We start from the raw sequence: 56,053 nt of genomic DNA, 5'->3' as shown, positions 1-56,053 counted from the left end.
CGGACGTGGCCAAGCAGACCAAGCGCGGTAGCTTTAATGCGCTGCAGCCGGGCGCCTACAACATCGTGCTGGGCATCGAGCTGGCGCGCACCCTGCACGTCAACCTTGGCGAAAAAGTGACGCTGGCGCTGGCCCAAGGCCAGCCTACACCTGCCGGCGTGTTGCCGCGCGTGCGCACCTTCACCGTGGTCGGTATCTTTGAAGCGGGCCACAACGAGTTCGATTCCGCACTGGCCTTCGTCCACCTGACCGACGCTGAAAAGCTGCTGCGCATCGACGCCCCGGCCGGCCTGCGCCTGCGCTTGCAGGACATGCACCGCGCACCGGAAGTGGCGCAGGAGCTGAAGAATTCCATGCCGGGCGACCTGTTCGTGCGCGACTGGTCCAAGCTGAACGCCAACTGGTTCGCCGCCGTACAGACCGAGAAGCGCATGATGTTCATCATCCTGACCTTGATCATTGCGGTGGCCGCTTTCAACCTGGTGTCCACGCTGGTGATGACCGTGACTGACAAGCAGGCCGATATCGCCATCCTGCGCACGCTGGGCGCCTCGCCGCGCTCCATCATGAAGATCTTCATGATCCAGGGCGCACTGGTGGGCATCCTCGGCACCTTTATCGGCGTCGGTCTGGGCGTGCTGGTGGCGCTCAACATCGACGTTATCGTGCCGTTTATCGAACATTTATTGGGAGTGCAGTTCTTGTCCAAGGATATTTACTACATCAGCACCGTGCCTTCGGACTTGCGCTGGCCGGACGTTTTCAAGATCGGCGGCGTGGCCGTGGTGCTGGCCTTCGTTGCGACCTTGTATCCAAGCTGGTGGGCCGCCCGTGTGAAACCTGCGGAGGCGCTGCGCTATGAGTGAGAATCCGATCGTTCTGTCGTGCCGCAATCTCGGCAAGACCTTTACCCAAGGCGCCTACTCGGTGCAAGTGCTGGCTGGGATCGATATCGATGTGCGGCGCGGTGAGCGCGTGGCGATTGTCGGCGCCTCCGGTTCCGGCAAATCGACCCTGCTGCATTTGCTGGGCGGCCTCGATACGCCGAGCAGCGGCAGCGTGACCTTGCAGAGCAAGGACTTCGCCAGCCTGAGCGAAACCGCGCGCGGTGATTTGCGCAATTCGTCGCTGGGGTTTGTCTACCAGTTCCATCACCTGCTGCCGGAATTCAGCGCGCTCGATAACGTCGCGATGCCGCTGATGATACGGCGCGTGAAGCGCGGCGAAGCCCAATCGGCGGCGCTGCAAATTCTCAAGCGCGTCAACCTCGGCAAGCGCGTGACGCACGTGCCGGGCGAGCTGTCGGGCGGCGAGCGCCAACGCGTGGCGCTGGCGCGCGCGCTGGTCACGCAGCCGGCCTGCGTGCTGGCCGATGAACCGACCGGCAACCTCGATACCGCCACCGCGCAGCAGATTTTCGATCTGATGCTGGAACTGTCGCGTACTTTGGGCACGGCGTTTGTCATCGTCACCCACGACATCGAACTGGCGCGCCGCTGCGACCGCGTGCTGCGCATGACCGAGCAGGGACTGCAGCCGGACGAGGTGTAAGCCATGTGGATCGACACCCACTGCCATCTGGACGCGCACGAATTCGGCGACGAATCCGCAGCGCAGGCGGCGCTGGCCAAGGCGCAGGGTGTCGGCATGATCGTGATTCCGGCGGTGGCGACGGCCAATTTTTCCATCGTCGCGCAACTGGCAGCCAGCGTGGATAACGCCTGCTACGCGCTGGGCATCCATCCCATCTACGTGCCGCATGCCGAAGAGGACCACCTGCGCGTGCTGCGCGAGCAGGTGGCCGCCGCCATGAGCGACCCGCGCTTCGTGGCGTTGGGCGAGATCGGCCTCGATTTCTTCATTCCCATGCTGACCGAATCGGCCATGCGTGAGAAGCAGGTCTACTTCTTCCGCGAACAGCTGAAAATCGCCCGTGATTTTGATCTGCCGGTGCTGATGCACGTGCGCCGCTCGCAGGATGTGGTGCTCAAGCACGTACGCCAGATTCGGCCGAATGGCGGTATCGCCCATGCCTTCAACGGCAGCGAGCAGCAGGCCAAGGGCTATATCGATCTCGGATTCAAACTTGGTTTCGGCGGCGCCATGACCTTTACGCGCGCCTTGCAGATCCGCCGGCTGGCGGCCGAGCTGCCGCTGGAATCCATCGTGCTGGAGACCGACGCACCAGATATCTCGCCATCATGGATACACCCCGGCCGCAACAGCCCGGACCAGATCCCACGCATCGGCGCCGTGTTGGCCGAATTGCGCGGCCTGACGCCGGAAGCGGTAGCCGCCGCCACCTCCAGCAACGCGCGTGCGGTGTTGCCGCGACTCGCTGCTTAAATACGCTGCAGCGGCGGAATGCCGTCAAGGACTGAGCTAGATCAAACGGCGGCAGGCTTCACGGCCTGCCGCCGTTTTTGTTTGCGTAGTATCGCTGGATGGGAGGCGGTGCTATGCGAATGGCGTTAATCGGCTTTGCGGTAGGCGCGGCGTGCTTGCAGGTGCAGGCGGCGTTGCCGTCCGCGCTCGCGATAGCGTTGGCGCTCGTCGCGTTGCTGGCGTGGCTGCTGGCATGGCGCCGCATTGCGCGGTGCTTGTGGCCTGTCTTGCGCAGCGTGACCGCGCTGCTCGTTGGCGGCGCAGCCGGCTTCCTGTGGGCTGCATGGTTGGCGCAGCGGGCCTTGGCGCCGCAGTTGGCGTTGGCCGACGAGGGCCGCGATCTGCATATCGTCGGCACCATCGATAACCTGCCATACCGTTTTTCGCAGGGCGTGCGCTTTAACTTTGCGGTAGAGCGGGCGGACGGCGTGGTGCCGCCGAAGATTTCCTTGTCGTGGTACGCCGGCTACCGCGACCAGCGCAGCGAGGTGCCCGATGTGCAACCCGGCGAGCGCTGGCAGTTGACGGTACGCTTGCAGCGCCCGCACGGTAACGTTAATCCTTACGGTTTCGATTATGAAGTATGGCTGCTGGAACAAGGCCTGCGCGCCACCGGCTACGTGCGCGTTGCGCGCGACAACCAGCGGCTGGACCGCTTCGTGTTCAGTATTGATAAGGTGGTGGAGCACTGCCGCGCAGTGCTGCGCGATCGGATCTACGCGGCGCTGCCGGGCAAGCCGTATGCAGGCGTGATCGTGGCGCTGGTGGTGGGCGATCAGCGCGGCATCGACCAATCGGACTGGCAGGTGTTCAACCGCACGGGAATAGGACACCTGATTTCCATCTCAGGCTTGCACATCACGATGGTGGCGGGGCTGTTCGCGTGGGCAGCGTTCACCTTGTGGCGCTGGTCATTCTTCACGCGCGCGCAGTTGCCGTTGCTGCTGCCGGCGCAGAAGGTAGCGGCGCTGGTTGGTGCGGCGGTGGCGCTGCTGTATGTGCTGCTGGCCGGCTTCGGCGTGCCTGCGCAGCGTACCTTGTACATGCTGATGGTGGTGGCTGCAGCGCTGTGGCTTAATCGCCTGACCAGCATCACGCATGTGCTGTGCACCGCGCTTGGCGTGGTGGTGGTGATCGATCCATGGGCGGTGCTGTGGCCGGGCTTCTGGCTGTCTTTCGGCGCGGTGGGCGTGATCCTGTATGCGACCGTCGGCCGCATGGCGCCGCCGACGCAACACGCACTGCCGCCCGGCGCTCCGCACGTGCCGGTCCTGCTGTCGCGGCGAGAGCGCTTGATGCTGGCCTTGCAGGTAGGCGCACACACGCAATACGTGGTGACATTTGGACTGGTGCCGATCACGATGCTGCTGTTCGGCCAGGTATCGGTGGTCAGCCCGCTGGCGAACGCCGTTGCGATTCCCCTGATTAGCCTCGTGGTCACGCCGCTCGCGCTGGTGGGCAGCATGCTGCCGCAGGTGCTGGCCGTGCCGGTGCTTAGCTTCGCGCATGGTCTGGTGGACCTGCTGGCACAATGCCTGCAGTGGTTCAGCGCCATGCGCTACGCTGTGTGGAGCGCGCCGGTGCCGCCGTTTGGGCTATTCTGCTGGGCGATGTTCGGCACCATTTGGCTGCTCGCGCCGCGCGGATGGCCGGTGCGCTGGCTCGGCCTCGCGACATGGATACCGCTGCTGGCCGCCGAACCATCGCATCCTGCGCCGGGCCGCATGACCGTCACCGCCTTCGATATAGGGCAGGGTATGGCGCTGCTGGTCGAAACCAGCGACCATCGGCTGTTGTACGACACCGGCCCTGCCTACACGCCGGAGACCAACGCAGGTAACCGTGTCCTGCTACCATACCTGCACGCGCGCGGCATCAACGCGTTGGACGGCATGGTGATTTCGCACAGCGATACCGACCATTCGGGCGGCGCGCTGTCCCTGCTGAATGGCGTAAACACCGGCTGGGTGCTGTCATCGCTGCCAACGCAGCACGCGATCGTGCAAGCCGCGCGCCAGCACGTGCGCTGCGCCGCTGGCCAGCAATGGACGTGGGATGGCGTGCGTTTCGACGTGCTGCATCCGCAAGCCGGCAGCTACGCCGACAACACGCTCAAGCCGAATGCACGCGGCTGCACGCTGAAAATCACGGCCGGTGGCAAGTCCATCCTGCTGGCCGGCGATATCGAAGCCGCGCAGGAGGCCGAACTAGTCCGCCGCGGCGGCCTGCAAGCCGACGTCCTGCTCGCGCCGCACCATGGCAGCGGCACCAGTTCCACGCCAGCATTCCTGCAGGCCGTACAGCCACAAGCGGCGATCTTCCAGGTCGGCCATCGCAATCGCTACCACCACCCAAAACAGGAAGTCTACGACCGCTACGGCACCATGCAGATCCAGCGCTACCGCACCGACCAAACCGGCGCCCTGACGCTGGAATTCGATGAAACTATACGAATTTCCAGCTGGAGAAGCACCCATGCGCGCTATTGGCAAGGCCGCTAATTAGAGCGGTTCCACCAACCGCCATCCCCCACGCGCATTACAATGGGGAAAAAACAACCATACGGGAGACCGCTTGTGAGCAAGCCCAAGCTGCATTTTGCGCACGCCAATAGCTATCCGGCGGGCGTGTATCGCCAGTTCTTTGCGCTGCTGTCCGAAGACTTCGACATCCAGTCGCTCGACATGCACGCCCATAATCCGCTATACCCGGTCAGCGACGGCTGGCCGCACCTGGTCGACGAATACATCAACGAGCTGAGCACCCGCTACACCGAACCGGTAATTCTGGTCGGCCACTCGCTGGGCGGCATGCTGAGCATGATGGTGGCGCACAAACGTCCCGATCTCGTCCGCTGCGTGGTGATGCTGGACGCACCGGTCGTCGGCGGCTGGCGCGCCTTCGCCTGGCATATGATCAAGCTGCTGGGCCGTGCCTATGCCGTGCCGCCAGCCAAATTCTCCATCCGCCGCCGCAACGTGTGGCCGGACGCGCAAGCCGCGCACGACCACTTCGCCGCCAAAGACCTGTTCGCCGCGTGGGCGCCGGGCGTGCTAGCCGACTACATGGACAGCGGCCTGAAGCCGCATCCGGACGGCGTCCAGCTGCGCTTCACGCGCGAGAACGAAACTGCGGTCTACGCCACCTTGCCGCACCATTTGCCCAAAATGCTGGGCAAGGGCTACCCGGTGCCAATCGGCTTCATCGGTGGCGACAATTCGTGGGAAACCAGCCAGTCCGGCCACCAGCACACGCAGGCGCTGGTCGGCAAGCATTTCCGCATCCTGCCGGGCGGCCATTTGTTCCCGATGGAGAACCCTGGGCTGGCCGCGCACGCAACCAAGGAAATGATTGCCGAACTGCTTGCTGTGCAATCTGGTAAAAAAGTACTTAAAAAAGAAGCTTTAGCGTAAAATCTCGGGCATTGTAAAACTTAGGGATGCCTTGCGATGACGATTAAAAGCGATAAATGGATCCGCCGTATGGCGGAAGAGCACGGGATGATCGAACCATTCTTCCCGGACCAGGTACGCCAGGAAGAAGGCCGCAAGGTAATTTCGTATGGCACCTCGTCGTATGGCTACGATATCCGCTGCGCTGATGAGTTCAAGGTGTTCACCAACATCAACAGCACCATCGTCGATCCGAAGAATTTCGATTCGAACTCGTTCGTGGACGTGAAAAGCGACGTTTGCATCATCCCGCCGAACTCGTTCGCGCTGGCCCGCACCATGGAATACTTCCGCATTCCGCGTAGCGTGCTGACCGTTTGCCTGGGCAAATCGACCTACGCGCGCTGCGGCATCATCGTCAACGTGACGCCGTTCGAGCCGGAATGGGAAGGTTACGTGACGCTGGAGTTCTCCAACACCACGCCGCTGCCGGCCAAAATCTACGCTGGCGAAGGCTGCGCGCAGGTACTGTTCTTCGAAAGCGACGAAATGTGCGACGTATCGTACAAGGACCGCAACGGCAAATATCAAGGCCAGCACGGGGTGACCTTGCCAAAAGCGTAAACTTCTCTTTACAGATATTTACAAAACGGGGGCTGCGGCCCCCGTTTGTTTTGCCGATAACCTTATTAATGAAATAAATTGATAAGGGGCAAATCATGGTGAGCGCAGTCGGATCGAGTACCAGCGCGGCCAGCACCAGCGGCTCGGACAGCAGCAGCGCCATCGCGGCGCTGCAAAAGCAGGTGCAAAGCTTGCAGAAGGATCTGACCGAGGCCGCCAAGGACACCTCGGAAGCGGGCCAGCAGAAGACCAAGCTGCTGCAGGCGCAGATCCAGGCGATCGAGAACCAGATCGCCCAATTGCAGGCGCAGGCCGCGCAGAAAGCGGCGCTGCAAGCCCAACAGCAGGCAGAACAGGCGCAGCAGCAGGCACAATCGTCGTCCGGCACGGACAGCGACAAGTCGCGCTATGCCACCGTTGGCAGCGTGATCGATACTACCGCTTAACCGGCAGGATCATTTCCACGCACAGGCCACCGCCGGCCCGGTTAGAGGCCTTGATGCTGCCGCCGTGCGCTTCCACCACGTGTTGCGCAATCGCGAGGCCGAGGCCGTGACCTTCGGTGCTGGCGTTACTGGAGCGGAAGAAGGGCTGGAAGATAGTTTGCAAATCGGCCGGCGATACGCCCGGTCCACGGTCCAGCACGCGGATCACCAGCTGGCTGGCTTCCGGCAGCACGCGCACTTGCAATTGCACTTCGCCACCTTCCGGGCTGTGCTTGATGGCGTTGCGTACCACGTTTTCAATCGCGCGGCCCAGCAGGTCGGCTTGACCGATTACTTGCACATCCGCTTCACCTTCCTGCAGCACGGTGCGCTGCTGGCTGGCTGCTTCATAGCGGGCATCGTCGGCGATTTGTTCTAGCAGGTCGGCCATGCTGATTTCTTCCGCGCTGGCCTTGATGGCGCCGGCTTCCAGACGGGCCAGGGTCAGCAGCTCGCCCACCAGCTTATCCATGCGTACGCTTTCGCGCTCGATGCGCTCCATCGAGGCGCTCCACTTTTCCGGCTGCTGGTGCGCCAGGCCGATGGCCGCTTGCAGGCGCGCCAGCGGTGAACGCAGTTCGTGCGAGACGTCGTGCAACAGGCGCGTCTGGCCGTCGATCAGGCTGCGCAGGCGGGCCGTCATGCGGTCGAAGTCGCGGCCGAGGTCGTTGAGTTCGTTACCGGCTTTGCCGTTGTCTTTGGCGAAGCGCGGGGCGAGGTCGCCGTTGGCGGCGGCGTCGAAAGCCTGGCGCAGGGCGCGGATCGGGCGCGAGAAGTACCATGCCAGCAGCACCGCGAACAGCAGGCTGGCAGCAGTGGCGGCGGCGATTGGCACCCACGGGCCGAGTGGCTGGAAGCGTGGACCCCATTGGCGGTCGCCGTCACGGCGATCGTCCATGCCGGGGCCACCTGGGCCCGGGCCTTCAGGATTGCCAGGCATGCCGAAGCCGCCCGGTGCACCGCGGCCATCAGGGCCAGTGCCTGGCTGAGGCGCGTTAGCTGAAGCTGACGCGCCGTCCAATGCGGTCAGGGTGCTGGCGTTGCCAGGTGGCGGGCCTGGCGGACGGCGGTCGTCGCGTTCGCCCGGATTGGGGCCGCGAGCACGGTCATCGCCGCCTTGCAGTACCGAGGCCGCTTTCATGGCCATTTGCGCACCGCCGCCGATATTGGCCAGCAGCGGACGCGTTTCACTTTCCAGCGAGCGCTGGCGCTCACCCGATGGCAGGAACAGCAAGTAGTGCTTGCCGTCGTCGCCCATCACCTGGCGCACCACGCGGCGCTTGCCGTCTTCCTTCACGCGCTGGCGCGACTCCTGCAGCGTGCGCTGATTGACGGTGCGTCCCAGTAGCTCGTGCTCCTGCTCATCCACCGCATACACGCGGTGGCGCTCCATGTTTTCCAGCATGCGCTTCAAGGCCTTCACGCCGCCGAACTCCAGCGTGGAGGCAGCCGCGTTGATCGCCATTTCAGCCGGCGGGCTGGTGTCGAGATTGACTTGCTGGCCGCTGAACTGATTGCGGTTCTTCAGCCACACAGCGCCGCCGATGCACACCGTGGCCGCCAGCTGCGCCAGGAAAATGGACAGGAAAAACTTCCAGAACAAACGGCCCAAGGCTTACTCCTTGATCAGCTGGTAGCCCAGGCGATACACGGTTTGCAGGCAGGAGCGGCCGTCGGCAATGGTGCCGAGCTTGTGACGCAGCGAACTCAGGTGAACGTCGATGTTGCGGTCGAAGCGCGCCAGCGGACGGCCCAGGCCTTGCTCGGACAGGGTGTTCTTGCTGACCGGACGGCCGGCGTTACGGGCCAGCACTTCCAGCAGGTTGAATTCGGTGCTGGTCAGCTCGAGCTTGTCGCCAGCCCAGGTGGCGCGGCGCTGTTCCGGCCACATGATCAACTGGCCGACGGTGATGGCGGTCTGCTGGCTGGTGTCGGCCGGCACGCTTTGCGCGCGGCGCAGGATGGCGCGGATACGGGCGGTCAGCTCGCGCGGCGTGCATGGCTTGGCCACGTAATCGTCGGCGCCCAGTTCGAGGCCGACGATGCGGTCGGTGTCGTCGCCACGCCCGGTCAGCATCAGGATCGGCAGCTGGCTATTGGTGCGGATGCGGCGCAGGGTTTCGAGGCCATTCATGCGCGGCATCATCACGTCCAGGATGGCGATGGAATACAGGCCGGTAAAGGCTTCTGCGGTGCCAGCCTCGCCGTCGTGCACGGTTTTGACTTCAAAGCCTTCTTGTTCGAGATATTCCTTGAACATGCCCACCAGTTCGATGTCGTCGTCTATCAACAGTACTTTGCTCTTCATTGCAGCGATTTTCTTTAGATACAGATCGCCCATCATAACAGCCCGGATTCGCATGGCGACTGGCTTTTACCCCGTTTTACAACGTCTTTCCGTAAGGGAATTGAATGTCAGATGTGCATCTTTACGCTGATTTACATTGCGCTTACGGCACTTAACAAAGCAGACACACAGAATGGTGGCTCACTACCACTCAATGGATTCTTTGCATGAAAACATCAAAACCAAGCGTACGCAATGTCCTGCTGGCAGCCGTGCTGGCGATGCCGCTGTTTGTCCTGGGCGGTGCCGCCCGCGCCGACGAGATGGGCGCTGAACAGCCGCCGATGGCGCAAGGGGAACATGGTCCGCGTGGTCCAGAACACCAAGGTCCCGGCCCGTTCGGCCAGGATGGTCCGCATGGCGGTCCGGAGCAGGGCGGTCCCGGCCACCCGCCGGGCTTCGGTCCTGGCCGTTCACCATTGTTCCACGGGCTGGATCTGAGCGAAGCGCAGCAAGACAAGATTTTCGCCATTTTGCATGCGGAAGCGCCTTACCTGCGCGAGCAGTTCAAGGCCGCTGCCAAGGCGCGTGAAGCGCTGCATGCGCTGGCCACTGCCGACAAGTACGACGATGCCAACGCCGCCGCGCTGGCCAAGGACGCTGCCACCGCTGAAGCCAATATCGTCCTGCAGCACGTGCGTACTCAACAGAAATTGCTGGCCGTGCTGACGCCGGAACAGCGCAAGAAGCAAGCGGACGAAAAGCCGCGCCATCCGCAGCGCCCTTAACGTTTTTTTGCAGAGTAGTACCGTTGTCCCCCTCAAACCTAATAAGCGGAGAAAATCGTATGTCTATCAGCGCCCTGAGTTCCAACAGCGCCGCCAGCGCGCTCAGTTTCCTGAGCCGCCTGAGCAGCACGAACAGCACCAGCAGTGCCAACAGCACCAATAGCACCGACGGTGTGCGTCCACCGCCGCCGCCGCAGGGCGACGGCGGTGGTTTCGCCGACGCTATCGCCGAGGCGCTGAAGGCCATCGGCATCACCGACACCAGTTCGTCGAGCAGCAGCTCCAGTAGCACTGACACTTCGACTGCCTCGGCCAGCACCGATTCGACCGACAGCACCAGCACTGACAGCACTGACGTGGCGGCTGCGCTGGGCAGCTTCCTGCAAAGCCTGATGGGCGCACTGCACGCACAAAATAGCGAAAGCAGCAGCGACACCCCGCCGCCATATGGCGACCAGCAAGGCGGTCCTGGCGGCCCGGGCAAGATGGAATCGGACCTGCAAAGCCTGATCTCGGAACTCAGCTCGGGCAGCAGCTCCAGCTCTAGCACCAGCACCAGCAGCACGGATAGCAGCGACAGTAGCGATGCGGTCGACCAGCTGGAGAGTGCCTTCTCCAACCTGCTGGACAAGCTGGGCGTGAGCAGCTCCACCAGCACCGATAGCACCAGCAGCACGGACAGCACCAGCAGCACCAGCAGTAGCACCAGCAGCGACGCAGCCACCAAGCTGGCGGCCTTCCTGCAAGCCTTGTCGACCAAGGTCGGCAGCCATGGTTCCAGCGGCAACCTGGTCAACACCACGGTTTAATTTGTAGCAGTGCGGCCGCCGTGCGAGGGTGCGCGGCGGCCTTTTTTTCCCAAGCAGGAGTAGGTAATGGATTCTCACGACGATCATCACGAACACAGCCTGGCGGCCGACTTGACCGCAATGCTTAACCTGAATAGCGACCGTCGCCAGACGCTGCGCTGGCTGTTGGCGGGCGCCTCCGCACTGCCGGTGCTTGGTTGCGGCGGCGGCTCGGGCAGCAGTACGTCCGCGACCAGCACCACGACCAGCACGACCACCACGACCGGTACCGGCACCACCACCACCGGTACCACGACCACCACCACGCCAGCCGCAGGCTCTTGCACCGTGGTCCCGGAAGAAACCGGCGGCCCTTATCCAGCCGACGGCACCAACAGCAACAGCAGCGGCGTGGTCAACGTGCTGACCCAGTCGGGCGTGGTGCGCACCGACATCCGCAGCAGCTTCGGCAGCGCTACTGCGACTGCCGCCGGCGTGCCGCTGACCATCAAACTGCAAATCGTCAACGCCAACAACAACTGCGCGGCGCTAGCCAATGCGGCCGTCTACCTGTGGCACTGCGACCGCGACGGCAACTACTCGCTGTACTCGAGCGGCGTGACCAACCAGAACTACCTGCGCGGCGTGGCCGAGACCGACAGCAACGGCAACATCACCATCACCACCATCTACCCAGGCTGCTACTCGGGCCGTGTACCGCATGTGCACTTCGAGGTCTATCCTTCGCTGGCCAAGGCGACCACCGCGTCCAGCCGCATCAAGACTTCGCAGTTCACCTTCCCGGTGGCGACCAGCCAGGCGGTCTACGCCACCACTGGCTACAGCGCCAGCGTGAAGAACCTGGCGGCGATCAGCTTCGCCACCGACAACGTCTTCAGCGACGGCTACTCGCTGCAGATGGCCACCATCACCGGCAACACCACCGATGGCTATGTGGCGACGCTGACGGTGGCGGTGTCGGCTTAAACCATGAAGCCCAGATTGCGGGTGCTGAAGTTGCCGATATTCGGGAACACATCCGTCATCTGGCTGGCCGACAGCCCGAACCAGCTGGCCAGGGTGGCGCCGTACTGGTCGACCGAGGTGGTCGGCAGCAGCGCTCCGGAGCCCACATCCAGCTCGTGGCCGAGGCCGGTGACCGGCATGCTGCCGTAAATATTCCGACCCTTGACTGCGCCGCCCACCACGAAGTGATGGGAACCCCAGCCGTGGTCGGTGCCGTCGCCGTTGCTGGTGAAGGTACGGCCGAAATCGGAGGCGGTGAACAGCGTCACCTGCTTGCGCATGTCGTTGCCTTGCAGGCTGGCCAGTACGGTATCGAAGTAGGCGACCGCGTGCGACAGCTTAGCCAGCAAGTCGGCTTGGTTGGCGCGCTGGAAGTCGTGCGTATCGAAGCCGCCCAGGCTGACATAAAACACTTGCCGCTTGAGCCCCAACGCGCCGTGGGCGGCAATGACCCGCGCTACTGTCTGCAATTGCATCGCCAGCGGATTCACTGCCGCCACACCGGTATTCGGGTTGAGGTACAGGACCGGATCGGCGACGCCGCCGGCGCCGGCTGGAGCTAGTGCGCCGCTCAGCTTTGCCTGGGCGTCAATCGCGCGCGAGGTGACGGCGGCGTGTTCTTTCTGTAGCGGTTCGGATGCCGCGGCCGTGATGATCTGGCGCAGCGGATTGGCCGCCGCCGGCGCGCCAAACAGCGTGTCACTCAGGCGCCGGATGGCAATGGGCCCGGTGCCGGAGATCTGGTATTGGCGTACCTCCTGCCCGCTCAGGAACAGCGTATTGCCGGAGGTGGAAACCGCCGTGAAGGCTGAACCCGCGCCAGCGGCAATCATGTCGGCCATGCGTCCGCCCCAGCCGAAGTCGATGCCGCCGCCCGGCTGCGCCGACTGCCATTGGGTTTGCTGGTCGTTGTGCGAAAACAGGCGCGGCGGCAGCGGCACGGCGCCGGCCTTGTACTGCGCCAACGTGGCCGGACGTACCAGCGTGCCGACGTTGGCGATGACAGCAGCACGGCCGCTGTCGAACAGGTGTTTCATCGGCAGCATGGATGGATGCAGCGCGAAACTGCGGCCCGCCTGCGCCGTGGCCGGGCTGATCGGCAGCACGCCACCAGCGGCGCCCAAGCCGGGCAGGGCGATGGAGCCGGTGTCGGTAGTGGTGCGGATGTGCTGGTAGGCGCTCCACGATTCGCTGTCGGTGGCCAGCACGGTGTTGAAATGGTCGTTGCCGCCATTGAGGAACAGGCAGACGAGCGCCTTGTAATCGCCGGCGCCAGTGCTTTGCGCGGCAGCGCTGCCCATGGCGGCCAGGTTAAGCGTGAACGGCAGGCTGCTGCCGCCAGCCAGTGCCAGCATTTGGCCGACAAACTGGCGGCGTGTTTTGTGGAGGGACATGCTTGATCCTTATCGTTGCGCCAGGTATTCGGGCGAGGCCATCGTCAGGTAAATCGCCATATAGACGCGGTTCTTGCGCGCGTTGTCGATGGACGTGCTGCTACCGGTGGTGGGGATGGTGATGGCGCTGACCGCAGCGATGACCTGGTTGCGCAGCGTCGTGCTCATGCCGCTGCCCATCAGCAGCAGCTGGACGCGGTCCACCAGCTGCGCGGGCGTGGCCGTCAGTGCCAGTTCATTCGCATAGTTGGGGACGATATCCTGCTTGACGCCGGCGCCGAACTGGATGGTGCCCTGCATGAAGTTAAGATAGCCCGTAACGCTGGGCTCGCCGGTGATCTGCATCTCGGGCGCCACCAGGTGCGCCGCCGACAGCGTGGTGTGGGGCGGCGAGTAGGAAGGGCGATAGAAATTGAATACGGACGGCGAGCGCAGCGGCGTCTGGCCGAGAGCGGTCAGCGGATCGTCGAGACTCTCCATCAGGAAGCGGCCGCTGGTGGACTGCACGTTGAACGCGCGCATCCAGTTGGCCAGCCGCAGCACCGGCTCGCGCAGCTTCTTAGGGCGGCCGGTGTCTGCCGCCTCCGGATCGAGCAGGATGGCGCGCAGCACAGCGCGCATGTCGCCGCGTACGCCGCTGCCGTTGTTGTTGAAGGCGGCCGCCACGCGGCTGATGTAGGCCGGGCTCGGATTGCTGCTGACCAGCCGCTGGATCAGCTGGCGTCCGATGAAGGGGCCGACGTTGGGATGGTTGAACAGCGTGTCCAGTGCCACTTTGAGATCGGCCTCGCCGGTGCTGTTGGTACTCACGCCGAGGAAGGTCTTGGCCGAACTGGAGTGGAATGCCGGATAGTTTTGCATTGGCGTCCAGTCGCGCGCGAGATCGATGGTACTGCCGTAGAAGCGCGCATTGCTGCGGTCTGGGCCACCCCAGCTCCAGCCGGTGAAGACCTTGGCCAGGCCGGCCACATCGTCGTGGGTGTAGGTCTCGATTGGCGCGCCAGCGCTGGTCTTGTTGCTGCCGTCCTGGTTCAGCTGGTAGAGGCCGATGGACATCAGCTGCATGATTTCGCGCGCAAAATTCTCGTCCGGCACGCGGGTGTCGTTTTCTTTCTGGTTGCGCAGATGGCTGAGGTAGATGCCCATCATGGGATGCAGCGCTACTGCTTGCAGCAGGTCGCGGAAATTGCCGAAGGCGTAGCGGCCCAGCGTGTCATAGTAATCGGCCACGCCGGCGGTCCGGTTGTACAGGTTGCCGTCGACAATGGACACCACAAAGATCTGCGACAGGGCGTAGGTGACGCGCTGGCGCAGCTGGTCGTCACCCTTGACTGCCTGTTTCCAGAAGCTTTCCATGAACTGGTTGGGATTGACCGTTGTACCGGTCGCAGCGACTTGCTGGACGTAGTCGCGGTGGCGCATTTGCGCCTTGCCAAACTGCGCGGTTAGCCAGCTGATCTTGCCCATGCTGGCGAGGTCGTTGATTGACGCTGAGGTTGGGCCGAAGCTGGCTTGTCCGAGGAATTGTGAGGCCGCTGCCGGTGTGACGGCGACACTTCCTGCTGTCAAAGAACCACCGCTGGAGGTGGCAGCGAGGGTGTTGGCGCTGCTGTGTGGTGCTTCGCTTTGCGGCCCGTCGCCGCCACCGCCGCAGGAAGCTAGCAGCAGCACTCCGGCCAGTCTGAATCGATTGCAGTTCATTACTCATTTGCCCTGATGGTGAGGTGGGCCTTCGATTGTAGAAGACCTCGTCACCTTGGTCGGAGGAATGTTTATTTATGTATTGTAACTGTTTAGATCTAAAGGAATTTTTAGCCGAAGTTACTGGCAATATGGGAGTAAATTGCCTGAATTTGTATACGGCGCAATATAAATATCTGTGGGTAAATGTTAATTCTGCGCGACAAAATGTAAAAAAAAAGACAGCCGAAGCTGCCTTTTCTTGTGACGTGTGGTGTTACTGCTTGACGCAGTCCACGAAGTAACCGCGCTTGCCGTCCACTTCGCGCTTGACCAAGCCGTGCACGTCGGTCTCGAAGCCTGGGAAGCGCTCGTTGAAGTCACGTGCGAAGCGCAGGTAGTCAACGATGGTCTTGTTGAAGCGCTCGCCCGGGATCAGCAGCGGAATGCCCGGTGGGTAAGGCGTCAGCAGGATCGAGGTGATGCGGCCTTCCAGCTCGTCGATGGCGACGCGCTCGATTTCGCGGTGCGCCATCTTGGCGAACGCGTCGGACGGCTTCATGGCCGGCACCATGTCCGACAGGTACATCTCGGTGGTCAGGCGCGCCACGTCGTAGGCTTTGTAGAAATCGTGGATCTGCTGGCACAGGTCGCGCAGGCCGATTTTCTCGTAGGTCGGGTTGGCGGCCGCGAATTCCGGCAGGATGCGCCACATCGGCTGGTTCTTGTCGTAGTCGTCCTTGAACTGCTGCAGCGCAGTCAGCAGGGTGTTCCAGCGGCCTTTGGTAATGCCGATGGTGAACATGATGAAGAACGAGTACAGGCCGCACTTCTCAATGATGACGCCGTGCTCGGCCAGGTACTTGGTCACGATGGACGCAGGGATACCGGTCTCGTCGAACTTGCCGTCCAGCGACAGGCCCGGGTTGACGATGGTGGCCTTGATCGGGTCCAGCATGTTGAAGCCCGGCTTCAGGTCGCCGAAGCCGTGCCATTCCTTGCTCTGCTCGGTGAAGATCCAGTCGGCTTGCGAGCCGATGCCTTCTTCGGCGAACTCGTTTGGACCCCATACCTTGAACCACCAGTCGCTGCCCCATTCGGCATCGATCTTCTTCATGGCGCGGCGGAAGTCCAGCGCTTCCAGGATGGACTCTTCCACTAGCGCGGTGCCGCCCGGTGCTTCCATCATTGCCGCTGCGACGTCGCACGAAGCGATAATCGAGTATTGCGGCGAGGTCGAGGTGTGCATCAGGTAGGCTTCGTTGAAGGCGTCCTGGTCCAGCTTGACGGTTTCCGATTCACGCACCAGCACTTGCGAGGCCTGCGACAGGCCGGCCAGCAGCTTGTGGGTCGACTGGGTCGAGAAGATCATCGACTCTTTGGCGCGCGGACGGTCCTTGCCGATCGCGTGCATGTTTTTGTAGAAGTCGTGGAAGGTGGCGTGCGGCAGCCAGGCTTCGTCGAAGTGCAGAGTGTCGATCTGGCCGTCCAGCATTTCGCGCAGGGTTTCCACGTTGTAGACCACGCCGTCGTAGGTCGACTGGGTGATGGTCAGGATGCGCGGCTTCTTGTTCACGGCGTCGCGCGCGAACGGGTTGGCTTCGATCTTGCGCTTGATGCTCTCCATCGAGAACTCTTCCAGCGGGATCGGGCCGATGATGCCGAGGTGATTCCGCGTTGGCATCAGGAATACCGGGATCGCGCCGCACATGATGATCGAGTGCAGGATCGATTTGTGGCAGTTACGGTCAACGACGACGATGTCGCCGGGCGCAACCGTCGAGTGCCACACCATCTTGTTGGAGGTGGAGGTGCCGTTGGTGACGAAGTAGCAGTGGTCGGCGTTGAAGATGCGCGCAGCATTGCGCTCAGACTTGGCAACCGGGCCGGTGTGGTCCAGCAGCTGGCCCAGCTCTTCCACCGCGTTGCAGACGTCGGCGCGCAGCATGTTCTCGCCAAAGAATTGGTGGAACATCTGGCCGATCGGCGATTTCAGGAACGCTACGCCGCCCGAGTGGCCAGGGCAGTGCCACGAGTAGGAACCGTCGTTGGCGTATTCCACCAACGCGCGGAAGAATGGCGGCGCCAGGCCGTCCAAGTAGGACTTGGCTTCGCGGATGATGTGGCGCGCCACGAATTCCGGCGTGTCTTCAAACATGTGGATGAAGCCGTGCAGCTCGCGCAGGATATCGTTCGGGATGTGGCGCGAGGTGCGGGTTTCGCCGTACAGATAGATCGGGATGTCGGCGTTTTTGTAGCGGATCTCTTCGACGAAGGCGCGCAGCGATTTCAGCGCGGTGTCGGTATCTTCTACCGAGCCGGAACCGAATTCTTCATCGTCAATCGACAGCACGAAGGCCGACGCGCGCGATTGTTGCTGGGCGAACTGGGACAGGTCGCCGTAGCTGGTCACGCCCACCACTTCCATGCCTTCTTTTTCCATTGCATCGGCGAGGGCGCGAATGCCTAGGCCGGACGTGTTCTCAGAACGGAAATCCTCGTCAATGATGACGATGGGGAAACGAAATTTCATGCATGTCTCCAAAAAAGCAAGCCGCCCCTGACATGTGTGGAGGGGCGGACTAGGGCGCGACCGGTAGGCCGCAAAAAAATAAGAACGGGATTCTCGCAGAAATAGCGCCGCTGCGGGAAAAAATTATCGTACCAGAATGCACGACAGGCATGACGCCCTGATTACAGGGACGCATGCCGTTGATTCAATGTTGCGCGAATGTTACTTAGTGGCCGCCGAACCAGGCCAGCGCGCCCAGCCCGAGGCCGACCGCAGCCACGCCGTAGGCCAGGCCCATCATCCATTTCTTGCGGGTCAGCAGGGTGATGGCGGCCAGTGAGATGGCGATCTGCTCGGCGGTGGTCGCCAGCGCCCACTGGTGGTGCTTGTGCATGGCTTCGTCCGATTTGCGGTTCCATTCCTTGGAGGATTCCTCGAATTTCTCGGCGTCCTTCTTGATGTCTTCTTTGTCGTGCTTGTAGCGGGCGGCATCGGCTTCGTAGCGCTTAGGATCGACGCCGGGCAGGGTCATGACTACCTCGGCCAGATTCTGGCGGGCGTTCTTGGCCTGGTAGTAGTTCCACTTGTTGGCCGCTTCGGTCTTATCGATGGCGGCGTTGTTCTTGAACAGGGCGGCCTCGTTCTGGGTCGCGCCGCCAAGGTAGCCGAAAGCCGCGCCGACAGTAGCCAGGATGGCCGTCATCACGGCGATGTTGTTGGAGAAGCCGTCGTTGCCGTGAGCTGCGTGCTCGACTGCGTGATCGTGTGGGCCGTGGACGTGGAAGCCTTCAGAAGACATGGGGTATCCTTAATTAAGCCTTGCGGCGCAGGGTAACAAAAGCGTAGTTCAAGCCGGATGCTGCCGAGGTGTGCTGCTCGCGGGCGGTTTCCTGCCATGCGGTGCTGTTCAGCTCGGGGAAGAACGCGTCGCAGTCGAAGGTATGGGCGATCTCGGTGATAATCAACTGGTCAGCCAGTTGCAGCGATTGCTTGTAAATCTCGGCGCCGCCGATGACGAAGCCTTCCGCGCCGTTCAGCAGCGCGATAGCAGCCTCGATCGAACCGACCACCTCTACGCCGTCATGCTTCCATTCCGCGTTGCGGGTGATGACGATGTTGCGGCGATTCGGCAGCGGGCGACCGATCGAATCAAAGGTCTTGCGGCCCATGATGATCGGGTGGCCGGTCGTGACGCGCTTGAAATGCGCCAGATCCTCCGGCAGCTTCCACGGCAGCGTGTTATTAATCCCAATGCCACGCTGGGCATCGGTAGCGACGATGATGGTGAGTTTGCTCATGTTCGAAAATGCAATAAAGAGCCGATATTATCGTTGAAATCTATCGATGCGGGGAGTGATGTTTGCACCATGCCAAAGGTATGTGGATCGAAGAGCGTAAGCTGTAACGACACGGAGCTTCATCATGGATAAATTCGAGCGTATCACTCAAGACGTCCGCGTTATGGCAGGCAGACCGTGCATTCGTGGAATGAGAGTCACAGTTGGCATGATTGTCGGCCAAATCGCTTCAGGCCTCACTATTGAAGACCTGTTAGCCGACTATCCCTACCTGGAACGAGACGACATTCTGCAAGCTCTGCAGTTTTCCGCTAAATAGCGAAAACCGGGGTCAGTTCTGCCATTGGTACACGGGCTCATGTACCAATGGCAGAACTGACCCCGGTTTTAATTGTAGAAGTCTAACAGGTGGTTCGCCAGTGCTTGGGGGGCTTCCAGCGGGATCATGTGGCCGGTGCCCTCGCTCAGCATGTGGAGCTGGGCGGCGCGGTTGTAAGTGGTGAATTCGCGTACGTCGGCGGCGGGGACCAGTTTGTCCTGTTCGGAAGCGACGATCATTACTGGGCAACGGAGTTCGCCGGTGCGGCTCATCAGGTCAGGGCGTTCGATGGTGGTGCGGAATTGGGTGAGCAGTACGTCTTTGCCTAGTTCTACCGCCATGGTCTGGATCACATCGACAATGGCTGGATCGTCCATGTGCTCGGGCGCGAGGATTTCGCGCAGGCGCATTTGCGTCATGCCAGTGTAGATATTCTTTTCCAGCAGCGGGATGATGCGCAGGCGCGTGGCTTTTTCCTTTTCCTGCAGACCCTTGGCGGAGCTGGCGATGATGGTCAGCGAATTCACGCGGTCCGGATTCGCCAGTGCGAATTCCACCGCCAGATAGGCGCCCAGCGAGAACGCTACCAGGTTGGCTTTCGGCGCAGCGTGCGCGCCAATCAGTTCCTGCATCTGCTCGCGCGAGCGGGCCTTGTGCAGCGGGACGTGGTTGAATTCAAAGCCGTCGCCCAGCAGCGGTAGCAGGCGGCCCCACATGCGCTCATCGCACAGGGTGCCCGGTACAAAATCCAACCGCATCATACTGCCATGGCTGCGCTAATCGGCGCGTGATGCTGGTAGCCTTCTAGCGCGAAGTCAGTTGGTTCGATTTTCTCCAGCCACTCAGGTTCATACTTGCCGGTCTGCGCGAACGATGGCACGCGGTCGGAGATGATCAGCTCTGGCAGCGGGAATGGCTCGCGCTTCAGCTGCTCCTGCACCATCTCCATGTGATTCTCGTAGATGTGCGCATCGCCGATGAAGTAGGTGAACCAGCGCGGCGTGTAGCCGGTCAGGCGGCCGACCAGGTGCATCAGCGCCGCGCCTTCTGCCAGGTTGAACGGCGTGCCGAGGCCAAGGTCGTTCGAGCGCACGTAGAGGCACATCGACAGTTCCTTGGTCACCGGATTCGGAATGAACTGATAGAGCAGGTGGCAAGCCGGCAGGGCGACGGCATCCAGCACGGCTGGATTCCAGCCGTGGAACAGGATGCGGCGGCTGCCTGGGTTGTTCATGATGGTGTCCAGGCACTCGCGCAGCTGGTCGATGGCTTTGTAGAGCAGGACTTTTTTCACGCCGTTTTCTTCAATCGGCGCGACCACGGTAAAGCCGTTTTTTTCGGCGTTGGCCAGTTGGGCTGCGTTGTCGGCATCGATCACTTTGTAGCCTGGCCACTCACGCCATTGCACGCCGTAGACCGGACCCAGGTCGTCGGTGCCGAGGCGGTATGGGTTGTCCAGCCATTGCTGGTTTTCGTTGGCGTTCTGGTCCCAGACTTTGCAGCCCAGCGCGCGGAAATCGGCAGCGCTGCGGGAGGCGCGCAGGAAGGCGCACAGTTCACCGACCACGGATTTGAATGCCAGCTTCTTGGTCGTCACCGCAGGAAAACCTTTCGTCAGGTCGAAGCGCATCATCGCGCCCGGCACGCTCAGGGTGCGGATGCCGGTGCGGTTGTCTTGCCAGCTGCCGGTGTCGATGACGGTCTGGATCAATTCCTGGTATTGCTGCATTCAGTTCTCCAACTTGGGTGTCGCTTAAAAGATGGCTATTTTAGCAGGGCGCTGCTCAGCGTGAGCCAGGCTTGGATTTGCGGCCGCCTGGTTTTGCGGCAGCGCGTCCATCGGAACGCGCCTGCGACTTGGCGCCGCGTCCACCGGCGACGACGACCGCGCCTTTCGGCGCGCCGCCGCCAAACGAGCCACCGCCAGCGCGCGGGCTCGTGCCCTTGCGGCCGGATTTATGGCCAAAGTTTGGCTCGATGTCGGTCGCGCGGTCGCGGCCTGACGATTTCGATGGTTTCTCTGGCGGGATGTAGGTACCCAGCGATTCATTACCGCCGGCAGGGCGTGCTTCAACCTTGACTGGCTTAGCGGCAGGGCGCTTGGCGCTTGCTGCCGGCTTTCCGGCTGCCTTTTTGCCGGCGCCCGGTGCGGACAGCTTTTGTGTGGCGACGGCGCTGCCTTTGGGCGCGGTCTCCGGTACGCGGTGATCCGCCTCAAAGCCCGCTTCTTCAAAGCGCTGGATTAGCTGGCGCGTCAGCGTTTCAATCGCCTTCAGCATGTCCACTTCATCCGCACACACCAGCGACACCGCTTCGCCGCTCATGCCCGCGCGGCCAGTGCGGCCGATACGGTGGATGTAATCTTCCGCGACGGTTGGCAAATCAAAGTTCACCACCAGCGGCAGCGCTTCGATATCCAGTCCGCGCGCCGCCACATCGGTTGCGATCAGCAGCTGCACTTCCTTGCGTTTGAACCGATCCAGCGCGCGTAAACGGGCTGGCTGCGTCTTGTCGCCGTGGATCGCATCGGCAGTGAGGCCGTGTTCCTGCAATTCCTTGACCAAAGCCTCCGCACCCTTGCGCGTCTTGACGAACACCAGCGCCTGCGCCCATCCCAGCTTATTCAGCAGATGCAGGAACAGCTCCGGCTTGCGGCGCTTGTCGGTGGTCACCAGCCACTGTTTGACCGTCTTCACCGCAGTATTCGCCGCTTCAACTTGAATTTGCACCGGATCGCGCACCATGCCCTTGGCCAGCTTGCGCACCGCATCCGAGAAGGTGGCCGAGAACATTAAGGTCTGGCGCTGCTTCGGCAAAGCCTCCAGCAGGATGTCCAGATCGCGCTCGAAGCCCAGATCCAGCATGCGGTCCGCCTCGTCCAATACCAGCGTTTGCAGCAGCTCGAAACTGATTACGCCCTGATCGTGCAAGTCGATCAAACGGCCCGGCGTCGCCACCAGCACATCCAAACCCTTGCGCAGCTTGGCGATCTGCGGCGCGATATCCACGCCGCCATACGCCACCGCGCTACGCAACGGCAGATTGCCGCCATAACTGCGGAAGCTTTCAAAAACCTGCTCGGCCAACTCGCGCGTCGGCACCAGCACCAGCGCACGTATGCACTGCGGCGCCGTGACGCCGTCCAGCGTCAGGCGCTGCAAAATCGGCAGCGCAAAACCCGCCGTCTTACCGGTGCCGGTTTGCGCGGCAGCCATCACGTCGCGGCCCGCCAGCACGGCAGGAATGGCCTGCTTCTGAACCGGCGTTGGCTGCTTGTAGCCGAGCGAAGAAAGCGTATGCAATAAAGGGTCGATCAGACCCGGTGCTTGAAAAGTCATGTGAAATCCAAAGAAATAGTTGGCCAGCGCGTTTGACCACAAGGCCAGAATCTCGCGTATGCGCTGGTCCGGCAGATGCAACAGGTGATCGCCGATGTAAAGTTCGACCGAGCAGCGCCCCGGTAGCGCCGCATGATTGGCGCCGTTGAAGAGCCAGACACTGTGCTCTTCGGCGATGCGGTTGCGGATCTCCAGCGCGCGTTCGCGGCTCACTGGAAGATGCAGGTGCAGCATGTTCGCTTGCGGCTGCGCCGGATTGGGCGTCAGCAGCGGATAGTCGCGCAGCGCATCATACAGCCACTGCGTGCGTTTGAAATAATCGGGCATGGCAGCCAGCCGCGCATCGAACTGCATGGCCGCCGCTACCACGTACGGCGTGCGCTGATAGACATTGCCGCCTTGGCGGCGGAACCACTCCTGCGCCTTGGCGACAAAGGCCGCGCTACCGGCCAGCATCGCGCCGCCCATGCCGCCGATGCCTTTGTATAGCGAGACATACACGCTATCGAAGCCTGCAGCAATCTCGCTCACCGGATGACCGTAAGCAGCAGCGGTCTCCCACAAGCGTGCACCGTCCATGTGGAGGTGGATGCGCCGCTCGCGCGCGTAAGCCTTGATCTCCGCCAGCTCGTCCCAGCTTGGGCACTGGCCGCCGATTTCGCGTGCAGGCAGTTCCAGCGACGCTGCGCCCAGTTGGTCGGGAATCGCCTGCAAGTCAGCGAGCGTCCACGGGCGATGCGGATCGCCAATCTGCAGCGCGTGAAAATGATCGAACAGCTGATGATTGCCGCGTTCGTGCTTCAGGATGTGCGAAGTCGGATGCAGCGCCACCAGCTTGCTGCCGCGCTCCGCGCAAGCGATGCGCAGCGCGGTCGCCTGCGTCATGGTGCCGGTGACGCAGAACAGCGCCGCCTCAAAGCCCAGCAGGCGCGCGATCTTCTGCTCGAATTCCTGGATCAGCGTACCGCTGCCATAGACGTCATGCGCCACATCGCGTGCCTGGCACCAGTCACCCATCGCCGCGAACATTTCGGCAGGCGTGAGAGCCCGATGGCCCGGCAGGTGCTGGCGGCAGCTTTGTTTGAGTTCAGCGTCGGTCATGGCGTGCTCCTGATAGATACGCTCAATGCTCCACGTGCACGTTGTGGAACTGCAGGGCTGCCAGGTTGGCGTAAATGCCGCCCAGCGCCACCAGCGATGCGTGCGTGCCGGTTTCGACGATTTTACCGTCTTCCATGACGATGATGCGATCCGAGCGCTGCACGGTCGCCAGGCGGTGCGCGATGATGACGGTGGTGCGGCCGACCATTGCGGCTTCCAGCGCCTTTTGCACCAGTCGCTCCGATTCCGCATCCAGCGCGCTGGTGGCTTCGTCCAGCAGCAGCAGCGGTGGATTTTTCAGCAGCGCGCGCGCAATCGCAATCCGCTGACGCTGACCGCCCGACAGGCGCACACCGCGCTCGCCGAGGAAGGAATGATAGCTTTGCGGCAGGCGCTCGATGAATTCATGCGCTGCGGCTAGCTTGGCGGCAGCGATGACTTCTTCATCGGTGGCGTCGGCGCGGCCGTAGCGGATGTTTTCCATCGCGTTGGCCGAGAAGATCACGGTATCCTGCGGTACGATGCCGATGGCGTCGCGCAGGGTGTGCAGGTCTAGCTGGGTGATATCGACGCCATCCAGCTTGATGCTGCCGCTTTGCGGATCGTAGAAACGCAGGAACAGCTGGAACAGCGTGGTCTTGCCCGCACCGGACGGGCCGACGACAGCCACCGTTTCACCCGGCTTGATATCCAGCGCAAGGTGGCTCAACGCGTGGGTTTCAGGACGCGATGGGTAGGAGAACACCACGTCGCTCAAGGTCAGCGCCGCACCGTTGGCAGCGCGCGGTGGCAGTGGCAGCGGCACAGCAGGCGACTGAATTTTCGACTTCACCGACATCAGCTCCAGCAGACGCTCGGTAGCGCCGGCGGCACGCTGCGCCTCGCCCATTACTTCGGACAGCGCGCCGATAGCACCGGCCACGATGGACGCGTACAGAATGAACTGGCCCAGGTCACCACCCGTCATTTCACCCGAAATCACGGCGTGTGCACCCAGCCACAACACGAATACGATGGCGCCGAACACCAGGACAATCGCCAGCATGGTCAGGATGGAGCGCGCGCGGATGCGGTTCATCGCAGTTTGGAACGCGCCTTCGACCGAGCCGGCAAAGCGCGTCGACTCGATTTTCTCGTGGGTGAAGGCTTGTACGGTCGGCATGGCGTTGAGGATTTCGCCAGCCATGGCGGAGGCATCGGCCACGCGGTCCTGCGAGTCGCGCGACAGCTTGCGTACGCGGCGGCCAAACATCACGATCGGCAGCACAGTCAAAATCAGCAGGCCGATGATGATGGCCGACAGTTTAGGGCTAGTCACGAACAGCATCACCAGGCCGCCGATGAACAGCAGCACATTCCGCAGCGCCATCGAGATGCTGGTGCCAACCACCGATTGAATCAGCGTGGTGTCGGTGGTGATGCGCGACAGGACTTCGCCGGTCTGCGTCGTTTCAAAGAATTCCGGGCTTTGCGTGACCACGTGCTGGTACACGGCGGCGCGGATATCGGCCGTTACGCGCTCGCCCAGCCACGACACGCTGTAGAAACGCGCCGCCGTCGCCAGTGCGAGAATGGTGGCAAGCCCGAACAGCGCGAGGAACACCAGGTCCACATGCTGGATGCTGCGTGCGCCACCGCCGAAGCCCATGTCGATCATCTGTTTAAAGGCAGCAGGTATCGCCAGCGTGGCGCCTGCAGCGATTACCAGTGCGGCGCCGGCGATGGCAAAGCGGTGCTTGTACGGCACCAGGAAGGGCAGCAGGCCGCGCAAGGTGGCGATGCTACCTTTCTTAAGCTCACGGGTGGTAGTCGGTGCGGCGGTGGACATCGTGCTGGCAGTGGTGCTGTTGGTCATTGTGTGGCTACGGTTGCGTGATCTTGCTGATTATGACGTTTGGTATAGCGTTATATTGTTCTTACAGTTTCATCGGACTGACATAGCCCGTTAATTCCAGGTAGGCGCGGCCTGCCGGCTTGCCGTCCCGGCTCAATGTCACCGCACCTTCCCAATACACCGCACCGGTCGACCGGCGCGAATCCAGCTCCTGGTCGTCCTGTAAGGGCACGATGTCCCACGCGGTGCTACCGGTGGTGAGTTGGGTCGCAACGGGATACTCGGCATTGGTGCGGGGCGATCGCCACCGCCTTTGCGGGGTAAATTTGACCTGTTCCGGCGCGAACTGCGTGATCTTACCGGAAGCATCGCGCCATGTCGCGTGCGCCCATAGTTTAGCACCTGTCTTGCTGCGGATCTGGAAAGCCATCATGGCGCCGCCGTCATTCAGGTTGGCGCCGAGCCAATCCCACCCGTTGGCGTTGGGATCGACGTACTCGCTGAACCATTCGTGATCAAGCCATGCGGAGCCGGCGACAGCGCTTGCTTTGCCGTTGCGTGTGATATTTCCGCTAACTTGCAGGTGCGGTTCGCTGTAGTAGTAGCTGGCCTGGCCGGGGCGCGGGCCTTTGCGTGAGTAGCCACGTTCATCTTCGGGCAATACGGCCTGCGATGGTTTCAATTTGATGTCAAATTTGAACTGGGCGCTGTCCACGTGGACGGTGTAGCTGCCGTCGGCGGTGCGCAGCATGTGCCAGTCCTCCAGCTTGACGTTGGTGTCGCCGGCTTTGGCGTACGACAGGCCGAAGCCTTCGCGTGCGCTGCGCTGGTCGTGCAGTAGCTTGCCGTTGGCTGGATCGGAAATCGCGGCGTGGCCGATGATCAGCTGCTTGGGCGCGAACTGGCTGGGATTCGCGCGGTCATGGCCGCTGGCGCTGCGGAAGAAGGTGACCTGGAAGCCCACAGGCTTGCCGTCCGCCGTATTGAGCCAGCCGGTGACGTACCACCATTCGGTTTTGAATTCCGGATGCGCGCCGTAGTCTTTAGGGAAGGACAGCGTGGCGCCGGGTGGTAGCGGCGTGACGGGCGTGAACTGCGGCCCAGCGGCGTGGGCGAGGGCGCAAAGCACGAGCGCACCGGCCATGAGTAAGCGACGTAGCATTACCAATCCTCCCTGACGGCGCGTATCGGTCCGCCGGATAGCGACTGGCGGCCGGCCAGCAGCGCGGTGAGCGCGGCAGCGGCGAGCAGCAGGCCGGCCACGCTGCCCAGCAGCGGCCAAGGCAGGTGCAGCTGCATGGTCCAGTGGAACGATTGCGGATTGACGACAAAAACGAGGATCAGGCTAATCACCCATCCGAGCACAAAACCGGTAACGATGCCGAGCCCCGTCAGCGAGCCGCCTTCAATCGCCAGTATCGCCAGCACTTGTTTGCGGGTGACGCCGACGTGGCGCAGCATGCCGAATTCCTTGGCGCGCGCCAGTGTCTGCGCGGAGAAGGTCGCGGCCACGCCAAACAGGCCGATGATGATGGCGATAGCCTCCAGCAGATAGGTGATAGCAAAGGAGCGGTCGAAAATCTTCATGCTCATGGCGCGGATTTCGGACGGCTCGCTGGCTTCCAGTAGTGCTGCAAACGGCAGGCGCTTGAGCGCGGCCAGCGTGTCCTCGGCCTTGGCGCCCGGTTTGAGCGAGAGCGCTACACCGCTGGCATCCTGGTCGCCAGTGATGGCGCGGTAGTCGCTTAAGCGCATCTGGATGGTGCCGGTCGGCCGTGCGTAATCACGCCACACGCCGGCGACTTCGAATGCATGCATCGTGCCGTTCAGCGGCAGTTCGACGCGCTGGCCCACGCGCATGCCGTACAAGTCCACCATCGCTTCCGATACCCACACTGGCCTCACGCCGTTTTCGGGCACGCGCGACTCGCCGACAATGGCCAGGGAGCGGCCCGGTTCGGCGGCATCCACATTGCGCGCCATAAGCGCGACCGCAGGGCGCTCCGATGCCAGCGACACCGCGCGCGTACGCAGGAAATCGGCATGATCGACGCCGGGCAGGGCGGCCAGTGCGGTTTGTTCTTCTGGCCGCAGGCCGGCCGTGGCGCCACCGGTGGCGGTGCCAATGTAGATATCGGCCGGCAGGATGTGCAGCAGCCAATCGTCCAGCGACACGCGGAAGCTGGCGACCATGATGGCCATTGCCACCATCAGGCTAAAGCTGGACAGCACGCCACCCAGCGCGATACCTGCCTGGCTGGAAGCGTTGGCGAGGCGCGACAAGGTTAACGTGACCACGGCGGATGCGCCGGGCCGGTTGGCGGTGGCAGCGCTCCAGCGGCGGTGCGCAAAACGGAACACAATGGCGGCGAGGCGCGGCATCAGGCCGATGGCGCCGATCAGCAGCAGGGCGATCGACAGATAGCCGAACAGCGGCAGCTCAAACACTGGCGGCGCTTGCGACAGCAGCGCGGCGAGCGCCATCAACAGCAACGACGGCCACGCGCGCGCGAGGCGCGACATGGCTGCTTCCTCGGTACCGGATTTGAGCGCGATAGCAGGCTTGGCGCGGGCCGCATCCAGCGCCGGGGCGGCGCAGCCCAGCAGCGCAACGACCACGCCGAGCGCGAAGTAGACGGCAGCGGCTACCGGTGTGAATTGCACTTGCGGGCGCACGCCGGAGAAGAAGCCTGCGCCAAGGTCCGCGCCCATGAAGTGCAGTGCAGCGGCGGCCATGCCGTAGCCGGCCGCGATGCCGATGGCGGAACCGGCGACGCCCAGGCACAGGCCTTCCAGCAGAATCTGACGCAGCAGGCGATGGCGGTCCATGCCCAGCACGCGCAGCAGCGCAAACTGGCTGCGGCGCCGGATGACGGACAGCGCCTGCGTAGAGAACACGAGGAAGGCGCCGGTGAACAGCGCCACCAACGCCAGCACGGTGAGGTTGACGCGGTAGGCGCGGCTCATGCCTTCGTTGCGGTTGTTCTGTTCTTCGTCGTTCGGTTGGTTGACGCGGAAACGGCCGGGGTATTGGCGCTGCAGGTCTTGCTGCAGCTGGGTTTTGAAACTTTCGCGGTTGACGCCATCGCGCAGTTTGAGGTCGATGCGCGAAAGCTGGCCGATTTTTTCGAAGCGCCATTGGGCTGCGCCGATGTCCATCACGGCGATGCGCTGGCCTGCGCGCGCACCCGGCACTGGACCTGCCACGCGCAGTTTGAGCTGGCTGGTGCCGACTTGCAGTTCGACAGCGCCGGCGTTCGGCTGCAGCCATTGCTGGGCAGCGGGCGAGAGAAACAGGGCGTCGTCGGCGAGGGTGTCTTCAACATGGCCGTCGGTGGGTACGCCTAACAAGTCAGGCGAGACGTAACCGGCGCGGAAGGCGTCAATGCCGATGACTTTGAGCGCGGTGCGCTGGCCGGGGACGGAGGCGTCGAATTCCAGCACGGGCGAGGCGACCACCACACCTTCGCGTTGTGCCAGCGTCGGGTAGATGGCTTCGTCGAAGAAGGCTTCAGTGCCGCGCACCTGGATGTCGGCCACGCCGGACAGGCTTTTTACGGCGGCCGAGAATTCGTTGAAGGCCGCTGCGTTAATCAGGTGGATGGCGAAACCGAGCGAGATGCCGACCGCAATCGCTGCAATCGCCACTAACGCCCGCACCGGGTGCGCGCGCCACTCGCCAAGCAGCAGCCAGCGCGACAAGCGGCGGATTGACGCGGCCTGCATCAGCGCGGGCACTCCAGCGCCATGGCTTCGCCGGCGCGGTGGGCGCGGAGGCGCGCGGCTTCGGTGGCGGAGCCGGTGGCGCGGCGTGCGTCGTCATCGGCCCAGCGTTTTTTGAGTTTAAGCTGGTCGCACTTCTTGCGTTGGACTGCGGCGTCTTTGGCGGCACGGGCTGCGTCGCGTTCTTCTCGCTCGTCGCGCTTGAGGCGTGCTTTTTCCAGCATGTCGGCTTGCTTTTGCTGGCGGCGCAGCGTGGCGCCGGCTGCAGGATCGGGCGGCGGTGCGGCCGGTGCTTCCAAGGTGGATGCGGTGGCGCTCGCGGCGCAGGGCACATCGCTGTAACTGATTTTGCCGTCCACGGCGCATTTGTAGACCGCGCCCGCCAGCGCTGCAACGATCAGAATATTCATGTCAGCCTCGCTCAAAGGATTTTACCGGGATTCATGATACCCAGCGGATCCAATGCCGCTTTGATGGCTCGCATCATATTGAGTTCTACCGGCGATTTGTAGCGTGCCAGTTCATCGCGCTTCAAGGTGCCGATGCCGTGTTCCGCCGAAATCGATCCGCCGAACGCCACCACGCTGTCGTGCACCACACGGTTGACCTGATCCTGGTTGTGCAGGAAGTCCTCATTCGACATCCCACCCGGTGGCGCGACGTTGAAGTGCAGGTTGCCGTCGCCCAGATGACCGAAGCACACCAGCTGGCAGCCGGGGAAGGCCGCCTCCAGCAGCGGCTCGGTGGTCGCGATGAAGTCTGCAATCCGCGACACTGGCAGCGAAATATCGTGCTTGACGTTTTTGCCAGCCTTGGCCTGCGCCAGCGGGATATGCTCGCGCAGCTGCCACAAGCCAGCCGATTGCGCGACCGACGTGGCGACCACCGCATCGTTAATCACATCACGCTCCAGCGCTGCGCCGATAGCTTGCTCCAGGAGTCCAATCGCATGCTGCTCCGATTCGCTGCTCGATAATTCCAGCAGCACGTACTGCGGATGCGGCTCGGCGAAAGGCCGCGGCAACTGCGGGAACTGCTGCGCCACCAGTTCAAGGCAGTAGCGCGACATCAGCTCAAAGCCGGTCAGGCTGGAGCCGCAACAATCCTGCATTAGTACCAGCAACTGCTGCGCATGAGCAGGCGATGGCAGTGCCGCCAGCGCCGTGATGCAGGCCTTGGGCTGCGGATACAGCTTCAACACCGCGCCGGTGATGATGCCCAGCGTACCTTCCGCGCCGATGAACAGGTCGCGCAAATCGTAGCCGGTATTATCCTTGCGCAGGCCGCGCAAGCCGCTCCAGATCTCGCCTTGCGGCGTCACGACCTCCAGCCCGAGGCACAATTCGCGCGTGTTCCCGTAGCGCAGAACCGCCGTGCCACCCGCATTGGTGGCCAGATTGCCGCCGATGGTGCAGCTGCCTTCCGCCGCCAGCGACAGCGGGAACAGGCAGCCCTCGGCCGCAGCCGCTTCCTGAATGTGTTGAAGTATGCAACCCGCATCCACCGTCATGGTGCGATTGACGGCGTCGATCTGGCGGATGCTGTTGAGCCGCGCCAATGACAGCACCACCTGCGTGCCGCTGACATCCGGCACACTGCCCAGCACCAGTCCTGTATTGCCTCCTTGCGGCACAAGGCCCACGCGATGCTCGACACAGGTACGCACCAGCGCCGCCACCTCGTCCACAGAGCCGGGACGCAGCACCGCCAGCGCTTTGCCGGTAAAGCGCCCGCGTTGATCGGTGAGGAAAGGCGCCATGCCATCCGGCGTATCGAGCACATAGGTCTGGCCGATGATGGCGCGGCATTGCGTGAGGAAGTCCATCATTTGACGGTGTTGACCTTGACTTTGTCGAGCAGCTCCTTGGCCATCTTCTTGGCCGCGCGCTTGTAAGGACGCAGGTACAGCACTGCACACACAAAGTACACGCACACCACCGCCGCTTCGCCCCAGCCTAGCCAGGACGACAAGCTACCGATATCGCTCCAGCCGCGCACCACACCTTCGGTGAAGTACAGCAGGATCATCATCGAGGTCCACTGCAGCGTGTAGATATCGCGCTTGTAGACGCCATATAACGGCAGCAGCAGCGGTGCGGCTTTCAGTACCAGCCACGAACCGCCCGGTTTTAAAGGCGCCAGCACCATCTCCCACAACACACACCAGATAATCAGCGTTACCAAACTGCCGATTGCGCCCCAGTGAAAATATTTTTGCATTGTGGTTTCCATGACGCTTATCCGTGTAATTTGACTGCGGTTTCGGCCAGCCGCTTGCCCAGTGCGATGGCGAGGCGTTTCTCGTCTTCGGTGATGACCTTCTTGCCATCGAGGCCGGACCAGTGGCTGGCGCCGTATGGCGTGCCGCCGCTGGAGGTGGTCATCAATTCTGGATTGGTGTACGGCAGACCAAGCACCATCAGGCCGTGATGGAACAGCGGGATCATCATCGACAGCAGCGTCGATTCCTGGCCGCCGTGCAGGCTGCCGGTTGAGGTGAACACGCAGGCCGGCTTGCCTGCCAGCGCGCCGGACAGCCACTGGCTGGCGGTGCCGTCCCAGAAATACTTCATGGCCGACGCCATGTTGCCGAAGCGGGTAGGCGAGCCGACCGCAATGCCGGCGCACTCGGTCAAGTCTTCCAGCTCAACGTAAGGTGCGCCGTCGGCCGGCACTTCGGGCTCGGTGGCTTCGGTGACGCTGGACACGGCAGGCACGGTGCGCAGGCGCGCATCGCAGCCCGGCACGCTCTCGATACCTTGGGCGATCAATTCAGCCAGTTTGCGCGTGGCGCCGTGGCGGGAATAAAATAAAACGAGAATAGTCAAAGAGTTCATCAGCGTTATTATAGGGCGCTTTAGCGGGTGGCATCATTGCCACTGTTGTAATACGATACGCCCCATGTACGAAAAATATCTCCAATGGTTTGCCCAATATGTTGTCCGTAGCTGCAAAAGCGGCTGGGAGACAGCGCGTTCCCTGTCCTGGCCGGAAGTGCGGGACCTGTTTTTGTTTGCTCATCGGCGACTGCGTGAAGAGAGCCTGCCGCAGGTCGCCGGTAGTCTGACCTTCACCACCGTGTTTGCGCTGGTGCCGCTGTTGACTATCGCGCTGGCGATCTTCACCACCTTCCCGATGTTCACCACCCTGCGCCAAACGCTGGAGGCCTACTTCGCGCAGAGTGTGATGCCGAAGTCGATTTCGGGACCCATCCTCAACTACCTGACCATGTTCGCCGCCAAGGCCACGCGCCTGTCGGCTGTGGGCGCGGTGATGCTGATCGTGACCTCGATCGCGATGATGAGTCTCATCGAGCGCGTGTTCAACCGCATCTGGCGGGTGCGCGGCCAGCGCTCCTGGTCCAAGCGCATCCTCGTTTACTGGGCCTTGATTACGCTGGGGCCTTTGCTGATCGGTGTGTCGCTGACCTTGTCCTCGCAAGTGTTCATGGCCACCAGCGATTTGGTCGGCCACGTGCCGATCCTGGGCGCGCTGATTTACACCATCCTGTCGCTGGCGCTGACCACGGCCACTTTCACGCTGCTGTACGTGGCGGTGCCGAACCGCGATGTGGATTGGCGCGATGCGGCGTGGGGCGGCCTGGTGGCCGGTCTTGCGTTCGAGCTGGCCAAGCGTGGCTTCGCGATTTTCATCACTCAGTTCCCGACTTATTCCAAGATTTACGGCGCATTGGCGGCGGTGCCGCTGTTCCTGCTGTGGGTGTATTTATCGTGGCTGATTACCTTGTTCGGCGCGCTGCTGGTGGCCGCGCTGCCGGTGGTGAAGTACGAACGCTGGTGGCACGAGGCGCAGCCGGGCGGCGAGTTTGTCGACGCGATGGCGATTCTCAAAGTGCTGCACGTGGCCTGCAAATGCGGCGACACGGCGCTGGTCAGCGCAGGCCAGATCCGCGCCCGCACGCGTCTCGGCTTTGATGAAATGGACAACCTGCTGGAGCGCATGATGCAGGAAGGCTGGGTAGGCCGGGTGCCGGTCGCCAATCCGCCACGAGTCCAGTGGGGCAAGCGTGTGAGCGAAGGTTCCGATCACTGGGTCATCCTCGCCAACGTCGAGAAATTGACGATGGCCGACGTCTATCGCCTGTTCGTCTTCTCTGGCATGCCACTCAACGCCGGCGTGGTGGCCGATAGCGACGATGAACGCGACCTGCAAGCCGCGCGCGACGCCGCCGCGCTGGCACGTGAAGTAGAAAGCGCGGTGGAATCAGGCCTCGGCAAAACCCTGGCCGACCACTTCGGCCCTATTGACTGCCGATAAACGCCAGCACTGCTTCGTTGACGGCGTCCGCTTGTTCGGTCATCAGCGCGTGGCCGCTGGCTAGCGTGATGGTTTGCGCTTGCGGGATTGCGGCGACAAGGGCGGCGGCGGATTTGGCCGGCGTCATGACGTCAGCAGAGCCGAAGATGAACAGGGTAGGGCAGCGCACCAGTGCTGCTGCGGCGTCGCCGCCATCGTAGCTGTTGCAAGCCGCAAGGTCGGTGTGCAGCAGCTGTGCGCCGGACAGGCTTTGCATCAACTGGCGCAGCGGCTCGGGATGCGCGTAGCCGGGAGTGTGCGACCATTTGGTGACCATATTGATGGCCTTCGCTTCGTCGTCACGCGCCGTGTCGAGCAGCGCGTCGGCGACTTTCATCGGGTAGGTGGAGCCCAGCATTACGAGGTGTGATACGCGCTGCGGCGCGCGGGCTGCGGCTTCCAGCGCGATCAGGGATCCCATGCTGTGACCTATCAGCGCGGCTTGCGTTACGCCAGCCGCATCGAGTTGGGCCAGCAGCCAATCCGCCATCGCCGAAACGCTGGTCAGTGCGGGGGCGGCGCTGGCGTGTCCCGGCAGGTCCAGCGCCATCACCTTGTGGCCGCGCTCTGTGAAATAGCGGCTTTGCGCCGCCCAGACGCGATGGTCGTTCAGCGCCCCGTGGATGAAAACCAGCTGCATGTTCGTCTCCTGTTTTTTGCGGCCATCCTACCCTGAAACGCAGCGTGGCAACAGTGCGACAACAATGTTGTGTTTTGCTTATCCGTAGCACTGGCTTTTTTGCCGGGCATAGGCTACATTCGCTACAAGGTTAGAACAATTAGAACTCCCATTCACAGAGCGTATATCAGCGGACAGGACGGCCCAAAATGAAAGTATCGGAAATTCTCCAAGTTAAAGGCTCCATCCTTTACACCATCTCCCCGGATCAACCGTTGGCGGATGCCGCCAACACGATGGCGGAAAAGGATATCGGCTCGCTGGTCGTCATGGAATTCGGCGACCTGGTTGGCATGCTGACCTTCCGCGAGGTGCTGCGCGCGCTGCACGAAAACCAAGGTAATGTCGGTGGCGGCACGGTGCGCAAGCATATGGAAGATCACCCGATCACGGTGACGCCGGATACCGACGTCAATGAAGTGCGCCGCATCATGCTGGAAAAGCACGCACGCTACCTGCCGGTGATGAACGCCAAAACCATCCTCGGTGTGATTTCGTTCTACGACGTGGCGCGTGCCGTGCTGGAAGCGCAGAGCTTCGAGAACCGCATGCTGAAAGCGTATATTCGAGATTGGCCGGCTGAAGCCGAGCAGACTTCGGACTGAAAAAAAACGCCATCTTCGGATGGCGTTTTTATTTATGCCGCACCTTCCAGTGCATCGTTACTGAGCCAGCCATTCAGGGCGCTGGCCGTCATCGGGCGGGCGAACAGGAAGCCCTGGGCCAGCGGGCAGCCCAGCGATTGCAGGATCTGCGCCTGGCGCTCGTCTTCCACGCCTTCCGCAATCACCGCCAGGCCGAGGTTGCGGCCAAGCTGGATCACCATCTCGGCAATGCTACTGCCGCGCGCCGAACCGGTGATTTCGGTAACGAAGGCACGGTCGATCTTCAGGCGGTCGATCTGCAAGCGCTGCAGGTAGGACAGCGAGGAGAAGCCGGTGCCGAAGTCGTCTATCGCGATGCTGACGCCAGTTTGCTTGATCTGGCCCAGCATTTTAATCAACAGGTCCGGCTCTTCCATTGCCATCGATTCGGTGATTTCCAGCTCGATGTTCTGCGGCGGCGCACCGGTGTCATCCAATGCGCGTTTGAGAATGTCGAGGAAGTGCGGATGGCGGAATTGCACCTGGGAGACGTTAATCGACATCATGAAATCATGGTGCCCAGCCTTGCGCAGGTCGACCAGCTCGCGGCAGGCGGTGCGCATTACCCATTCGCCCAGCTCGATGATCAGGCCGGAATACTCGGCAATCGGGATGAAGCGGTCTGGCGAGATGAACTTGCCGTCTGGCGTCTGCCAGCGCAGCAGAGCTTCGGCGCCGACCGGGCGCCGGGTGGCCAGATCAATCTGCGGCTGGTAAACCACGAACAGCTGATTCTGGCCAAATGCCGTGCGCAGTGCATGCATCATGCGCACCCGCTCGCGAATCTCCACGCCCATCGAGCGGGAGAAGTAGAAGTGGCCGGCGCGCTGCTGCGACTTGGCGCGTTTCAGCGCGATGTCGGCGTCTTTCAGCGCATCGGCGCCGCTGCCTTCGTGCTCGCACAGGCGCACCAGGCCCAGTGTGGCCGACAGCTGTACATCTTGCCCATCAATGCTGAACGGCCGCTGGAACAGGCCCAGGATATTGCCCGGATTGACTTGCGAGGAATCCCCCAGCACGCAGAAAATATCGCCGCCGATACGGGCCACGGTCAGTTGGCCGCCCAGCTCGGTTTGCAGGCGGCCGGCCACGGCGATCAGCAGCATGTCGCCGAACTGGTGGCCGAGGGCGTCGTTGGTTTCGGCAAAGTGATCGAGGTCGACCAGCGACAGGGTGGCGTCTTCGCGTGCCGGACCGCCGATGGTGGCGTCGAGGATTTCCACTAGCCGGGTGCGGTTTGGTAGCTTGGACAGCTGGTCGTAGAAAGCCGCGTTGTGCAGGTGCGTGACCAGCTCAACGTTGTCCAGCCCGACCGCCACATTGCTGCAGAAGACTTCCAGCAGGCGCTCGTCAATCTCGGTGGGCGCCCGTTTGACTTCGAGGAAGGCGACGAAATCACGGCTGGCTTTGCCGGCAAAATAGAGCGCGATGTAGTCCGGACCGTAGATGTTGCGGCGCTGCGCCAGTGCCGCTTCCAGCGCGTCGTGGATGCGCTGGTCTTCGCGTACGGTCAGGGTGATGTTGTGCAGGTGGCGGTAGCTGCCGGCCGTGGCCATGACCATCAGTTCGTGGCAGCCGGTGTCCGGGCACTCCTGCACGCACAGCACGCCGTTGGCTTCCAAACCCAGCAGGTCGGCGATCTGGGCCAGCACGCCGGCGGCGAAGTTTTGCACGCCGTGCAAGGTCATCAGCTGGGTGCTGGCGTGGACGATCTGGTTCAGGCCGCGGCGGCTGTCGTTGATCTTGCGGATTTGTTCGTAGGAGCGGATCGCTGCCGTCACCGTGGTGAACAGCTTGATGCGGGTCAGCTCCGACTTGGTTTTGTAATCATTGATGTCGAAATCGCGGATGGCGTCGATTTCAGGCGCGTAGCCCGGCTGGCCGGTGCGCAGAATGATACGCACGTCGTGCAGTTTCAGGGTTTCGCGGATGTAGCGCACCAGGTGCAGGCCGGCGTCGTCCTGCTCCATCACCACGTCGAGCAGGATGACAGCGATTTCGCTCTCGTGTTTGAGCAATTCGCGCGCTTGCCCGGCCGAATACGCGTGCACGAATTCGAGCGGACGATGCTGCATGTCGAGGTTGCCGAGCGCAAAGGTGGTGGTCGAGTGGACGTCTTCGTCGTCGTCGATAATCATGACCCGCCAAACGTTGCGCGTACCCGCGACAGCAGGCGCAGCAGGATGCTCTTCTAAGAATACCAAATCGTCTTGATCATCCGTGGACTGCTCAAGGGGTGAAACCGGTGGGGGCATGTGTAGCTTCTCCAGATTACTCGGTGTTCTTGCGTTCCAGTATATAGCGAATTGTCAAAAAGAATGCAGTTTTCCATGGCTTTCAGCAGAAGCGTGTGTGCCCTTGTACTCATTGCACCATATTTGTATCAAAATAATTATATTTTACCAAGCGTAACTTGCCTTTTGGAAATTATTGTGTGAACGGGACGCCACGGGGCGCTGGCTGGTAGAATGGGGGACTTTTCCACTTTTTTCCGAAGATTCTTTTCCTATGTCCGGTAATACTTTTGGCAAATTGTTCTCCGTTACTACGTTTGGTGAGTCGCATGGTCCCGCGATTGGTTGTGTGATCGATGGTTGCCCACCGGGACTACCGTTGTCGGAAGCGGACATTCAGCCGGAACTGGACCGTCGCAAACCGGGTACGTCGCGCCACGTGACCCAGCGCCAGGAGTCGGACACGGTGGAAATCCTGTCCGGCGTGTATGAGGGCGTCACCACCGGCACCCCAATCGCGCTGTTGATCCGCAATGAAGACCAGCGTAGCAAAGATTACGGCAACATCGCTGAAAGCTTCCGTCCCGGCCATGCAGACTACACCTACTGGCACAAGTATGGCGTACGCGACCCACGCGGCGGCGGCCGTTCCTCGGCCCGTTTGACGGCGCCAGTGGTCGGCGCGGCGGCAATTGCCAAGAAGTGGCTGCACCAGCAGTACGGCACGGTGTTCAAAGGCTGCATGAGCCAGCTCGGCGACATCGTGGTGCCGTTTGAGGATTGGAAGCACGTGCAGGATAACCCGTTCTTCGCCGCGACCGGCGACGCCGGCGTGATCGCCAGCATGGAAACCTATATGGACGAGCTGCGCAAGGCTGGCGACTCCATCGGCGCCCGCATCGACGTAGTGGCGCAGAATATCCCGGTCGGCCTCGGTCAGCCGATTTACGACAAGCTGGATGCCGATATTGCCTACGCCATGATGGGGATTAACGCTGTCAAGGGCGTGGAAATTGGCGCCGGTTTCAAATCCATCGTGCAGAAGGGTACTGAGCACGGCGACCCGCTGACGCCACAGGGCTTCGTCGGCAACAACGCTGGCGGCGTGCTGGGTGGCCTGTCCACTGGCCAGGACATCACGGTGTCGATCGCGATTAAACCGACGTCCTCGATCCGCACGCCGCGTCCATCGATCGACAAGGCCGGCAATCCGGTGATGGTGGAAACCTTCGGTCGCCACGATCCGTGCGTGGGCATCCGCGCTACGCCGATCGCGGAAGCGATGCTCGCACTAGTGCTGATCGATCACGCGCTGATGCACCGCGCGCAGTGCGGTGACGTCAAGGTGTCGACGCCTAACATTGAGTTGTAAGTAGTGCCCGCGCAAGCGTTCAGCTTCGCCTTATTCCTCTTCTGCTACTACGCACACGCCGGCACCTGGAGCACCTACGCGACGCTGTTCTTTGCCGATAAAGGCATGACCGTCGCGCAGATCGGCGTGCTGATGTCGATGATCCAGGTGCTGCGCATCGTCGGCCCCAATGTGTGGGGCTACGTGGCCGATCACTACGACCGCCGCGTGCTGGTGCTGCGCATGGCCGGCTTTGCGGCGCTGGTAGGATTTTCGGGCTTCTTCATCGGCGACAACTTCGGCCACTTCATGCTGGCCATGATCGTGCTTAACCTGTTCACCAGTGGGCAGGCGCCGATTTGCGAGGCGCTGATGCTGTCCGAGATGAAGGGCGACCTTACGTACTATGGCCGCATCCGCATGTGGGGCTCGATCGGCTTCATCGTCTCGGTGACGCTGGCTTCCATCGCGCTTGAACATTACGGCATCATCACGCTACCGTGGGTGGCGGCTGCGCTGCTGGTGGCGACGATTGCCGCGGCATTCCGCTTGCGCGACGTGCCGCGCCGTACACACAAGACGGCGCCACCGCCGTTGCTGTCGCTCCTGCGTCGGCGCGAGGTGATTGCCTTCTTCCTGTCTACCGCCTTGATGGTGTCGGCGCATACCTCGCTCTACACTTTTTACTCGCTGTATCTGGAGCGCAGCGGCTACAGCAAAACCGTGATCGGCGCCATGTGGTCGTTGGGCGTGCTGGCCGAGGTGCTGCTGTTTTACTTCCAGGCGCCACTATTCAAGCGCTGGGGTGCGATGCGCATGATGTATCTGGCGCTGGGCATCGCTGTGGTGCGCTTCCTGATGATCGGCTTCGGCTCGCACATGCTGTGGCTACTGGTGGCGGCGCAGCTGATGCATGCGGCGACTTTCGCGCTGCATCACTCGTCGTCTGTGATGTCCTTGCAGCGCTGGTTCTCCGGGCCGTTGCAGGCGCGCGGGCAGGCACTGTACATGAGCATCTCGTACGGTATTGGTGGCTCGCTGGGCGGGCTGTTTTTGGCGCAGTGGTGGGAGCGGGCGGGCGCCGAGACGGTGTACTACGTGGCCTCGGCGCTGGTGGTTTTGTCCGCGTTGGCTGCCATGCTGTCGTTCCGCTGGCAGCAGCGCGATGGGTATTGATTAGCGGGTGACTGCTTCTGGCGCAATGCCGTGGCGGCGTTCCACAGCGCGTACCACCATCGCGCGCATATCGTTCAGCAGCGAGAACTCGGTGGCGCTCAGTGAAATCGGTGGGAAGGAATCGTCCCAGTCGCCGTACAGGAAACCGGCCGGCTGGCCATTGGCCGACAACGGCAAGATCACAAAGCTGCGCGCTTCCGCTAGCGACGACTTCCACCACAGCGGCAACTTGGCTGCGAACTTGGCGTCGCGCGCATTCTCGATGAAGATCACACGGTCGCTATTGAGCGCAGCGTGGAACACATTAGGTTCATAGGCATCGTCGAAAGTCATGGCAGGCAGCAGCTCTCGCGTGCCTTCGCCGAAGCTGATTTTGGCCGAGTAGGTGGCGTCCTTGCGGTTGCGGACGAAAGCCACGGCGCGCGAGAAGTCCAGTCCCTTGTACACCGTCTCCAGTGCGATCTGCACCATCTGGCCCGGGCTGGCGGTATCGATTACATCGCGCATGTCGGCCAGGCCACTGAGCAGTATCTTGTTGCCGGCAGCGCGCTGGCGCGTTTTGGCCAGCGCCTTGGCACGGCGTTCGGCAGGGCGCGACAGCGGCGCGATAGTCAGGTCATTGGCTGCCACCACCTTGGCTTGCTCGATGGCGTTTATCAGGTTCGTCGCTTCCACGCCCAGCATGCCGGCGTAGCTCTCGGCCAGCTGCTTTACTTTTTCTGCGCCGGCGGCGTCGTCATGCCACAGCGATTCCGCGCACAGCGCGGACATGGTGGACAGGCCGGCGATCCAGTCGGATGGCGTTACCTCGGCCTCTGGCTCGGGCGGCACCATGGTACGCATACCGCTCACCAGCGACGACGGCAAGCCCCAGTGCAGCGCGGCGGCGTGGCCGACTTCTTCCAGTGAGAGGCCGAGCAGTTCCGGCGCGGTATCCTCCACCGAGCGTTCCGATTCATCGGCAAGGCGCTGCAGCTCATGCCAGCGCTCCGGCATGTAAAAGGTCAGCATCATACGGCCCAGCGTGTGCAGCATCGAGCACACCACGGCTTCTTCGCCATGACGGCTTTCGGCGGTAAAGGCGATCTGCTGCGCCACAATCCCGGCCAGCACTGCCTTCTCCATTTCGATGTGGGCGACGGTGGTGTCGGTCGATGTGGCGGCCAGTTCTTCAATCAGTTTCAGGCCGAGCGCCAGATGGCCGATGGCTTCCGTGCCCAATACCAGCACCGCTTTCGATACGGTATTCACATGCTGGCCAAAGGCCGAGTACATGCCGCTGTTGGCCAGCCGCAGAACCTTCTGCGTCAAGACCGGATCGGACAGTACGGTGCGCGTCATGTTGAATTCTTGCTCATCCTCGCCGCGCATGGCGCCGAGGATGGCGGTGATGGCCTTGGCGAAGCCCGGCATGTCGCCGCGGCGGCGCGTGCAGTCGCCAAGCTCGGACAGCGTTTTGTTACCGAGTGGGGTAGCGGCCTTGTAGCTGCCGATCATTGCACCACCTGTCGAAGGTCTGCCGGCACCATCTTGGCGTGGATGCTTTCCTTGAGCGCCGCCAGTGCGACGTTGGCCGCCATTGGCTTGCCGGTGAGGTAGCCCTGGATGTACTGGCAGCCGCGCTGTTCGAGGTACTGCAGCTGCTCTTCGGTTTCCACGCCTTCCGCCACCACCGACAGATCGAGGTGCTTGGCCAGGTCCAGCACTGCATTGCAGATCGCGCCATCCTTTTGCGAGCCGGGAAGGTCGCGGATAAAGGTACGGTCGATTTTCAGTACCGAGATCGGGAAGCGTTTGAGATAGGCCAGCGATGAGTAGCCGGTGCCGAAATCGTCAATCGCGATACGCGCGTTACGTTCGGCCATTTTGGACAGGATAGACTCGGCATGCACTGGATCGATCATCAGTGTGCCTTCTGTGATTTCTAAAACCAATTGCTCACCAAGTAGGCCGGAGAACGCGATGGCGTCGTCCAGCACATCCAAAAATTTATCGTTGCGGAATTGTCGCGGGCTGATATTAACAGAGATGTACAGGCTGCGCTTGGCCACTTCTTCAAATTGTTTTAGCTGCACGCAGGCCGCTTTCAGCGCCCATGCGCCGAGCAGGTTAATCAGGCCGTTGGTCTCGGCGATTGGGATGAAGCGCGCCGGCGGCACCATGCCGAGCGTTGGGTGCTTCCAGCGCATCAGCGTTTCAAAGCCCTGGATCTCGCGCGTTTGCGCGTCCACGATAGGCTGGTAGTACAGCTGGAACTCGCCTTCGCGCACGGCCTGGAACATCGCCGCTTCCAGCGAGATGTCATGCTGCGGCGGGCCCGATAGCGAAGGGTTGTAGACCACGGCGCGCGCTTTGCCGGTTTCCTTGGCGCGCGACATGGCGGCATCGGCCAGTGCCAGCAGGCGGACTTCGTCTTCCGCGTGCTGCGGGTAGACCGAAACGCCGACCGAGGCGCCGACATAAATCGTGTGGTTGTCAATTTCGAACGGCGACTGCAGCGTGGCGATCAAACGGCCGGTCACCAGTTTGATTTGCGCCTCGGTGGCGGTGCCCGGCAAGATAGCGACGAATTCATCGCCGCCGACGCGGGCCAGCGTGTCGCTGTCGCGCAGCGTTTTGCGCAGGCGCTGTGCGGCCATGCGCAGCATCGCGTCGCCGATTGGGTGGCCGAGGCCATCGTTCACTTTCTTGAAGCCGTCCAGGCCCACCGTGGCGACCGAGAAGCCTTGGCCGGAGCGGCGCGCATTGGCGATCACCATGCGCATGCGGTCCGACAGCAGCAGGCGGTTCGGCAGTTCGGTCAGACCGTCGTGGGTGGCCATATGGCGCAGGCGTTCTTCGGTGGCGTGCTGCATGGTCATGTCGCGGCCGACCACCAGCAGTTCCGTCGCGCCTTGCTGGTTCTCGTAAGTGGAGATCCGCAGCTCGTGCCAGATTTCGATGTCCGCAGTTTTGATGCGCACTTCCACCAGTTTGGAAGCATGCGACTCGCTGATTTCCGCCAACGCGGCGGCCAGCGGGGCCTGGTCGCCGTCAGCAACCAGTTTGGCGATGGCGCTGCCGACCAGCGGCGTCGCGCTGCCGATGCGGGCAGTGGCGCGTTGGCTGACAAATAGCAGCTGGCCTAGCTGATTCAGGCGAAAAACTACATCGCCAGCCTCCTCCATGAGGTTATCCAATTCATGACGCGGCTGGGATGAAACACTGGTTGGCATCGCGAAGATCTATTCTTTCAAATGGACTTAGTAAATGGACTTAGTAACTAAGCGTGTAACAATTGTATGGTGCGAATCTTGCAAAACCATAACGAAATGTATCACTGATGGGAAACAAATTGCATGAAAAATGACAACATTACGGCGACTTTTTGAGAAATCTCTTTAGATCGTCAAAAAAACCGCTTTTCAGAGTGAAAGACTGCCTTTTCGTTGCGCAGGATTGATGGCGGTTTGACAAAAATATCGGCTCTCAATTTGTAGTGCATTTTCAAAATCGACTTGCATGCCTTCGACCATTGCGCACAGCACTGCCTCAGCCGCTGGCGATGGGCCGCCGGCGCGCTGGCGCAGCAGTGCCGGTGCGCTCAACAGCAGGGCACGTACCGGCGCCGCGTCGAGCCCGCCGCCGGGCAGGCGGTAGGCTTTGGCTTCCCACGGTTGCATCGCAATGGCTTTGTCCATGGCATTTTGCGCGAGTTCCGTTTCGTCGCCGGCGACAGCGTGCACCAGGCCTGCATGCAAGGCTTGCGCGGCCGACAGCGTTGCACCGTCCAGCAGCAGTGGCATGGCCGCTTGCAGACCAGCCAGACGCACGGTGCGGGCGATTTCACCAGCCACCGGCGCCAGTCCCAGCGATACTTGCGGCAGGCTGAAACATGCGTCCTGCAGGGCGATGCGGCGATGGCAGGCCAGGGCGAGGCCGAAAGCGTGGCTGCTGATCTCGCCAGCCAGGGTGGCGATCACCGGCACGCCCAAGCCTTCCAAGCGGCGCAGCAGCGTGTTGTAGGCGTCCAGCATGTGCATGCAGTCTGGTGCTTGCGCGCGGGTTAGCGCCATCAGGTGTTCCAGCTCGTGGCTGCGGTCCACGGTGTCGGCGTCGAAGCTGATGATGACGGCGTCCAATTTGGCGCGACGCGATTCCAGTTGATCGAGCAGGGCGGCCAGCTCGCGCTGGAATAGGCGGCTCAGCGGATTGATGCTGCGGGCTGCCAGCAGCACTGTGATCTGGCCGTTGTTCTGGTGGGTGGTGATCATGCTCATAGCCGTTCGATAATGGTGGCGATGCCCATGCCGCCGCCCACGCACATGGTGACCATGCCGCGTCGCAGGCGGCGTGCTTCCAGCTCGTCGAGCAGGGTGCCGAGCAGCATGCAGCCGGTTGCGCCGAGCGGATGGCCAAGCGCGATGGCGCCGCCGTTGACGTTGACCTTGTCTTCGGGGATGTTCAGTTCTTTCATGAAGCGCAGCACCACCGAGGCGAAAGCTTCATTTACTTCAAACAGGTCGATGTCGTCGATCGACAGGCCGGCTTTCTGCAGCGCCTTGCGCGCGGCCGGCGCAGGGCCGGTCAGCATGATGGTGGGCTCGCTGCCGGTGACGGCGGCGGCAATGATGCGTGCGCGCGGCTCAAGGCCGATGCGCGCACCGGCCGCCTTGCTGCCGACCAGGGCCAGCGTCGCGCCATCGACAATGCCGGAGGAATTGCCGGCGGTATGCAGGTGTTCGATCTTTTGCAGCTGCGGATATTTGCGCAGCGCGATGCAGTCAAAGCCCATCTGGCCCAGCGTGGTGAAGGCGGGTTGCAGGTTTTCCAGCGCTTCCATGGTGGTGGCGGGCTTGATGAATTCGTCTTCGGCAAGGATGGTCACGCCGTTCTGGTCGCGCACCGGCACCACGGAGCGGAAGCGGCCGGCGGCGCGCGCGGCGGCCGCCTTGTGCTGCGAGCGCAGTGCGAAGGCGTCCAGCTGTTCGCGGTGATAGCCGTCCAGCGTGGCGATCAGGTCGGCGCCCACTCCTTGCGGGACGAAGTCGGTTTTCAGGCTGGTCTCGGGATCTTGCGTCCAGGCGCCGCCGTCCGAGCCCATCGGAACACGCGACATGGATTCGATGCCGCCCGCTACCACCAGGTCTTCCCAGCCGGAGCGCACTTTCTGCGCAGCCAGGTTGACGGCCTCCAGCCCAGAGGCGCAAAAGCGGTTGAGCTGCACGCCCGCTACTTTCCAGTCCCAGCCGGCGGCCAGCGCAGCGATCTTGGCGATGTCTGCGCCTTGCTCGCCGATTGGCGTCACGCAGCCCAGCACTACGTCATCGACCAGCGCGGTGTCGAGCTGGTGGCGTTGCTGCAGCTCGCCCATCAGGCCGGTCAGCAGGGAAATCGGCTTGACGCTGTGCAGGCTACCATCCTTTTTTCCCTTGCCGCGCGGGGTACGGATGGCGTCGTAGATATAGGCATCGGTCATGCTGTCTCCATTTTGTTATGCGCTTATCATATGATTGCTTAATGTACAAAGCAACTGCTTGCTTCGTGTTGTTGTTTGGTCTAGTCTGAGCATTGTTCAAGAAAACCAACAATAGCGTTTTGAACGGAGACAAAATGCAGCCTTTCGATACACACGAAGTGCGCAATACTGTTGCGCCGCTGGGCAATATCAACCTGTATGCGGCCGATCCGGCCTTGCAGGAAGCCCTGCAGCGCGAGGGCGCGGGCGATGCGGCAGCCGCGCTGCACGCGCTGGGTGCGGAACTGGGCAAGGCCGAGACGCTGGACCTGGCGCGGCTGGCCAATCTGCATACGCCCAAGCTGCACAATTACGACCGCGAAGGCCATCGCATCGATGAGGTGGAGTTCCATCCGTCGTGGCACCAGCTGATGGGACTGCTGATTGGCCACGGTACGCATTCCTCACCGTGGCAGGGCGGGCCGGGCGCGCAAGTGGCGCGGGCGGCGCGCTACCTGATGTTTGGCCAGCTGGAGAACGGCTCGCAGTGCCCGGTGACGATGACCTACGCATCGGTCCCGGCGCTGAAGCAGGCGCCGCGCATCGCCGCCAAGTGGCTGCCGAAAATTCTGTCCAATGATTACGATCCACGCTCGCTGCCGGTCGAGCAAAAGCGCGGTGCCATCATCGGCATGGGCATGACCGAGAAGCAGGGTGGCTCCGACGTGCGCGCCAACACCACCCGTGCCGAGCCGGTGCCGCCATCGGAAGCGCGCGCCTTGTTCGGCGAGGAGGGCGAGGATGTGTTTCGCATCGTCGGCCATAAGTGGTTCTTCTCGGCGCCGCAAAGCGACGCGCACCTGATTCTGGCGCAGACCGATGAGGCGGGCAGCGCCGGCCTGTCGTGCTTCTTCCTGCCGCGCTACCTGCCGAACGGCGAGCGTAATGCGATCCGCGTACAACGGCTGAAGGACAAGGTCGGCAACCGTTCGAATGCGTCGTCGGAGGTGGAGTTCACCGGTGCTTACGGTTGGCTGATCGGCAAGCAGGGGCGCGGCATTCCGACGATTCTGGAAATGGGCGGCTACACGCGGCTCGACTGCGTGCTGGGCAGCGCCGGCACCATGCGCGCCGCGCTTACGCAGGCACTGCATCACGCGCGTCGCCGCGTGGCGTTTGGCCGTCCGCTGGCCGAGCAGCCACTGATGCAAAACGTGCTGGCCGACCTGGCGCTGGAATCGGAGGCCGCCACAGCCGTGGCGATGCGCCTCGCGCGCTGCTTTGACGAGATCAACGATCCAGTGCAAGCCGTGCTGGCGCGGGTGCTGACGCCGGCTGCCAAGTACTGGGTCTGCAAGCGCGGCCCGGGCTTTGGCGCGGAGGCGATGGAGGTCGTCGGTGGCAGCGGCTACGTGGAAGAGAGCCCGCTGGCGCGGCTCTACCGCGAGCTGCCAGTCAATTCGATCTGGGAAGGCTCCGGCAACGTGATGTGCCTGGACCTGCTGCGCGCCTTCGCCAAATCGCCGGAAGCGCGCGATGCCTTGGCGGCGGAATTGGCGCTGGCCGGCAGCGCGGACATCTTCTTTGTCGCCTACCGTTCGACCTTGCTGGCTGACTTGGTCCAGCAACAGCCGGATGAATTCAGCGCCCGCGTGCTGGCTGAGCGCGTGGTGCTGGCGGTGCAGGCGGCGCTGCTGTTGCGCCATGCACCGGCGTACGTATCGTCGGCCTTCGTGGCGTCGCGCCTCAAGCGCGAACCGGGCGGTGCATATGGCCGCCTGCCGCCGGGCGTGGATTGCGCGGCGATTTTAGCGCGGGCGCTGGTCGAATAAGATGGCCATCGTTCCGGTAGAAAACCGTCGCGCCGAGGTGGTGCGGGTGGCGGCACGCCTGTTCTGCGAGCGCGGCTTCGACGGCACCACCACGCGCGACATCGCGGAAGCAGTCGGCATGCGCTCCGGCAGCCCGTTCTATCACTTCAAGAGCAAGCAAGAGATCCTGGCGGCGGTGATGGAAGAGGGACTGGTGGCCGGCCTGCCGGCTGCCGAAACCATCGCCGCCAGCGTGCTGCCGCCGCGCGCCAAATTTCGTGCATTAGTGCGGGCCCATCTCGAAATTGTGCTGGGCGAAGGCCACGACTTCATTCCCGTGCTGCTGTACGACTGGCGCCGCCTGACGCCGGAGTTGCGCGCCCGTGTGCAAGTGCTGCGCGACCGTTACGACCAGCTGTGGCAGGACGTGGTCAACGAACTGTCCGCCGCCGGCCTGCTGAAAAGTGATAGTGCTGTTGCGCGCCTGCTGCTGATGGGCGCTGTCAACTACACGGTGCTGTGGTACAAGCCGGGCCAAGGCTCCGACCTTGAGCAGATCGCGGAAGAGGCCGTTGCGATGTTTGTGGGGCCGGAGGCCTAGTATAATGCGGCCTATAACCGCCTAATTATGAGCAAAACTAATGAAACAAGATCCGCGTTTTCCTAACCTGTTTATCACCGACCATCCGCTGATCCAGCACAAGCTGAGCCACATGCGCGCCAAGGATACGTCGACCCGTACCTTCCGCGACCTGCTCAAGGAAATCACGCTGCTGATGGGTTACGAGATCACCCGTGACCTGCCGCTGACTACCCGCACCATCGAAACCCCGCTGATGACCATCGACGCGCCGGTCATCGCCGGCCGCAAGCTGGCTATCGTGCCTATCCTGCGCGCCGGTATCGGCATGAGCGACGGCCTGCTGGACCTGGTGCCATCGGCCCGCGTCGGCCACATCGGCGTGTTCCGCGATCCTGAAACGCACCAGCCGGTGGAATATCTGGTGCGCCTGCCCGACACCGTCGAGCGCACCTTCATCCTGTGCGACCCGATGGTCGCCACTGGCAACTCGGCCGTGCACGCGGTCGACGTGCTGAAAAAGCGTGGCGTGACCGACGACCAGATCATCTTCCTGGCGCTGGTGGCCGCGCCGGAAGGCATCGAAGTATTCCAGAAATCCCACCCAGGCGTGAAAATCTACTGCGCCTCGCTGGATTCCCACCTGAACGACCACGCTTACATCGTGCCTGGCCTGGGCGACGCTGGCGACCGCATCTTCGGCACCAAATAATGGCGGCGCCGATCGATCCTGACTTCCGCGCGCGGTTGGCGGCGCTGAACGAGAAGTTCGCCGCCACCGTGCCGGGTACGCTCGACAAAATCCGTGCCGCGCTGGCGGCATGCGTGGCCGGCGGCGAATTGCCGTCGCAGGACGCGCTGCACCAGCTGCATGAAGTGCTGCACGGCGTGGCAGGATCGGCCGGCACCTTCGGCTTCATGGTATTCGGCCAGGAATCGCGCCGCATCGAACAGATGGTGCGCGGGGTGCTGACCACGCAGACCGGCTGGGCGCCGGTGGTGCCGGAAGTGGAAAAATTGCTACACTGGGCCGCTCAAGACGCCAAAGCAAGCCATTACGATTGATCTAGCTCAAAGCTTGCGTTATTTTGTTGTCTACCATGACACATACACCCGGTTGCGAGGTGTTTCTACCAAAAAATGCGACGCTTTGCATTTATTTTGACGAAAACGTGCTTTTCTCTCGTAAATGGGTATAATGCGGGATCGTTTAGATTCAAGAGTAGTGCAGTTTGTTCTTTCTTGCCTCAAAAACGATATCACGGGCGCAAGCCCAAATTAACTGAAATAGGAATTGTAATGGCAACTGGTATCGTAAAATGGTTCAATGATTCGAAGGGTTTTGGCTTCATCACCCCTGATGAAGGCGGCGAAGATCTGTTCGCTCACTTCTCGGCGATTCAAACCGCAGGCTTCAAATCCCTGCAAGAGAACCAACGCGTTTCTTTCGAAGTAACCGCCGGCCCTAAAGGCAAGCAAGCTTCGAACATTCAGCCTATCTAATACGCTGGGTCTAACGATCAAGAAATCCTCGGAATCCGAGGATTTTTTTTTGGCTGTTCACTTTGCAGGCTTGCGCCAGTAGTCAGGCTGGGCGTAAGTGTGGCGCAAGAAGTCCACAAAGGCGCGCACCCGCAGCGGCAGGTGGCGGCGCTGCGCAAACACCGCGTAGATATCGTTGCCCGGCGCCGAATAGCCGTCCAGCACGGTTTGCAATTTGCCTGCCTCAATCGCGCTACCCACTTCCCACATCGAACGCCACGCCAGCCCCTTGCCGGCCAGCGCCCACTCGTGCAGCACCTGGCCGTCATTGCAGGCCATGTTGCCATTCACCTTCAGTACCACGTTCTTGCCGCCTTCGCGGAAGGTCCAGCCCCGTTGGCTGCCTTCGCTGCTGATCGCCAGACAGTTGTGCTTGGTCAGGTCGGCCAGCGTTTCCGGCTTGCCGTAGCGCTTGAGATAGGCGGGTGAGCCCACCACCACACGCTCGTTATCAGCCAGCTTGACGCTGACCAGGCTGGAATCGGACAGGCTGGCGATACGAATCGCCACATCAATACCTTCGCCGACGATGTCGACCACGCGGTCGCTCATGTTAAGTGTAACGGTGACGTCGCGGTGTTCGGACAGGAAAGAGGGCAGCACTGGCGCCACGTGCTGGCGGCCAAACCCTGCCGGCGCCGAAATCATCAGGTGACCTGTGGCGTGCGCGCTACGTTCTGATACCGCCGATTCTGCTTCTTCGAGCTCGGCGAGGATGCGCTGGCAGTCCTCAAGGAAGGCTGCGCCCTCGTCGGTGAGGGCCAGCTTGCGCGTGGTGCGTTGCAGCAGCTTGACCCCGAGACGCGCCTCCAGCGCGTCCAGTCGCCGCCCTATCATGGCAGGTGCTATGCCCTCGGCGCGGGCTGCCGCCGAGAGTGAGCCCCTCGCCACCACCTCAACAAAAGTAGAAATCTGCCTGAATTGCCCCATGAATACCTGTCCCCGTCACTTTTTACAAAAACGCATAGATGAAGTGATTTTTAGTCTTGTTTGCATAACTAACGAGTGAATATACTGTAAAACAATTCGGCACGTAACTGAGCCGACACACTAAAAACACTGCACCGCAACAAGCATATAATTAGCTGATTCGTTGACATTTTTTTACGGAGTCCACTCATGACGCAGTCCACCATCACTTTGCCAGCAGGCATGCAAATTACCGGCGAGATCAAGCCGGGCTACGAAAACATCCTGGTGCCGGAAGCGCTGGCACTGGTGGCCAAGCTGAGCCGCGAATTTGAAGCGCGCCGCCAGCAACTGCTGGCCGTGCGCGTGGACCGCGCCAAGCGCCTGGACGCCGGCGAGCGCCCGGACTTCCTGGCTGACACTGCCCACATCCGTAACGGCGACTGGAAAATCGCACCCATCCCGAAAGCGCTGGAATGCCGCCGTGTGGAAATCACCGGCCCGGTCGAGCGCAAAATGGTCATCAACGCCCTGAACTCGGGCGCGGACAGCTACATGACCGACTTCGAAGATTCGAACTCGCCGAACTGGGATAACCAGATCACCGGCCAGATCAACATGAAGGACGCGGTGCGCGGCACCATTTCGCTGGAACAGAATGGCAAGTCGTACAAGCTGAACGAAAAGACCGCCACCCTGGTGGTGCGTCCACGCGGCTGGCACCTGGATGAAAAACACGTGCTGGTGGACGGTAAGCGCATCTCGGGCGGCATCTTCGACTTTGCGCTGTTCATGTTCCACAACGCCAAAGAGCAGATCGCGCGCGGCGCCGGTCCCTTCTTCTACCTGCCGAAAATGGAATCGCACATTGAGGCGCGCCTGTGGAATGACATTTTCGTCATGACCCAGAACGAGCTGGGCCTGCCGCAAGGCACCATCAAGGCCACCGTGCTGATCGAAACTATCCTGGCGGCATTCGAAATGGACGAAATCCTGTACGAACTGCGCGAACACAGCTCGGGCCTGAACGCCGGCCGCTGGGATTACATCTTCTCGTGCATCAAGAAGTTCAAGCTGGACAAGGATTTCTGCCTGGCCGACCGCGCCAAGGTCACCATGACCGCGCCGTTCATGCGCTCTTACGCTCTGCTGCTGCTGAAAACCTGCCACAAGCGCAACGCTCCGGCCATCGGCGGCATGGCTGCGCTGATCCCGATCAAAAACGATCCGGAAAAGAATGACATCGCCATGGGCGGTGTCCGCAATGACAAAGCGCGTGATGCCACCGACGGCTACGACGGCGGCTGGGTGGCCCACCCAGGCCTGGTGGACCTGGCCATGGCCGAGTTCAAGAAAGTGCTGGGCGATAAGCCTAACCAGATCGACAAGCAACGTCTGGACGTGGAAGTGCACGCCGAGCAGCTGCTGGACTTCAAACCAGAGACCCCGATTACCGAAGCCGGCCTGCGCTACAACATCAACGTTGGCATCCACTACCTGGGCAGCTGGCTGAACGGTAACGGCTGCGTGCCGATCCACAACCTGATGGAAGATGCGGCCACCGCCGAAATCAGCCGTTCGCAAGTGTGGCAGTGGATCCGGTCGACCAAGGGCGTGCTGGACGATGGCCGCAAAGTGACCGCCGACATGGTGCGCGCGATGATTCCGGAAGAGCTGGCAAAAGTGCAGGTCACTGCGCCGGACGGCAACACCCCGGCCTACCCACGCGCAGCGCAAATCTTTGAAGAGATGTCGACCTCGGAAGCGTTTGAAGAATTCCTGACGCTCCCGCTGTACGAAGAAATCTAACTCTTAAAAGTCGTTCTTCCACAAGCGCAGCGCGGTGAAGGTCGCCAACGGCGTGTCGATGCGATCGAGACGCCCGGCCTTCACCAGTTGCTCCGCAATCGCCGGTTCGCGGTAACGCAGGAACGGATTGGTTGCCTTCTCCACCGCGATGGTCGACGGCACGGTCGGTACATCGTGCTCGCGTTTGTCCGTCTCCACCTTCACACGCTCCTGCAGTGCCACATTGTCCGGATCGACCACGCGCGCGAAGCGCAGGTTGGACAGCGTGTATTCGTGCGCACAAAATACTTGCGTGTCGTCCGGCAGCGCTGCCAGCTTACCAAGTGAGCTGATCATCTGCGCCGGCGTGCCTTCAAACAGACGGCCGCAGCCGCCTGCGAACAGCGTATCGCCACAGAACAGCCAGGTCGGCTGCTGATCCACCGGTTCGCGCACGTAAGCGATATGGCCCATGGTGTGGCCCGGTACATCCAGCACATTCAGTTTCAGCCCCAGTCCCGGCACCTCGATGGTTTTGCCTTCGCCGACCGGCAAAGTGACCGCAGCAATCGTCTCGTTGCGCGGACCGAAAACAGGAACTTGATAATGCTGTAATAATTCAGGAACGCCGCCGATATGGTCAGCGTGATGATGGGTGAGTAGAATGGCGGTGAGCTTAAGTCCGTTTGCTGCCAGCGCTGCCAGGATGGGTTTGGCGTCGCCGGGATCGACCGCTGCGGCGTGGGTGCCATCATGTATCAACCACAGGTAATTGTCGCGGAATGCCGGTACCGTTAAAACACTGAGAGCTTGAGTAGAAGATATGGTCATTGGATCGCTAAAGGCTAAGCATGGATAAGGCGGGGTCGGAGAAATCCATTATAGCGTTGGAAGGCTGGCTGCAAACGCCCGCAGGTGTGTACATGCGTGCGTGGGAACAAAGCTGTCTCGATAATTTAACAGCCGATATCTTTGGCTTTAACGCGGTGCAGATCGGCATGCCTGAAATTGATGCACTGGCCGCCAGCCGCATGCCTTACAAATTGCTGGCGGATCGCAAACCGCGCACGGGCCGCGATGGCCAGCGTAGCGTTGATGTCACGCTCGACTACACCGAACTGCCATTCGCATCGCAAAGCGTGGACCTGATCGTGCTGCCGCACGTGCTGGAATTTTCTACCGATCCGCACCAGGTGCTGCGCGAAGTGGAGCGCGTACTGATCCCGGAAGGCCAGGTCGTTATCTGCGGTTTCAATCCGGCCAGCTTGTGGGGCGCGCGCCACGTGTTGCGGCGCGTCGGCGGCACCTCGTTCCTGCCGCGTACCGAAGAGTTGATCTCTATGCCACGCATGAAAGACTGGTTAAAATTATTGAATATGAGCGCCAGCCAAAGTCATTTCGGCTGCTACGCGCCGGCCTGCCGCACAGAAAAGTGGCTGCATCGCTACACCTTCATGGATAATGCCGGGTCGCGCTGGTGGCCGTACTTTGGCGGCGTCTACATCATACAAGCGGTCAAGCGCGTGAAAGGCATGCGCATGATCGGTCCGGCATGGACCAGGAAAGCAGCGGCTGCCCCAGTCGGGGTGCCGGTAACAAACAAAAGAAGAGAGCAGCAGGATGGATAAGGTTGAAATTTTTACCGACGGCGCATGCAAGGGTAATCCCGGCCTGGGCGGCTGGGGCGCATTGCTGGTGGCCGAGGGCGCCGAGAAGGAAATCTGCGGCGGCGCGCGTGATACCACCAATAATCGCATGGAGCTGCAAGCCGTGATCGAGGCGCTGACCATTTTGAAGCGTCCGTGCACGGTGGTGCTGCACACCGATAGCCAGTATGTTCAAAAAGGCATCAGTGAATGGATCCACGGCTGGAAGGCGCGCGGCTGGAAAACCGCGTCCAAGGAGCCGGTCAAGAACGAAGACCTGTGGAAGGCGCTCGACGCAGCGCAGCAAATGCACACCGTCGAATGGCGCTGGGTGCGCGGCCACAATGGCCATCCTGGCAACGAGCGGGCCGACATGCTGGCCAACCGCGGCGTGGAAGTGGCGCGCGGCCGCTGATATACTGCGCTCTGCAATTAATAACGGAACACTATGCGCCAAATCGTACTCGATACTGAAACTACCGGTATCAACCCCAAGCTGGGCAACCGCATCCTGGAAATCGGCTGCGTTGAACTGAACAACCGCATGCTGACGGGGAATAATCTCCACTTCTACATTAATCCGGAACGCGAGTCGGAAGAGGGCGCGCTGAACGTCCACGGTTTGACCACCGAATTCCTGAGCGATAAGCCGAAGTTCCGCGAGATCGTTGAACAGCTGCGCGAGTACATCCAGGGCGCCGAGGTCATCATCCATAACGCGCCGTTCGACCTTGGGTTCCTGAATCACGAGTTCAAGCTGCTGAATCTGCCGGATTTCACGACCCACATAGGCGGTGTGATCGACACGCTGGTGCAGGCCAAGGAACTCCATCCGGGCAAGCGTAACTCGCTGGATGCGCTGTGCGACCGCTACGGCATCTCCAACTCGCACCGCAAACTGCACGGCGCGCTGCTGGATGCGGAGCTGCTGGCCGACGTCTACCTGGCCATGACGCGCGGGCAGAACAGCCTGGGCATGGATGTGGAAGAGGAAGTGGTTAACGTCGGTGACATGCTGGAACCGGTGGCAATGGCCGAGGTCATCTTCGTGCCGGCCTCGGCTGACGAACTGGCCGCGCACGTGGACACGCTGGCGGGCTTGGACAAGGCTGTGAAGGGCCAGTGCATCTGGAGCGCCTCGCTGAATCCCCCTGAGCCGCAGGAAGGCGCCTAATCGGCACTTGCACTTCGTGCGGGCAAGTTCTATAATGCTCGCACTCAACGGGAGGTTAGCTCAGGGGTAGAGCACTGCATTCACACTGCAGGGGTCGCAAGTTCGAAACTTGCACTTCCCACCAGAATTCGCAGTAAAATCAAAGGCCTACGCAGATGCGTGGGCTTTTTGCTTTGGGCGTTTAGCCTACAGTACGAAAAAAGTACGAAAAACCGTGGCGGAATAAGGCGGATATTGGCGGACTGAAGCTGCGCAGGCGTGCCGGCTGTCAGCGTGGTTTTTTATCCAATGAGCAGATCAATCGCGCCGGGACGCGCTGATGTGCAGCGCCAGCCAGCGCTGGATGTCGTGGTTGACCCAGCGCGGCGCGCGCGTGAGCAGTTGAACGGGGGAGGGGAAGTCGCCGCGGTTCACACCGTCGTAGACACTGGTTCTGCCGATGGCGCACATCTGCATGACTTCGCCCAGATGCAGCATCTTGATTTGCGCTAGGTCAGTGGCACGCCGCGTCGTGGTCCGACGCTCTACCATACCGTTTACCATACTTGAAGTAATTGGATTGTTGTCTGACATGGTTGAGTTCTCCCCGCATCCATGATGGCTTCGCAGCAGCGATTCGCTGGTCTAAGCTTGAATCGCGTTTTCGTACTGAGCAGTTTATCCGCTGCCGTATAACCTGCGCAGTGTCCGCATGCGCAGATATCGATCCAGATCAAACGCGTGCAGGTTTCTACGTACCAGTGCGGCGATACCGATGCCGAAGCGATCTTCTGTAGTATCGAACAACATAATCGTCTTTGCCTGCCTGCCAGCCGTTTTTGCGATGGCTTATGAACCCTATGCCGAGATCGGCGGCACAGCTTCCGATAAATTAACAGGCGCGCAATCTGACAATGACCGCTTCGGGACGGTGCAAAGAAAAGTTTAGCCTTTTACTTTCACAGAGTGCGATAAAACAATGCGACGGTCAGTGTCATCTAAATAGATTTGTGCGCTCTACTAAATGATGTGGGGAGGATGTCTCCAGAAATTAGACTTACAGACGGTGTGTAACAAATCTACGGATGCTTCCGTCAGAGCGCTGCGGGACTTGTCTAGTCATCAAGCGCTGGGAGCGTTTTAACTCATTTGCAGAGCACTTTATCGCTACGTTGTAGTATTTAATGGCGCATAGCACCGGTATTATGATTCCCCCAAACGCACATATTATGTAACTGAAGACTGGAAATACTCCCATTTGCGCGAGGAAATAGCTAGTAATCCCTATCCCCATTCCCATGGATGCATGAATTCCCCAGTTGAAGAATTCACGCCACCGCACTGCGCTCGGTCCCATGTCGTACTCACGACAGGAATACTTGGCCAACAGTAAGACCCTATTTATTGGATTGCAGGATTTTCGATGCTCTGTGCGTGGAAGTAACAAACCCAAGCACAATATGGTCGCGATGGGTAAGAAGCCCATAAGCGCGGGAAGAAATATGCCAATGTGTTCCATAGATCTGATTTTGTAAAAGTACACGTTCTAATTGTAGTCCGTGTGTGTTGATTTGCATGTGATTTTGATCCGTACCGAGGCCATGATTTGCATTTTTCATTGACCCGACTATCGCACGAGCACCCAAGCGCTGAAGCGACACAATGTAAAGTTGATGGGTCAAACAGAGTGGGTCACCCATTAGCCGGCCACTGTCAACAGTACGAATTTCTCCCTCGCGCTACTCTGCGATCTCTTGCATTATTTAGCCATCGTATCCGTTCAGCAGGCGTAAAGGTCGTTCCCTATGCCTC

General features: G+C 61.5%; 51 protein-coding genes, 1 tRNA gene and 1 pseudogene (1 of these 53 cut by a window edge). 26 read left to right on the top strand and 27 right to left on the bottom strand.

All coding sequences use genetic code 11. The features are described 5' to 3' along the window. From GTP46_RS25635 to GTP46_RS25605, 7 genes are all read left to right on the top strand, one after another. Positions 1–866 carry the 3' portion of a lipoprotein-releasing ABC transporter permease subunit gene (locus tag GTP46_RS25635; RefSeq protein ID WP_161009465.1) on the top strand. 400 nt of this gene lie to the left of the window's left edge, so only the last 866 of its 1,266 coding nucleotides appear in the window; its start codon lies off the left edge, out of view; the stop codon is at positions 864–866. Further along, complete coding sequence (gene lolD, locus GTP46_RS25630) at positions 859–1,551, top strand: lipoprotein-releasing ABC transporter ATP-binding protein LolD (protein ID WP_161009464.1); 693 nt, start codon at positions 859–861, stop codon at positions 1,549–1,551. Before GTP46_RS25635 ends, lolD begins: the two co-directional genes overlap by 8 nt. A 3-nt stretch (positions 1,552–1,554) precedes the next feature. Further along, on the top strand, positions 1,555–2,346 hold the full coding sequence (locus GTP46_RS25625; protein ID WP_161009463.1) for a TatD family hydrolase: 792 nt from the start codon (positions 1,555–1,557) through the stop codon (positions 2,344–2,346). 113 nt (positions 2,347–2,459) lie between these two features. Beyond that, on the top strand, positions 2,460–4,886 hold the full coding sequence (locus GTP46_RS25620) for a DNA internalization-related competence protein ComEC/Rec2 (protein WP_161009462.1): 2,427 nt from the start codon (positions 2,460–2,462) through the stop codon (positions 4,884–4,886). A gap of 75 nt (positions 4,887–4,961) precedes the next feature. Next, complete coding sequence (locus GTP46_RS25615) at positions 4,962–5,798, top strand: alpha/beta hydrolase (RefSeq protein ID WP_161009461.1); 837 nt, start codon at positions 4,962–4,964, stop codon at positions 5,796–5,798. Positions 5,799–5,834: 36 nt separating this feature from the next. Continuing rightward, positions 5,835–6,401: a dCTP deaminase gene (dcd, locus tag GTP46_RS25610; protein ID WP_161009460.1), complete on the top strand. Its 567-nt coding sequence runs from the start codon at positions 5,835–5,837 to the stop codon at positions 6,399–6,401. Between the two features lie 95 nt (positions 6,402–6,496). Then, positions 6,497–6,847, top strand: a complete 351-nt coding sequence (locus tag GTP46_RS25605; RefSeq protein WP_161009459.1) for a FlxA-like family protein — start codon at positions 6,497–6,499, stop codon at positions 6,845–6,847. Here the strand turns inward: GTP46_RS25605 and GTP46_RS25600 are convergent. Then, positions 6,837–8,498 carry a sensor histidine kinase gene (locus GTP46_RS25600; RefSeq protein ID WP_161009458.1) on the bottom strand — a complete coding sequence of 554 codons (1,662 nt, stop codon included), beginning with the start codon at positions 8,496–8,498 and terminating at the stop codon, positions 6,837–6,839. The two genes, GTP46_RS25605 and GTP46_RS25600, sit on opposite strands and share 11 nt — an antisense overlap. Before the next feature lie 3 nt (positions 8,499–8,501). Next, positions 8,502–9,194 carry a response regulator transcription factor gene (locus tag GTP46_RS25595; RefSeq protein ID WP_161009457.1) on the bottom strand — a complete coding sequence of 231 codons (693 nt, stop codon included), beginning with the start codon at positions 9,192–9,194 and terminating at the stop codon, positions 8,502–8,504. A 206-nt stretch (positions 9,195–9,400) separates the two neighbouring features. On the opposite strand from GTP46_RS25595, the gene GTP46_RS25590 reads away from it, so the two are divergent. The 3 genes from GTP46_RS25590 to GTP46_RS25580 all read left to right on the top strand — a co-directional run bounded on the left by GTP46_RS25590 (position 9,401) and on the right by GTP46_RS25580 (position 11,736). Continuing rightward, a complete protein-coding gene (locus tag GTP46_RS25590) occupies positions 9,401–9,961 on the top strand; it encodes a Spy/CpxP family protein refolding chaperone (protein ID WP_161009456.1) in 561 nt (186 codons plus the stop codon). 59 nt (positions 9,962–10,020) lie between these two features. Continuing rightward, positions 10,021–10,770 (top strand): hypothetical protein, encoded by a 750-nt coding sequence (locus tag GTP46_RS25585; RefSeq protein ID WP_161009455.1) that lies wholly within the window; start codon positions 10,021–10,023, stop codon positions 10,768–10,770. 66 nt (positions 10,771–10,836) lie between these two features. Continuing rightward, positions 10,837–11,736, top strand: coding sequence for a dioxygenase family protein (locus GTP46_RS25580; RefSeq protein ID WP_161009454.1), 900 nt, complete (start codon positions 10,837–10,839; stop codon positions 11,734–11,736). On the opposite strand, the gene GTP46_RS25575 is transcribed toward GTP46_RS25580, so the two are convergent. From GTP46_RS25575 to GTP46_RS25555, 5 genes are all read right to left on the bottom strand, one after another. Continuing rightward, positions 11,733–13,169 carry a DUF1501 domain-containing protein gene (locus GTP46_RS25575; RefSeq protein ID WP_161009453.1) on the bottom strand — a complete coding sequence of 479 codons (1,437 nt, stop codon included), beginning with the start codon at positions 13,167–13,169 and terminating at the stop codon, positions 11,733–11,735. The genes GTP46_RS25580 and GTP46_RS25575 overlap by 4 nt on opposite strands. 9 nt (positions 13,170–13,178) lie before the next feature. Beyond that, complete coding sequence (locus tag GTP46_RS25570) at positions 13,179–14,870, bottom strand: DUF1800 domain-containing protein (protein ID WP_161009452.1); 1,692 nt, start codon at positions 14,868–14,870, stop codon at positions 13,179–13,181. Between the two features lie 256 nt (positions 14,871–15,126). Then, entirely contained in the window at positions 15,127–17,382 is a 2,256-nt protein-coding gene (locus GTP46_RS25565) for an arginine/lysine/ornithine decarboxylase (RefSeq protein WP_161009451.1), read from the bottom strand. A 205-nt stretch (positions 17,383–17,587) separates the two neighbouring features. Continuing rightward, positions 17,588–18,160: a DUF4337 domain-containing protein gene (locus GTP46_RS25560; protein WP_161009450.1), complete on the bottom strand. Its 573-nt coding sequence runs from the start codon at positions 18,158–18,160 to the stop codon at positions 17,588–17,590. A 13-nt stretch (positions 18,161–18,173) separates the two neighbouring features. After that, positions 18,174–18,659, bottom strand: coding sequence for a dihydrofolate reductase (locus GTP46_RS25555; protein ID WP_161009449.1), 486 nt, complete (start codon positions 18,657–18,659; stop codon positions 18,174–18,176). A 124-nt stretch (positions 18,660–18,783) separates the two neighbouring features. Between GTP46_RS25555 and GTP46_RS25550 the strand changes: the two genes are divergently transcribed. Further along, positions 18,784–18,978 (top strand): DUF433 domain-containing protein, encoded by a 195-nt coding sequence (locus tag GTP46_RS25550; RefSeq protein WP_161009448.1) that lies wholly within the window; start codon positions 18,784–18,786, stop codon positions 18,976–18,978. Between the two features lie 68 nt (positions 18,979–19,046). Here the strand turns inward: GTP46_RS25550 and GTP46_RS25545 are convergent, their stop codons facing one another. The 11 genes and pseudogenes from GTP46_RS25545 to wrbA form a co-directional block, all read right to left on the bottom strand. Beyond that, positions 19,047–19,739 (bottom strand): alpha/beta fold hydrolase, encoded by a 693-nt coding sequence (locus GTP46_RS25545; RefSeq protein WP_161009447.1) that lies wholly within the window; start codon positions 19,737–19,739, stop codon positions 19,047–19,049. Continuing rightward, complete coding sequence (locus GTP46_RS25540; RefSeq protein ID WP_161009446.1) at positions 19,736–20,707, bottom strand: thymidylate synthase; 972 nt, start codon at positions 20,705–20,707, stop codon at positions 19,736–19,738. Before GTP46_RS25540 ends, GTP46_RS25545 begins: the two co-directional genes overlap by 4 nt. A gap of 55 nt (positions 20,708–20,762) precedes the next feature. After that, a complete protein-coding gene (locus GTP46_RS25535; protein WP_161009493.1) occupies positions 20,763–22,316 on the bottom strand; it encodes a DEAD/DEAH box helicase in 1,554 nt (517 codons plus the stop codon). 231 nt (positions 22,317–22,547) lie between these two features. After that, positions 22,548–23,333 (bottom strand): annotated as a pseudogene (locus tag GTP46_RS25530) (threonine aldolase family protein); the annotation flags it as partial. Positions 23,334–23,439: 106 nt separating this feature from the next. Beyond that, positions 23,440–25,272, bottom strand: a complete 1,833-nt coding sequence (locus GTP46_RS25525) for an ABC transporter transmembrane domain-containing protein (RefSeq protein WP_161009445.1) — start codon at positions 25,270–25,272, stop codon at positions 23,440–23,442. A gap of 61 nt (positions 25,273–25,333) precedes the next feature. Then, positions 25,334–26,413, bottom strand: coding sequence for a lipocalin-like domain-containing protein (locus GTP46_RS25520; RefSeq protein WP_161009444.1), 1,080 nt, complete (start codon positions 26,411–26,413; stop codon positions 25,334–25,336). After that, positions 26,413–28,977 carry an ABC transporter permease gene (locus GTP46_RS25515; protein WP_161009443.1) on the bottom strand — a complete coding sequence of 855 codons (2,565 nt, stop codon included), beginning with the start codon at positions 28,975–28,977 and terminating at the stop codon, positions 26,413–26,415. The genes GTP46_RS25520 and GTP46_RS25515 overlap by 1 nt, the downstream gene beginning before the upstream one ends. Then, the gene (locus tag GTP46_RS25510) at positions 28,977–29,384 is read right to left on the bottom strand and encodes a DUF4124 domain-containing protein (RefSeq protein WP_161009442.1); all 408 of its coding nucleotides are present in this window, start codon (positions 29,382–29,384) and stop codon (positions 28,977–28,979) included. The genes GTP46_RS25515 and GTP46_RS25510 overlap by 1 nt, the downstream gene beginning before the upstream one ends. A gap of 11 nt (positions 29,385–29,395) precedes the next feature. Continuing rightward, entirely contained in the window at positions 29,396–30,802 is a 1,407-nt protein-coding gene (locus GTP46_RS25505) for an FAD-binding oxidoreductase (RefSeq protein WP_161009441.1), read from the bottom strand. Further along, positions 30,799–31,206 (bottom strand): DUF2069 domain-containing protein, encoded by a 408-nt coding sequence (locus tag GTP46_RS25500; protein ID WP_161009440.1) that lies wholly within the window; start codon positions 31,204–31,206, stop codon positions 30,799–30,801. Before GTP46_RS25500 ends, GTP46_RS25505 begins: the two co-directional genes overlap by 4 nt. Before the next feature lie 5 nt (positions 31,207–31,211). Next, positions 31,212–31,811 (bottom strand): NAD(P)H:quinone oxidoreductase, encoded by a 600-nt coding sequence (wrbA, locus tag GTP46_RS25495; RefSeq protein ID WP_161009439.1) that lies wholly within the window; start codon positions 31,809–31,811, stop codon positions 31,212–31,214. A gap of 64 nt (positions 31,812–31,875) precedes the next feature. Between wrbA and GTP46_RS25490 the strand changes: the two genes are divergently transcribed. Next, the gene (locus GTP46_RS25490; RefSeq protein ID WP_161009438.1) at positions 31,876–33,252 is read left to right on the top strand and encodes a YihY family inner membrane protein; all 1,377 of its coding nucleotides are present in this window, start codon (positions 31,876–31,878) and stop codon (positions 33,250–33,252) included. Here the strand turns inward: GTP46_RS25490 and GTP46_RS25485 are convergent. Beyond that, positions 33,236–33,931: an alpha/beta fold hydrolase gene (locus tag GTP46_RS25485; RefSeq protein WP_161009437.1), complete on the bottom strand. Its 696-nt coding sequence runs from the start codon at positions 33,929–33,931 to the stop codon at positions 33,236–33,238. The two genes, GTP46_RS25490 and GTP46_RS25485, sit on opposite strands and share 17 nt — an antisense overlap. Positions 33,932–34,119: 188 nt before the next feature. Here GTP46_RS25485 and GTP46_RS25480 point away from each other — a divergent pair, with 188 nt between their 5' ends. Further along, a complete protein-coding gene (locus GTP46_RS25480) occupies positions 34,120–34,575 on the top strand; it encodes a CBS domain-containing protein (RefSeq protein ID WP_161009436.1) in 456 nt (151 codons plus the stop codon). Positions 34,576–34,607: 32 nt separating this feature from the next. Here the strand turns inward: GTP46_RS25480 and GTP46_RS25475 are convergent, their stop codons facing one another. Next, positions 34,608–36,869 carry a putative bifunctional diguanylate cyclase/phosphodiesterase gene (locus GTP46_RS25475; protein WP_161009435.1) on the bottom strand — a complete coding sequence of 754 codons (2,262 nt, stop codon included), beginning with the start codon at positions 36,867–36,869 and terminating at the stop codon, positions 34,608–34,610. A gap of 253 nt (positions 36,870–37,122) precedes the next feature. Here GTP46_RS25475 and aroC point away from each other — a divergent pair, with 253 nt between their 5' ends. Then, on the top strand, positions 37,123–38,220 hold the full coding sequence (gene aroC, locus GTP46_RS25470; RefSeq protein WP_161009434.1) for a chorismate synthase: 1,098 nt from the start codon (positions 37,123–37,125) through the stop codon (positions 38,218–38,220). A gap of 3 nt (positions 38,221–38,223) precedes the next feature. Next, entirely contained in the window at positions 38,224–39,375 is a 1,152-nt protein-coding gene (locus GTP46_RS25465) for an MFS transporter (protein ID WP_161009433.1), read from the top strand. On the opposite strand, the gene GTP46_RS25460 is transcribed toward GTP46_RS25465, so the two are convergent. From GTP46_RS25460 to GTP46_RS25445, 4 genes are all read right to left on the bottom strand, one after another. Then, positions 39,376–40,872 carry an HDOD domain-containing protein gene (locus tag GTP46_RS25460; RefSeq protein WP_161009432.1) on the bottom strand — a complete coding sequence of 499 codons (1,497 nt, stop codon included), beginning with the start codon at positions 40,870–40,872 and terminating at the stop codon, positions 39,376–39,378. Further along, positions 40,869–42,542 (bottom strand): putative bifunctional diguanylate cyclase/phosphodiesterase, encoded by a 1,674-nt coding sequence (locus GTP46_RS25455; protein WP_161009431.1) that lies wholly within the window; start codon positions 42,540–42,542, stop codon positions 40,869–40,871. Before GTP46_RS25455 ends, GTP46_RS25460 begins: the two co-directional genes overlap by 4 nt. 237 nt (positions 42,543–42,779) lie before the next feature. Continuing rightward, positions 42,780–43,634, bottom strand: a complete 855-nt coding sequence (locus GTP46_RS25450) for an enoyl-CoA hydratase/isomerase family protein (protein WP_229259096.1) — start codon at positions 43,632–43,634, stop codon at positions 42,780–42,782. Beyond that, a complete protein-coding gene (locus tag GTP46_RS25445) occupies positions 43,631–44,833 on the bottom strand; it encodes an acetyl-CoA C-acetyltransferase (protein WP_161009430.1) in 1,203 nt (400 codons plus the stop codon). The genes GTP46_RS25450 and GTP46_RS25445 overlap by 4 nt, the downstream gene beginning before the upstream one ends. A 134-nt stretch (positions 44,834–44,967) precedes the next feature. On the opposite strand from GTP46_RS25445, the gene GTP46_RS25440 reads away from it, so the two are divergent. The 5 genes from GTP46_RS25440 to GTP46_RS25420 all read left to right on the top strand — a co-directional run bounded on the left by GTP46_RS25440 (position 44,968) and on the right by GTP46_RS25420 (position 48,706). Continuing rightward, positions 44,968–46,644 (top strand): isovaleryl-CoA dehydrogenase, encoded by a 1,677-nt coding sequence (locus GTP46_RS25440; RefSeq protein WP_161009429.1) that lies wholly within the window; start codon positions 44,968–44,970, stop codon positions 46,642–46,644. A gap of 1 nt (position 46,645) precedes the next feature. Next, positions 46,646–47,224, top strand: coding sequence for a TetR/AcrR family transcriptional regulator (locus tag GTP46_RS25435; protein ID WP_161009428.1), 579 nt, complete (start codon positions 46,646–46,648; stop codon positions 47,222–47,224). A 40-nt stretch (positions 47,225–47,264) separates the two neighbouring features. Then, positions 47,265–47,915, top strand: coding sequence for a uracil phosphoribosyltransferase (upp, locus tag GTP46_RS25430; RefSeq protein WP_161009427.1), 651 nt, complete (start codon positions 47,265–47,267; stop codon positions 47,913–47,915). Continuing rightward, positions 47,915–48,268, top strand: coding sequence for an Hpt domain-containing protein (locus tag GTP46_RS25425; RefSeq protein WP_161009426.1), 354 nt, complete (start codon positions 47,915–47,917; stop codon positions 48,266–48,268). The genes upp and GTP46_RS25425 overlap by 1 nt, the downstream gene beginning before the upstream one ends. Before the next feature lie 234 nt (positions 48,269–48,502). Beyond that, the gene (locus GTP46_RS25420; protein ID WP_092270403.1) at positions 48,503–48,706 is read left to right on the top strand and encodes a cold-shock protein; all 204 of its coding nucleotides are present in this window, start codon (positions 48,503–48,505) and stop codon (positions 48,704–48,706) included. Positions 48,707–48,763: 57 nt separating this feature from the next. On the opposite strand, the gene GTP46_RS25415 is transcribed toward GTP46_RS25420, so the two are convergent. Next, complete coding sequence (locus GTP46_RS25415; protein ID WP_161009425.1) at positions 48,764–49,675, bottom strand: LysR family transcriptional regulator; 912 nt, start codon at positions 49,673–49,675, stop codon at positions 48,764–48,766. A 189-nt stretch (positions 49,676–49,864) separates the two neighbouring features. Between GTP46_RS25415 and aceB the strand changes: the two genes are divergently transcribed. Next, positions 49,865–51,463, top strand: a complete 1,599-nt coding sequence (gene aceB / locus GTP46_RS25410) for a malate synthase A (protein ID WP_161009424.1) — start codon at positions 49,865–49,867, stop codon at positions 51,461–51,463. Between the two features lie 3 nt (positions 51,464–51,466). Here aceB and gloB read toward each other — a convergent pair whose 3' ends face one another. Continuing rightward, positions 51,467–52,273 (bottom strand): hydroxyacylglutathione hydrolase, encoded by an 807-nt coding sequence (gloB, locus tag GTP46_RS25405; protein WP_161009423.1) that lies wholly within the window; start codon positions 52,271–52,273, stop codon positions 51,467–51,469. Between the two features lie 20 nt (positions 52,274–52,293). Here gloB and GTP46_RS25400 point away from each other — a divergent pair, with 20 nt between their 5' ends. The 4 genes from GTP46_RS25400 to GTP46_RS25385 all read left to right on the top strand — a co-directional run bounded on the left by GTP46_RS25400 (position 52,294) and on the right by GTP46_RS25385 (position 54,386). Further along, complete coding sequence (locus GTP46_RS25400) at positions 52,294–53,070, top strand: class I SAM-dependent methyltransferase (protein WP_161009422.1); 777 nt, start codon at positions 52,294–52,296, stop codon at positions 53,068–53,070. After that, the gene (rnhA, locus tag GTP46_RS25395; RefSeq protein ID WP_161009421.1) at positions 53,063–53,503 is read left to right on the top strand and encodes a ribonuclease HI; all 441 of its coding nucleotides are present in this window, start codon (positions 53,063–53,065) and stop codon (positions 53,501–53,503) included. The genes GTP46_RS25400 and rnhA overlap by 8 nt, the downstream gene beginning before the upstream one ends. 33 nt (positions 53,504–53,536) lie before the next feature. Beyond that, complete coding sequence (dnaQ, locus tag GTP46_RS25390) at positions 53,537–54,262, top strand: DNA polymerase III subunit epsilon (protein ID WP_161009420.1); 726 nt, start codon at positions 53,537–53,539, stop codon at positions 54,260–54,262. Positions 54,263–54,311: 49 nt separating this feature from the next. After that, a tRNA-Val gene (locus GTP46_RS25385) sits at positions 54,312–54,386 on the top strand. Between the two features lie 173 nt (positions 54,387–54,559). Here the strand turns inward: GTP46_RS25385 and GTP46_RS25380 are convergent. After that, positions 54,560–54,793: a helix-turn-helix transcriptional regulator gene (locus tag GTP46_RS25380; RefSeq protein WP_161009419.1), complete on the bottom strand. Its 234-nt coding sequence runs from the start codon at positions 54,791–54,793 to the stop codon at positions 54,560–54,562. Between the two features lie 223 nt (positions 54,794–55,016). Here GTP46_RS25380 and GTP46_RS25375 point away from each other — a divergent pair, with 223 nt between their 5' ends. Beyond that, the gene (locus GTP46_RS25375) at positions 55,017–55,190 is read left to right on the top strand and encodes a hypothetical protein (RefSeq protein WP_161009418.1); all 174 of its coding nucleotides are present in this window, start codon (positions 55,017–55,019) and stop codon (positions 55,188–55,190) included. Positions 55,191–56,053 lie beyond the last annotated feature (863 nt).

Origin of the sequence: Duganella flavida, from assembly GCF_009857445.1 — a bacterium.
Taxonomy (GTDB): domain Bacteria; phylum Pseudomonadota; class Gammaproteobacteria; order Burkholderiales; family Burkholderiaceae_D; genus Rugamonas; species Rugamonas flavida.
This window is presented reverse-complemented; position numbering and strand designations above follow the sequence as displayed.

Excerpts from the sequence above, each read along its gene's own strand:
- lolD (WP_161009464.1), top strand. The coding sequence starts at position 859 with ATGAGTGAGAATCCGATCGTTCTGTCGTGCCGCAATCTCGGCAAGACC.
- GTP46_RS25625 (WP_161009463.1), top strand. The coding sequence starts at position 1,555 with ATGTGGATCGACACCCACTGCCATCTGGACGCGCACGAATTCGGCGAC.
- GTP46_RS25620 (WP_161009462.1), top strand. The coding sequence starts at position 2,460 with ATGCGAATGGCGTTAATCGGCTTTGCGGTAGGCGCGGCGTGCTTGCAG.
- dcd (WP_161009460.1), top strand. The coding sequence starts at position 5,835 with ATGACGATTAAAAGCGATAAATGGATCCGCCGTATGGCGGAAGAGCAC.
- GTP46_RS25605 (WP_161009459.1), top strand. The coding sequence starts at position 6,497 with ATGGTGAGCGCAGTCGGATCGAGTACCAGCGCGGCCAGCACCAGCGGC.
- GTP46_RS25595 (WP_161009457.1), bottom strand. The coding sequence starts at position 9,194 with ATGAAGAGCAAAGTACTGTTGATAGACGACGACATCGAACTGGTGGGC.
- GTP46_RS25590 (WP_161009456.1), top strand. The coding sequence starts at position 9,401 with ATGAAAACATCAAAACCAAGCGTACGCAATGTCCTGCTGGCAGCCGTG.
- GTP46_RS25585 (WP_161009455.1), top strand. The coding sequence starts at position 10,021 with ATGTCTATCAGCGCCCTGAGTTCCAACAGCGCCGCCAGCGCGCTCAGT.
- GTP46_RS25580 (WP_161009454.1), top strand. The coding sequence starts at position 10,837 with ATGGATTCTCACGACGATCATCACGAACACAGCCTGGCGGCCGACTTG.
- GTP46_RS25575 (WP_161009453.1), bottom strand. The coding sequence starts at position 13,169 with ATGTCCCTCCACAAAACACGCCGCCAGTTTGTCGGCCAAATGCTGGCA.
- GTP46_RS25570 (WP_161009452.1), bottom strand. The coding sequence starts at position 14,870 with ATGAACTGCAATCGATTCAGACTGGCCGGAGTGCTGCTGCTAGCTTCC.
- GTP46_RS25565 (WP_161009451.1), bottom strand. The coding sequence starts at position 17,382 with ATGAAATTTCGTTTCCCCATCGTCATCATTGACGAGGATTTCCGTTCT.
- GTP46_RS25560 (WP_161009450.1), bottom strand. The coding sequence starts at position 18,160 with ATGTCTTCTGAAGGCTTCCACGTCCACGGCCCACACGATCACGCAGTC.
- GTP46_RS25555 (WP_161009449.1), bottom strand. The coding sequence starts at position 18,659 with ATGAGCAAACTCACCATCATCGTCGCTACCGATGCCCAGCGTGGCATT.
- GTP46_RS25550 (WP_161009448.1), top strand. The coding sequence starts at position 18,784 with ATGGATAAATTCGAGCGTATCACTCAAGACGTCCGCGTTATGGCAGGC.
- GTP46_RS25545 (WP_161009447.1), bottom strand. The coding sequence starts at position 19,739 with ATGATGCGGTTGGATTTTGTACCGGGCACCCTGTGCGATGAGCGCATG.
- GTP46_RS25540 (WP_161009446.1), bottom strand. The coding sequence starts at position 20,707 with ATGCAGCAATACCAGGAATTGATCCAGACCGTCATCGACACCGGCAGC.
- GTP46_RS25535 (WP_161009493.1), bottom strand. The coding sequence starts at position 22,316 with ATGACTTTTCAAGCACCGGGTCTGATCGACCCTTTATTGCATACGCTT.
- GTP46_RS25525 (WP_161009445.1), bottom strand. The coding sequence starts at position 25,272 with ATGACCAACAGCACCACTGCCAGCACGATGTCCACCGCCGCACCGACT.
- GTP46_RS25520 (WP_161009444.1), bottom strand. The coding sequence starts at position 26,413 with ATGCTACGTCGCTTACTCATGGCCGGTGCGCTCGTGCTTTGCGCCCTC.
- GTP46_RS25515 (WP_161009443.1), bottom strand. The coding sequence starts at position 28,977 with ATGCAGGCCGCGTCAATCCGCCGCTTGTCGCGCTGGCTGCTGCTTGGC.
- GTP46_RS25510 (WP_161009442.1), bottom strand. The coding sequence starts at position 29,384 with ATGAATATTCTGATCGTTGCAGCGCTGGCGGGCGCGGTCTACAAATGC.
- GTP46_RS25505 (WP_161009441.1), bottom strand. The coding sequence starts at position 30,802 with ATGATGGACTTCCTCACGCAATGCCGCGCCATCATCGGCCAGACCTAT.
- GTP46_RS25500 (WP_161009440.1), bottom strand. The coding sequence starts at position 31,206 with ATGGAAACCACAATGCAAAAATATTTTCACTGGGGCGCAATCGGCAGT.
- wrbA (WP_161009439.1), bottom strand. The coding sequence starts at position 31,811 with ATGAACTCTTTGACTATTCTCGTTTTATTTTATTCCCGCCACGGCGCC.
- GTP46_RS25490 (WP_161009438.1), top strand. The coding sequence starts at position 31,876 with ATGTACGAAAAATATCTCCAATGGTTTGCCCAATATGTTGTCCGTAGC.
- GTP46_RS25485 (WP_161009437.1), bottom strand. The coding sequence starts at position 33,931 with ATGCAGCTGGTTTTCATCCACGGGGCGCTGAACGACCATCGCGTCTGG.
- GTP46_RS25480 (WP_161009436.1), top strand. The coding sequence starts at position 34,120 with ATGAAAGTATCGGAAATTCTCCAAGTTAAAGGCTCCATCCTTTACACC.
- GTP46_RS25475 (WP_161009435.1), bottom strand. The coding sequence starts at position 36,869 with ATGCCCCCACCGGTTTCACCCCTTGAGCAGTCCACGGATGATCAAGAC.
- aroC (WP_161009434.1), top strand. The coding sequence starts at position 37,123 with ATGTCCGGTAATACTTTTGGCAAATTGTTCTCCGTTACTACGTTTGGT.
- GTP46_RS25460 (WP_161009432.1), bottom strand. The coding sequence starts at position 40,872 with ATGATCGGCAGCTACAAGGCCGCTACCCCACTCGGTAACAAAACGCTG.
- GTP46_RS25455 (WP_161009431.1), bottom strand. The coding sequence starts at position 42,542 with ATGGAGGAGGCTGGCGATGTAGTTTTTCGCCTGAATCAGCTAGGCCAG.
- GTP46_RS25450 (WP_229259096.1), bottom strand. The coding sequence starts at position 43,634 with ATGAGCATGATCACCACCCACCAGAACAACGGCCAGATCACAGTGCTG.
- GTP46_RS25445 (WP_161009430.1), bottom strand. The coding sequence starts at position 44,833 with ATGACCGATGCCTATATCTACGACGCCATCCGTACCCCGCGCGGCAAG.
- GTP46_RS25440 (WP_161009429.1), top strand. The coding sequence starts at position 44,968 with ATGCAGCCTTTCGATACACACGAAGTGCGCAATACTGTTGCGCCGCTG.
- GTP46_RS25435 (WP_161009428.1), top strand. The coding sequence starts at position 46,646 with ATGGCCATCGTTCCGGTAGAAAACCGTCGCGCCGAGGTGGTGCGGGTG.
- upp (WP_161009427.1), top strand. The coding sequence starts at position 47,265 with ATGAAACAAGATCCGCGTTTTCCTAACCTGTTTATCACCGACCATCCG.
- GTP46_RS25425 (WP_161009426.1), top strand. The coding sequence starts at position 47,915 with ATGGCGGCGCCGATCGATCCTGACTTCCGCGCGCGGTTGGCGGCGCTG.
- GTP46_RS25420 (WP_092270403.1), top strand. The coding sequence starts at position 48,503 with ATGGCAACTGGTATCGTAAAATGGTTCAATGATTCGAAGGGTTTTGGC.
- GTP46_RS25415 (WP_161009425.1), bottom strand. The coding sequence starts at position 49,675 with ATGGGGCAATTCAGGCAGATTTCTACTTTTGTTGAGGTGGTGGCGAGG.
- aceB (WP_161009424.1), top strand. The coding sequence starts at position 49,865 with ATGACGCAGTCCACCATCACTTTGCCAGCAGGCATGCAAATTACCGGC.
- gloB (WP_161009423.1), bottom strand. The coding sequence starts at position 52,273 with ATGACCATATCTTCTACTCAAGCTCTCAGTGTTTTAACGGTACCGGCA.
- GTP46_RS25400 (WP_161009422.1), top strand. The coding sequence starts at position 52,294 with ATGGATAAGGCGGGGTCGGAGAAATCCATTATAGCGTTGGAAGGCTGG.
- rnhA (WP_161009421.1), top strand. The coding sequence starts at position 53,063 with ATGGATAAGGTTGAAATTTTTACCGACGGCGCATGCAAGGGTAATCCC.
- dnaQ (WP_161009420.1), top strand. The coding sequence starts at position 53,537 with ATGCGCCAAATCGTACTCGATACTGAAACTACCGGTATCAACCCCAAG.
- GTP46_RS25380 (WP_161009419.1), bottom strand. The coding sequence starts at position 54,793 with ATGGTAGAGCGTCGGACCACGACGCGGCGTGCCACTGACCTAGCGCAA.
- GTP46_RS25375 (WP_161009418.1), top strand. The coding sequence starts at position 55,017 with ATGCCGAAGCGATCTTCTGTAGTATCGAACAACATAATCGTCTTTGCC.